We start from the raw sequence: 54,827 nt of genomic DNA, 5'->3' as shown, positions 1-54,827 counted from the left end.
GCGGCACCGTCCAGGTCGGCAGCGGCACCTTCTGGACCTGGCGCGAGGTGATGTACTCCGTCGCCGAGCACCTGACCCCGGACACCTACCACGCCCTGGCGCGCGCGGTGTACGCCGAGATGGCCCTGGCCGGCGTCACCTGTGTCGGCGAGTTCCACTACGTGCACCACGCGCCCGGCGGCACCCCCTACGCCGACCCCAACGCCATGGGCGAGGCGCTGATCGCGGCCGCCGCCGAAGCCGGCATCCGGATCACCCTCCTCGACACCTGCTATCTGTCCTCCGGCTTCGGTGAGGCCCCCAGCGCCCAGCAGCTGCGGTTCTCCGACGGCAGCGCGGAGGCCTGGGCCGCACGCTGTGCAGTTCTCAAGGAGCGGGATCACGCGCGGATCGGGGCGGCGATTCACTCCGTACGGGCCGTACCCGCCGACCAGTTGGCGACCGTCGCCGGGTGGGCCGAGGAACGGCGGGCCCCGCTGCACGTGCACCTGTCGGAGCAGACCGCCGAGAACGACGCCTGCCTCGCGGCGCACGGCTGCACGCCCACCCGGCTGCTCGCCGACCACGGTGCCCTCGGGCCGCGCACCACCGGGGTGCACAACACCCACCTCACCGACGAGGACATCGCCCTGCTCGGCGGCTCCGGCACCGGCACCTGCATGTGCCCGACGACGGAGCGCGACCTGGCCGACGGCATCGGTCCGGCCGTCGCCCTGCAGCGGGCCGGCTCCCCGCTCTCCCTCGGCTCCGACAGCCACGCCGTCATCGACCTGCTCGAAGAGGCGCGCGCGATGGAGCTGAACGAGCGGCTGCGCTCGCGCACCAGGGGCCACTGGACGGCCGCCGCCCTGCTGCGGGCCGCCACCGCCGACGGCCACGCCGCCCTCGGCTGGGACGAGGCCGGCACCCTGGAAGCCGGCGCCCTCGCCGACTTCACCACCATCGCCCTCGACTCGGTCAGGACAGCGGGGCCGCTGCCCAGGCTGGGCGCCGAGACGGCCGTATTCGCGGCGGGCGCGGCCGACGTACGGCACACGGTCGTGGGCGGCCGGCATGTCGTGCGCGACGGGTCGCACACCCTCGTGCCCGAGGTGCCGTCGGCGCTTGCGGACGCCATCGACGCCCTGCGCGGCTGAACCCCCACGTCACCCCTGAGGACACCATGAGCAGCAGCACCGTCATCACCAACATCGCCACGCTGGTCACCAACGACCCCTCCCTCAGTGACGGCTCCCCTCTCGGCCTGGTCCAGGACGCGGCCGTCGTCATCGAGGGCGACCGCGTCGTGTGGACCGGTGAATCCAGCAAAGCACCCGCCACTGACAACCGGGTCGACGCGGGCGGCCGGGCGGTGCTGCCGGGCTTCGTGGACTCCCACTCGCACCTGGTCTTCGCCGGCGACCGCACCCAGGAGTTCAACGCCCGCATGTCCGGCCGCCCCTACACGGCGGGCGGGATCCGCACCACGGTCGCGGCCACCCGGGCGGCGAGCGACGCGGAACTGGAGGCCGGCCTCACCCGTTACCTCGACGAAGCCCTCCGCCAGGGCACGACGACGTTCGAGACCAAGTCGGGCTACGGCCTGACCGTCGAGGACGAGTCCCGCGCGCTGCGCATCGCCGCGAAGCACACCGAGGAGGTGACGTACCTCGGCGCGCACATCGTCCCGCCCGACCACGCCGACGACCCGGCCGCCTATGTCGCCCTGGTCACCGGCGAGATGCTGGACGCCTGCGCGCCGCACGCCCGCTGGATCGACGTGTTCTGCGAGAAGGGCGCCTTCGACGGCGACCAGGCCCGCGCGATCCTCACCGCCGGCAAGGCGAAGGGCCTGCACCCCCGCATCCACGCCAACCAGCTCTCCTACGGCCCGGGCGTCCAGTTGGCCGTCGAGCTGGACGCGGCCAGCGCCGACCACTGCACCCATCTGACCGACGCGGACGTGGACGCCCTGGCCGGCGGCAACACGGTGGCCACCCTGCTGCCCGGCGCCGAGTTCTCCACCCGCGCCGAATGGCCGGACGCCCGCCGCCTGCTGGACGCGGGCGTCACGGTCGCCCTGTCCACGGACTGCAACCCGGGCTCGTCCTTCACCTCGTCGGTGCCGTTCTGCATCGCGCTCGCCGTCCGGGACATGGGGATGACCCCTGACGAGGCCGTCTGGTCCGCCACGGCGGGCGGCGCGGCGGCCCTGCGCCGCACCGACATCGGCCGCCTCGCCCCCGGCGCCCGCGCCGACCTCACCCTCCTGGACGCCCCCAGCCACGTCCACCTGGCCTATCGGCCGGGCGTGCCGCTGGTCAGCGGGGTGTGGCGCAGCGGCGTACGGGTCGTCTGAGCGGGAGTCAGACCGCAGCCCGGGTGCGCGGACCGGCCAGGGCCTCCTCCCGGGCCGCGGCCCGGATCGGGCACACCGCGGACAGCCGTGACACGCGCCGTCCCTCGCCGAGCACGCCGCCGCCCGGGCCGAGCAGGAGCACCGACCGGGACACGATCCGCGCGGCGAGCCGGTCGCCCCGCAGCGAGGGGTTCTCGGCCAGGGCGGCGGCCAGCGAGGCCACGGCCGCCCGGGTACGGCGGACCAGACACGGCTCCGGATGGACGGCCCACACGGGCAGCCGCACGGCCGCCGTCACGAGCGCGTCGAAGGACGGCAACCCGCAGTCCGCCACCACCAGCACGGCCTGCCACCGCCCCGCTTCCAGGGCGCGCAGGAGGGCGGGTAGCCGATGCTGCGGGGCGAGCAGGGCGAGGACGGCACCGGACGCACCTGACCGTGCGTCGCCCGACTGCACGTCACCTGTCCACTCGTCAGCTGTCTGCTCGTCAGCTGTCCGCTCTTCGCCCGTCCGCACCGTGAGCCCCGTCGCCCGTGCCCGTGTGGCGAGCAGCGCGGCCAGTGCGGCGCTGCGGTGGTCGTCGTCGTACGCCACCGTCAGTGCCGTCGCGCCGAGGGCGACGGCGCCGTCGGCCAGGATGCGGGCGAGGCGGGTCTCGTCGGGTGCCCAGCTCAGCGCGGGCGGGCGGCCGGGGAGCAGCGGCAGCAGGCAGGTGAGCCCGGCCTGCTGGTAGGCGTCCAGCGCGCCGTCGATGACGGACGGGTCGGCGTGGCCGACGACCGCCGTGTAGTCACCGGATGCCACGGCGTGCCCGACTCCCGGTGTCTCGTGGAAGACCTGCCAGTCGGCCGTTCCCGGTGCGCCGTCACGGATCCGGTCCACCTCGGTGAGCAGGACGATGCCCGCGGCCGTCCGCGGCCCGGTGAGCGGCGCGACGACGGCGACGGCTGGTACCGGCACGGCGGTCAGCCCCAGATGAGGGAGTCGGAGCCGGCGGCGACGGCCGTGGCACCGGCCGCCGGGATACCCACGACGGCCGCGCCGACCGCCAGCAGGGCGGCGAGGGCGACGGCGGAGGCGACACGCCGGACCCGGCGCCGGAAGGGCGCGACGGACACGGCGGACGTGGCGGCGAAGAAGGACTGAGCGGCCGTAGCGGGCACGGCGAACCTCCGGGATCGGGGTGGGATGGGTGTGCGGTGCGCGAGTGCGCGGTGTGATTCAGCATGTGCCGGGACGGTCACCCATGGCCATGTCCGAGGTGGTTCCGGGACCGGCCATGGCCAGGCCCGGACGGCTCGCCCGACGCCCGCCACGTCCGCATGCCGGACCTTGACTGGCCAGCTGAGCAGGGACGTTCCTAAGATCCGCTGGGCGCCCGGTCGGGGCGGTCGCGCTGGGGGGAACGACATGGTGGGGGCCCGATGGACGTGAAAGAGCGAGCCCAGGAGCTCTACCGCATCGCGCTCGAGGACGCGGCCTGGCACCCCGAGAGCGTGGTCGGCCAGCGCGGCTGGAGCGACGCGGAGTTCGCCGACGCCCTCCAACTCCTCACCCGGCTACGGCTGTTCGTGTCGGCTCCGGACAGCGGGAACGGGTGGACGGCGCTGTCGCCCGACACCGCGCTGCGCAATCTGCTCGTGGAGGAGGAGCAGCACACGTCCGCGCTGCTCAGTTCCGTGCAGCGCACGCGGTCCGCGCTGACGCGGATCCTCACGGACTTCCAGCCGGTGCACGCACGGGAGTTGCTCCCGGTGCGGATGGAGGTGGTCACCGGTGCCGCCAACGTCTCGGCGGCACTGGAGGACGTGTCCCGGCGCGTCGAGGAGGAGGTGCTGTCTCTGCACCCCGGACGCGCCCTGCCCGCCCGGATGGTCGAGGCGGGTCTGGAGCGGGACCTCGCGGTGATCGGGCGCGGGGTGCGCATGCGCACGATCCACCTCGGTTCCGCGGCGGCCGTACCGCACATGGCGTCCTACCTGCGCCGGCTGAGCGCGGCCGGGGCGCAGGTGCGCACCGCGCACACGCTGCCGCTGCGGCTGATCGTCGTGGACAGCTCGACCGCGCTGGTGCCGGGGCCGCCCTCGGTCGTCGGCGAGATCACGGCGGTGATCCTCCGGGGAGAGACGCTGGTCGGGGTGTTCCGGGAGATCTTCGAGCACTGCTGGGCGGCGGCGAACGTGCTGAGCGACGCGGCGGCCGGGCCGGACGGCGAATGGCGCCCCGAGGGGCGCCATCTGGAACTGCTGCGGATGCTCGCGGGCGGACTCACCGACGAGGCCATGGCCCGTAAGCTCGGTGTCTCCGAGCGCACGGTCCGCCGCCTCGTCTCCGAGCTCACCGAACGCCTGGGCGCCGCCAGCCGTTTCCAGGCCGGCGCCTGCGCCGTCCGGCTCGGCTGGCTGGACGCCTGATCTCACACCGCGGCCCCGGCCCCCGCCGCCTCGGTGCCCGTCTCCACGGCCGGCACCTCCGAGGGCTTCCCGGGTTCCCGCTCGCGGTCCGCCACCGACCGCCCCCATGCCGTGCCGGCGAGCACCAGGAGCGCGCCGAGGAGACCCAGCCAGCCGGGCCGGTCCCCGCCGACGGCGATGCCGACCGCCGCGGCCCACACCGGCTCGGTGCCGAGCAGCAGGCTCACCCGGGACGGAGAGGTACGGCGTACGGCCCACATCTGGACGAAGAAGGCGAACAGGGTGCAGAAGGCGGCGAGGTAGAGCAGGCCGAGCCAGTCACCGCCGGAGAAGGCGGCGGCCGCGGCCCACGGCGACGCGCCCGTCCCCGGCACCGCCGACAGCACGGCGAACACCGCGACCGCCCCGCCCAGTTGCACGGTGGTGAGGGACAGGGCGTCGGCGCCCCGTACCGACTCCATGCGCGACATGGCCAGCACGTGCACGGTACGGGCCACCGCGGCGCCCAGCATCAGCAGGTCGCCCCCGGTCGGCGCGCTGAACCCGGCGCCCTGGGTGAGGAGGGCCACGCCGAGCACGGACAGCCCGGCGGCGGCCATGAACGTGCCCGGCAGCGCGGTCCCGCGCACACGGCTCTCCGCAATCGGCGTGAACACCATGGTCAGGCTGATGATCAGCCCGGCGTTCGTGGCCGACGTGTGCACCACGCCGTACGTCTCCAGCAGGAAGATCCCGGAGAGGATCAGCCCGAGCAGCCCGGCCCCGCGCAGCTGCACGGCGCTCAGGGCGCGCAGCCTGTGCCGGCCGGCGACGACCAGCACGGGCAGGGCCACGGCGAACCGCAGCACCAGCACGGCGAGCACGGTCCGTTCCGTGGTGACACCCTTGGCGGCCAGATAGCTGGAGCCCCACACCACCGCGACCAGCAGTACGGGAAGATCGGTCCATCGGCCACGGCGGGCCGCGGTGACGCTCATGGGCACTCCTGAAGACAGAGGGGAAGCTGGGCGGCGGGCGGCGCTCAGCGCGCCGTGTACGCGATCACCAGGACGTCACGGTGGGCGGGCAGCGCGGGGTCCACCGGGTGCACCGGGGTCACCGAGTGCAGCGTGCGGCGGTCGTCGCCCAGCAGCAGGTCGCCGGGCTCGGACAGCGTAGTCGTCAGCAGGTGGGCGCCCGAGTCGGCGTACACCCCGCTCTCGCCGCCGCCGACGTTGGTGCGGCCGATCAGCAGCGAGGTGATGAAGGTGACCCCGTCGCGGTGCCGGCCCTCGGGGGCCGGCTGGCCCGCCTGTTCGGTGGAGGCGCTGATCCGGTACGGGTGCAGCTTGACGTTCCAGCGCCGGGTGCCGTCGACATCGCTGAAGATCCGGCCGAGCGCGACCAGCGCCGAGCGCAGCAGCGGGTCGTTCACGAAGGCCTCCGTCAGCGGGTCGAAGATCCGCTCGACGCCGCCGTTGAGCGGATTGACATCGGTCTCCTGCCGGTACGGCTCGTGCGGCAGCAGCGTCAGCTCCCCGGCGGCCGGGTCCAGGTCGAACTGGCCGTAGCGGCGGAAGCGGTACGTGCCCCCGTCGGCCATGTGGGTGTCCAGGGTCAGCTCGTCCCAGTGCGCGGCGAACCGCGCCCAGTCGGCGCCGTCGACGCCGAGCAGCGAGGACAGCGCGGCCGACGGCATCAGATGCCCGCCGGGTCCGGACAGGGCGGCGACGGCGTCCAGGGCGGCGGGGTGGGCGAGGGCGGTGGTCATGGGTGGGACTCCGTAAGTATCAGTAAATCTGGGGAAAGTGGGCTTGGTCACGCGGCGGCGGGCAGCAGCTCGGGGACGGCGGGAGAGTCGAACGGCGCCGACTCGGCGGCGATCGCCAGCTCTTCCCACTCCTCCCGGTCCCGCAGGTACAGCGGCCGGCCGGCGGTGATGGACCGGGTGTCGGCTCCGCCCGTGCGCAGCCGCCAGGTGACGCTGCCGCTGGTCCGGGACGCGCAGGCGTCCACGAACGACTGGGCGGCCAGGCGCAGTTCACCGAACCACCGGCCCTCCAGCGCCTCCCGCACCCACAGCTGCTCCAGGTGCCGCTTCTCGCGGACGAGTTCGGCGTCGAGGCAGGCGCTCTCGATGTGCCGGTAGGTGCTCAGCAGCAGCCAGGCGGCCGGCATCTCGCGGATCTCCAGGACCTTCTCGCCGTGGTCCAGGTGCTCCAGGCCCGAGTAGCGGCCCAGTCCGTAGGCGCCCACGCGCCGGTTGAGCACCTCGATCAGCTCGGTGAGCGGCAGCCGGACCCCGTCCAGGGCGACCGGGCGGCCGTTGTCGACGGTGACGCTGAGCAGTTCGGTGGCGCCCGGCGCGGCGGTGGGCCGGCTCCACGCGTACATCTCCTCCGGCACCTCGTGCCGTTCGGGGTCGTCGAGGATGCCCGACTCGAACTCCCGGCACCACAGGTTGGAGTCGCCGCTGACGATCCGTCCGGCCAGCAGGTCGACCCCGGCGGCGCGCAGGGCGGTCAGCTTGTCCTCACGGGTGACGGGGTCGAGGTCGTACGGGCTGCCGTACGCGCCCTCGCAGCCCAGCAGCGCCAGCGCTCCGTTGAGCCGGCGCAGGGTGTTCTGGGAGCGGTTGGCGGTGTGCAGGACGGCCTGCGCGCCCAGCGAGCGGGCCAGCTCCACGGCGGTCCGAGCGATGAGCGGGCGGCTGAGCGTGGAACTGACGGGGTGGATGCCGAGGTACACGGCCTGCGCGGCGATGGCCGGTGCGACGAAGCGGTCGGCAAACTCCGCGCGCCGGTCGAACAGGTGGAGCCGCGCGCCGAGCGCCTCGGCCACCTGGCGCTTGTAGGGGCCGGACTCGTCCTCGCCGATGTCCACGCTCACGGCGTGCACCTCGCGCAGCCCCATCCGGCGCAGGCGCAGCAGCAGGTAGGAGCTGTCCAGCCCGCCGCTGAACAAGGTCACGACCGGCCGGTCGGGGTCCAGGTCGGCGAGCTGGCCGAAGGAACGGACGAGCGGGGACGGTGCGGTTTTCGCAGCCTCTGTTGTGGTCACGCAGAGCAGACTTCTGCCCAGGCAGCGCTCGGGACAACGGTTTCCGACGGCCGCGCCCGGCCATGACCGGACCCGGACGTGGCCGGTCGGCGGGCGTGGCGGTCAGCGTGCCCCCGCCCGCCACCGCTGCGCCCGGCCGCCGTCCAGGGGCTCCAGGGACACGCCGTACCTGCCGTCCGGGGTGACCGCGGTCTCGATGGCGATGTCCGGGCGGATCGTGCCGTCGGGGTCGACGGTGAAGCGGAGGTTGTCGCCGTTGTCGCCGTAGACCGAGTCGCACGTCCAGATGCCCACACCGCGGTCGGTCGAGCCCCGGCTGTCCAGGCAGAAGTGGTCGTCGGCCGCCGAACGCAGCACGCCCAGGTAGGTGTCGAAGCGCCAGCGCTGGGTGTCGGCCGAGGAGCACGGGGCGGTGATGACGTCGTTGCCCCGCGACAGGTCGCCGTCGCGGATGTCCAGGCAGCGGCCCGTCGCCAGGTTCACCACCTGGGCGAAGGCGGTGCCGGGCGGTGTGAAGGAGGGAGTCGGGTCGGGGGTCGGCTTCGGGGAGGGGGACGGGCGCGTGGCCGGGCGGGTGGTACTCGGGGTGGCGGAGGGGCGCTTCGACGGGGACGCCGTGGGGGAGGGCGACGGGGAGGGGGTGACGGAGACCGTCGCCGTCACCGTCACGGGCGGAGGCGTGGGCGTCGCGGCCGTCGGCTGCTGGTCGTCGCTGTGCGCGGGGGTGAGCAGGAACACCAGGAGCGGGGTGAGGGCCACACCCAGGGCAGCCGAGACCAGCAGGACGCGGCGCCGGGGTGGCCTGTCCGCCCGCACGGCGGGGGCGGCGGTGACAGCGGTGACAGCGGTGACGGCCGGCCGGTCCTCGGCGCGTATGTACGCCGTACCGCTCCACGGCAGCAGGCCGTCCGCGAGCGTCTGCCGGGGCGCGTCCCGCAGGGCCCGCAGGTCCTCGAACCCGGCGGTGCAGTGCGGACAGCGGGCCATGTGGGCGTCCAGGTCGGGGCTGTGGCGCGGGCCGTCCGGCCGTACCGCCTCCTCGATCAGCCGGCGGAAGTCGGCGCAGCGCGGGTCGGCCGAGGCGGCGAGGCGCTCCCGCAGACAGGCCTGGGCCAGGGCCTTCAGGGCCGGCGGGGTGCCGTGGACCACGTCCGCGCGGCTCAGGCCCAGCAGTGCGGCCGTCCGCTCCGCCGGCTCCTGCTCCACCACGCCGTACCAGATCAGGCCCTGGGTGCGGGACGGCAGCGACCGGAACGCGGGCAGCAGGGGCGGAGTGGGCCCGTCGGGCTGGCCGGACGCGTTCAGCACGAGGAGCAGTCCGGGGTCGAGACCGGCCGAGCGCTCGTCGCGGGCCCAGGCGGCGGCCAGTCCGGCGGTCAGCAGCAGGAGACGGTGGCGCAGCGGCACGGCCGGGTCGACGCCGCGGGCCGTCTCGCGGGCCGCCGTGGTGAAGGCCTCGGCCGCCAGCCGGCGGGCGGCGGACTCGCCCGCGGCGCACAGCCGCGCGTAGGCCAGCACTGCCGGGTGGTGCCGCCGGCGCAGCTCCTGCAGGGCGGCGTACGCCGTCGCCGTGGGGGAGCGCAGCAGTTCGGTCAGCCGGGCGTCCGGCGCGTCCTCGGGCACCGCGCCCGCCTCGGTCCCGCCCGTCGCGGCCCCGTCCCCCTCGGACATGCGTCAGCCTCCTCGTGCCACCGGACAGACCGCGCCCTTGCGGTCCCGGTCCGGCCTACCAGCCGGTATGGGGGGCCATAGTGGTCCGAGCGGACGGCCGGGAAAAGAGGTTTCCGCGGGTAACCGCATAACGGTTGGGCTCACAGGGCCAGTTGGAACGGACGAAGTGGCAAGAGCCGGGAATGGCGCCGGGATGCGCGGATACCCGTCATTCGGGCAGGTGGGTCCGGCGGGAACGCCGCAGCGGCCCGGCACCGGTGGCCGGGCCGCTGCGATGGCGTCGAGCAGCGGGACCGCGGGGTCACTCCTCGAGGGTCAGTCCCTTGCGTAGCCGCACCAGCGTGCGCGAGAGCAGCCGGGAGACGTGCATCTGGGAGATGCCGAGTTCCTCGCCGATCTCCGACTGCGTCATGTTCGCCACGAACCGCAGGGAGAGGATCTTCCGGTCCCTGGACGGGAGTTCGGCGATCAGCGGCTTGAGCGACTCGATGTACTCGATGCCCTCCAGGCCGTGGTCCTCGTACCCGATGCGGTCCGCGAGCGCGCCCTCCGTCTCGTCCTCCTCGGGCTGGGCGTCCAGCGAGGAGGCGGTGTACGCGTTCGAGGCGGCCATGCCCTCGACGACCTCGTCGTTGGAGATGCCGAGCTTCTCGGCCAGCTCCGGGACGGTCGGTGCCCGGTCCAGCCGCTGGGCCAGCTCGTCCCCGGCCTTGGCCAGGTCCAGGCGCAGCTCCTGCAGCCGGCGCGGCACGCGCACGGACCACGAGGTGTCGCGGAAGAATCGCTTGATCTCGCCGATGATGGTCGGCATCGCGAAGGTGGGGAACTCGACGCCGCGGGCGAGTTCGAAGCGGTCGATCGCCTTGATCAGGCCGATGGTGCCGACCTGGATGATGTCCTCCATCGGCTCGCTGCGGGAGCGGAAGCGGGAGGCGGCGAACTTGACGAGCGCGAGGTTGAGCTCGACGAGGGTGTTGCGGACGTACGAGTACTCGTGCGTCCCTTCCTCCAGCGACTCGAGGCGCTCGAAGAGGGTCTTGGACAGGGCCCGCGCGTCGACCGGGCCGATCTCGTCGTACGGGGGGATCTCCGGGAGTCCCTCGACGGGGTCGAGGGCGTCGATGGGATGATCCAGTTGTTCCGGTGGGGGTGTCGACGTCGCGATCGGGGTAGGCGATGCGTCGAGCCGGGGTGACATGGGTGTCCTCCATCGTTCTCGGCATATGGCTGCCGAAGCCAGTGCTGCACTGCGGTGTGCGGCGCCTCCAAAGCCGGCGTGTAGGAATAGGTGTCTTTACTAGCCCTACCTGCTTCACCGAGCCGATCGCAAGTGCTTTCTGTTCGCGTATGTCCGGTTATGTGAGATTCTTCGGGTGCCGGAGTGTGCATGGAAGGCGTAATGTTCGAGAGCAGTCAGCGTCCACGACCTCGGGAGAGAGACGGCATGGACCACGGGACGGTCGGCAGCGCACAGTCGGGCCGGCTTCTGGTGGAGGTGCGGGAAGCGGGCTCCACCGCCGTTGTGACACCGGCGGGTGAGCTCGATCACCACACCGCCGATCTTTTGCGTGAGCCCCTCGACGACCTTCTGGACAAGGGCTTCTCACGCCTCGTCGTGGACTGCGCGCGCCTGGAGTTCTGCGACTCCACGGGCCTGAACGTGCTACTCGGCGCCCGGCTGAAGGCGGAGGCCGCCGGGGGCGGGGTCCATCTGGCCGGGATGCAGCCGGTGGTCGCCCGGGTGTTCGAGATCACGGGGGCCGAGGCGGTCTTCACCGTGCACGACTCCGTGGAGGCGGCCCTGGCCGACGGCGCCGACTGAGTCCGCCCTCGCCCTCCGTGTGTCGCCGGTCACCGGCGTCCGCACCGGCGACGCCGAAATCAGGGGTGTTGTGCCGGATCGGCCGGGCAGGAGAGGGCAGGAGAAGGCGGGACAGACCCCGACGAGGCCCGGCCCGGACCGCCCCGGGACGGCCGAGCGACTGGATGAGACGTACGTGCGACGGACGGGTGAGCGGGAATCCCGCGCGGACGGCGGGCGGACGACGTACGGACCGGCCGGCACGCACCCGTGCCGGCCCTTGAATCGTGAACCGGTGAATCGGTGAGGTGAAGCGCTGATGAGCACCACCCGGCCTTACTCGCCGGGCGACCGCGGCCCGGAGCCCAGCGGCGCTTCCGGGGCGTCCGAGGAGGGTGCGCCGGCCGCCGGCGAGCCCACGGGGGCAGCCGCGCCGTCCGCCGACGGCACTCGGGGCACAAACGGACCACAGGTCCGCAGGATCGGCCTGCAGGGGGAGAGCGGGGTCGTCCCGCTCGCCCGCGACTTCACCCGCCAGGCGCTGTACGCGTGGGGCTGGCTGCCCGCCGCCGGCGCCGACCAGCGGGCCGCCGCCGAGGACGTCCTGCTCGTCGTCTCCGAACTGGTGACCAACGCCTGCCTGCACGCCGAGGGACCCGACGAACTCCTCCTGGCCTGCGACAACAAGGTGATCCGGGTGGAGGTCTCGGACCGCGGCACCGGCCAGCCGGCCCCCCGCACCCCGCATCGCGCCGGCCGCCCCGGCGGCCACGGCATGTTCATCGTGCAGCGACTGTGCCTGGACTGGGGCGTGGTGCGCGCCGCGGGCCGGCCGGGCAAGACGGTGTGGGCGGAGCTGGGCGCACCGGCGTAGTCCATCGGCCTCCGTTCGCGGGGGACACGCGGAAATTCGGTTTCCGCTGGGCACGTCGGTTCCTACGCTGGGCGCAACGCGCTGACGGAGACGAGTAGCCCGGGCCGTTTCGCGAGCCGAGAGAGCCGCCGGCAGCTGGGAAGGCGGTCTCGCACCCCGGGCGAATCCCCTCCCGAGTGCGGGGAGGAACGGACCGCCGCGCCACGGCGGCCCCCATGCCCCGCCGGCCGGCCCCCGTCATCGGGCCCGACGAGGCCGTCGTACGACGGCGAAGGCGTGGTGGCACCGCGAGCACCCTCTCGCCCACGCCCCGAGGGAACCGACCCGGGGCGGACCGTGCCGCCCCGCCGACCAGTTGGGCAAGACCATGTTGGACATCACCCTCATCCGACAGCACCCCCGGCGCGTCCGCGAAGGCCTGGCCAAACGCGGTCTGGACGTGGACCTCGACACCTTCCTCGGCCTCGACGAACGGCTGCGTGAGGCCCGTACGACCCTGGAGCGGCTGCGCGCCGAACGGCGCCGCGTCTCGGCGGACGTCGCGGCCCGGCGCCGGGCCGGCGAACCGGCGGACGCACTGCTCGCCCGGGCCGCCGAACTGGCCGACCTGGTCGCCGAGGCGACCGCGGCACACGGCCGGCTGGACGCCGAACACCGCGCCTTCCTCGACGGCCTGCCCAACCTGCCCGACCCGGACGTCCCCGCGGGCGGCAAGGAGCACAACGAGGTGGTCCGCACCGCGGGCGCCCGCCCGGAGTTCGGCTTCCCGCCCCGGGACCACGTACGGCTCACCCAGGAGCTCGCCCTGGTCGACCACCGGCGCGGAGCCGCCCTCGCCGGCAGCGGACACTGGATCTACCGGGGCGAGGGCGCCGCGCTGGAATGGGCGCTGCTCAACCACTTCCTGGACAGCCACCGCCGGGCGGGCTACACCTTCGTGCTGCCGCCCCACCTGCTCACCTGGCAGGCGGGCTACACCGCGGGCCAGTTCCCGAAGTTCGCGGACGACGTCTTCGTCACGGACCGCGCGGCCGACGGCAGCCCCGAGCGGTTCCTGCTGCCCACCGCCGAGACCGCGCTCGCCGCCCTGCACCACGGCGAGACCCTCGACGAGCGCGAGCTGCCGCTCAAGTACGTGGCCTACACTCCGTGTTACCGCAAGGAGGCCGGTGGCTACCGCACCGCCGAGCGCGGCACCCTGCGCGGCCACCAGTTCAACAAGGTCGAACTGTTCCAGCTCACCCGGCCCGCCGACTCGGACGCGGCCCAGCTCGAACTGCTCGACCGGGCCGAGCGGTTGGTGGCCGGGCTCGGACTGCACCACCGGGTCACCCGGCTCGCCGCCGGGGACACCAGCGCCGCCCAGGCCGGCACGTACGACGTCGAGGTCTGGCTGCCCAGCCTCGGCACGTACGCCGAGGTCAGCTCGGTGTCCAACGCCCGTGACTACCAGGCCCGGCGTGGCGGCATCCGGTACCGCCCGGCCGGCGGCGGCAGGACGGCGTACGTGCACACCCTCAACGCCTCCGGCCTGGCCACCAGCCGTCTGGTGCCGGCCCTCCTGGAGCAGCACCAGCGGCCCGACGGCACGGTCACCGTGCCCGAGGTGCTGCGGCGCTGGGGGCTGCCGGAGGTGCTGGGCAGGCCGTGAGCCACCGGCCCACCCTCCACTCCGGCCACGCGTCACACACGCCGGATCACCACAACTCCGGCGTGTGATGCGTCTTCCTTCCTCGCGACGCCGGGCGTACCTTGACGGCCGAATCTGATGCCTCGTCAGGTGATGTCGCCGGAATGATTGGGGTGGACCGACCGTGTCGTACCCGAAACGAACCGCCGCGCTCGCGTCCGCCGCGGCCCTGGCCGGCTCGGTGGTGCTGCTGTCCGCGCCGGCCGCCCACGCCGACGTCGTCGACGTCAACTACCGCTGCCAGACGCCCATCGGAGTCAAGAGCGCCGTCTCGCCCATCGCCATGAAGGGTGTCAGGAGCGGCAGCGGCTACAAGATCACCATGTCCTGGCAGAAGGGCGTCTCCTCCAGCCCCGTCGAGCTGGGCAAGGGCGCGATGACCCCGAGCGCGAGCATCGGGCTCGGTGGCGCCGACAGCGGCACGCTGCCGGTCAGCGGGCCCGCGAACGCGGCCGCGATCCCCGCCAACACCCCCATCAAGATCAGTGACTTGAGCGGCACCTACACGCCGAAGAAGACCGGCAAGGTCACGTTCACGCCGGGCACACTCGTGATCAAGGCGCTCGGTACGACGACGACCTGCACGCCGACCAACAACCCCGGGCCGGGCCTGACGCTGGACGTGACCGCGGCGGCCGGCTCCTCGTCCTCTTCCTCGTCTTCCTCCTCCTCGTCCTCCGGTGGCCAACTCCCGCAGACCGGCCCGGAGGACTCCGCGGTCGCCCTCGGCACGCTCGGCGGCACGGTGCTCCTCACCGGCGCGGCGGGCACGCTCTGGCTGTCCCGGCGCGGCCGGCCGGTACGCCGCTGACCGGGACCGACGACCGCCGAACCGCAGGCCATCGGTCCTCGCCGACACCGAGGCCAACCGCTGGAGCCGCTCATGCCGTCCGCCGCCCGAGCCCATGCCCCGACGCCCCACCCCCGGCGCCCGCGCCGGGCCCTCGCCGCGCTGCCCGCCGTCCTGTGCCTGGGCGCCCTGCTGTGCGCCGCGCCGAGCGCCTCGGCCGCCGCCGGGGGCTGGACCGTCGCGCCCGTGGGCGGCGGCCGCCCGTCCTTCTACGCCGAGGGTGCGCCCGGGACGGTCCTGCAGGACACGGTGTCCGTCACCAACCCCGGGCGCGCGCCGGTCGTCGTGCGGCTGTCCGGCACCGGCCTGCGGACCGTCTTCGCGCGGCGGGCCGGGCAGGGGATCCGCGTCCCGGCCCGCACCCGCGCCGAGGTGCCCTTCACGGTGACCGTGCCGGGCGGGGCGGCGCCCGGCGACCGCTCCGGTGCCGTCGTCGCACGCGACACACGGGGGCGTACGGCGACCGTCCCGATCCGGCTGCGCGTCGGCGGCCCGGCGCTCTCCGCGCTGACGGTCGAGCATCTCGCGGTGCACGCCGACCACATCACGTACGAGCTGGTCAACCGCGGTACGACCGTCCTCGTGCCGCGGCTTTCGCTGCGCGCGGACGGTGTCCTCGGCCGGGTCCTGGACCGCGCGCCCCGCACCCTCCCCGTCCACCTGCGCCCCGGCACCCGCCTGAAGCTGACCGAGCGCTGGCCCGGCCACCCCGCGCTGGACGCCGTCGACGTACGGCTGACGGTCACGGCCTCCGGCGGAGCGCACGGCACGGCGACCACGTCCGCCCGGTTCGTGCCGTGGGGCCCGGCAGCGGGAACTGCCGGCGCCGCGCTCGCCACCACGACCGCGCTCCTGGCCGTCCGCCGCCGGACGGCGACCACCGCCAGACCGGCGCCCGAGGGTTCGCCGACCGGCGATCAGGCGGCCGGTGCCGCGGCGGCCAGTGGGCTGACGCCCGGTGTTCCGGGGCTGGGTGGCTCGGCGGCCGGCGCCGCGCAGGGCGGTGATCCGGTGAGCGGTGCCGCGGCGGGGGAGCGCGGCGGCCCGCCGCCGGGTGGCCCCGTGACGGACTGTGGCGGCCCGTCGACCTGTGACGCCGTGACCGGCTTCCCCGGCCCGGGCTCCGGCGGCGGTGGTCCGACAGCCTCCCGTCCGGTGGTCGGTGTGCCGGTGGAGCGGGGTGGGGGCGAAGTGGTGCGGGCCGGTGGCGAGTCGACGGGAGGCGGGGTGGAGTGAGCGGGAAGGTGTGGGTTGCCCGGTGGGCGGCGGTTGCCGCCGTGCTCGCGTTGCTCGTGTCGTCGGCGGTCGGCACGGCGGGCGCGGTGGGCGGGCCGGTCGTGACGTTGTCGACGGCGCAGGCCGGCGCCGGCGGCTCGGTCGTCGTCAACGGGAGCGGCTGGCGGGCGCGCACGTTGCTGATGCTGTTGGTATGTGGACGGGCCACACCGGCCCGGGGTGTCATCGGCGGCACCAACTCCTGCGCCAACGGCGACGGCCGTGCCGTGACCACCGACGCCCAGGGGGCCTTCAGCAAGAAGCTGCCGGTCGCCGAACCGCCCGTGCCCTGCCCCTGTGTGGTGCACGTGGCCACCGTCACCGGTGCCGGGGCGGAGGCGGACGCCGTGCTGCAGGTGGCCGGGCATCCCGTCGCCCCGTTGCCCGACGAACCGTCCGGCGGACGGCTGGCGATGCTGTCCGACACGCGGCTCGCCGGGTCGAGCGGAGTGCTGACCTGGTTCGGGGCGCCCCCGAGCCGCAGCCTGGTCTTCACCGTCGGCAACACCGGCACGGGCGCGATCAAGGACCCGGTCTTCCAGGTCGGCTCCGCGCACGGCGTCTTCGCCCCGCAGTGGGACGACAGGCAGTGGCACGGCACCCTCGCCCCCGGCAAGAAGGCCGAGGTCAGGCTGCCGGTCGAGCTGTCCGCCGGAGCGCACGGCGACTACACCGTCTCCCTGAAGTACGACGGCAAGGTCCTCGCCGAACAGCCGTGGGGCGTGGGCCGCCCCTGGGGCGTGACGCTGTTCTGGATCCTGCTGTGCCTGGTGGTCCCGGCCGCGCTGTTCCGCATCGGCATGGCCGTGGTGGACCGGGTGCGGCCGCGCCGCCCGGGTGCCGCCCGCCTCACCCGCACCCTGCGCCTGCCCCGGCTGCCCCGCCCCCGGAGCCGTACCACCGAACCGCCCCCCTCGACCCCGACCCTGCCGTGGTTCTCCCCGGACTCCGTCCCGGGCGACCCGGCCGGCCGGCTCTCCGCACCGCACAACGACAGCCCGACGAGTCCTACGACTCCCACCACGAAGGGACCCACGTGAGCATCCGAAGGAGAGGTACGGCCGCGGGCGCCGCGCTGGCGCTGAGCGGTGCGGGCGTCCTGCTGGGCCTCGCCGCGAGCCCCGCGCAGGCGGCCGAGGTGGCGTACGCCACCCACTGTGTGCCACCCGCGGGCATCAGCCCGATCGACGGCACCACGAAGGTCGAGATCACCGCGCCGGCCACGGCGAAGGTCGGCGACACGGTGGACGTCGTGTGGAAGTTCGTCCAGGCGGCGTCCAAGAACCCCGACATCATCGACCTGCCCGCCAACTCGGTCCAGCCGTCCGGGGTGCTGAAGGCGGCCGGCGCGCAGGTCGCCGACGTCGCGATGCAGGGGACGCGGACGAACCCCGCGATCCCCAAGGGCGGCGCCATGGTGCTGTCCGACATGAAGGGCAGCGTCAAGCTGACGACGGCGGGCGAGGTGACGCTGACACCGGACGCGTACACCGTCAACGCGATGTCGACCGACACCAAGTGCACGCCGAAGGAGACCGTGCAGAAGGCGGCGACGATCCAGGTGACGGGCGGTACCGGCGGCGGCACGTCGAGCGCGACGCCGACGCAGTCGACGACCCCGACCCAGTCGACGACACCGACCCAGTCGTCCACCCCGACCCGGTCGTCCAGCCCCACCGCCACGTCCGGCGGCGGCAGCGGGCAGACCGACTTCACGGGCAAGGAGGTGCAGATCCCCTACGCCTGCAAGACCCCGATCGGCGACAAGAACGCGACCTCGCCGGTGCAGATCAACGCCAGGAAGAACGGCGGGGACTTCGACCTCACCGTGCAGTTCAAGAAGTCGGTGATGGACAGCCCCGCCGACATCCCGGCGAACTCCGTGAAGCCGTCCATGGAGGTGGTGCTGGGCGGCGCCGACAAGGGCACGGTGCATGTGGAGGGGCCGACGAACGCGAAGGCCATCAAGTCCGGTGACCCGATCGAGATCCCCGACCTCACCGGCACCTACAAGCCCGGCGGGAGCGGCAGTTCGACGCTGTCCCCGGGCGTCCTGACGGTCAAGGCGCTCGGCACGACCACGACGTGCACGCCGACGAAGACGGCGGTCTCGCTCACCCTGGACACCAGCGGGCAGCCGGGCGGCGCCTCGGGCGGCACGTCCACCTCCGGCGGCTCGACCGGCGGCAGCGGTGGCACCAGCGGCAGCGGCAGCGGTTCCGGCGGCCTCGCCGAGACCGGCGCGAGTGACCACGGCGCCCTGAAGGCCCTCGGCCTGGTGGCGGGCACGGCGATCCTGCTCGGCGGCGCGGTGTTCACGTTCATGCCGGGGCGCAGGACGCGCTAGCCGGGTCCCGCACACACGGAGAGGGCCGCCGCACCCGGGTGGATGCGGCGGCCCTCTCCCGGCCGGTTCCGAGCGACTAGTGAACGTCGCCCATCAGCTTGTTGACCTTCTTGCGGTACATCCACACCGCCACGCCGGCGACGACGGCGAGCACGGCCTCCAGGGCGACGAAGCCCATCTTGTCGAGGTTGACACCGCCGACGGCCGGGTTGGACACCAGCGCGGTGACCGAGTCGCCCGCGGTGACCGCGAGGAACCAGACGCCCATCATCTGCGAGGCGTACTTCTTCGGCGCCATCTTCGTGGTGACGGACAGACCCACCGGCGACAGCGTCAGCTCACCGACGGTCTGCACGAAGTAGATCGCGACCAGCCACATCGCCGCGGCCTTGTGACCGCCCTCGGCGATCGACAGCGGGGCGAGGAAGAGGAAGAAGGACGCACCGATCAGCACCAGGCCGGAGGCGAACTTCACGATCGTGCTCGGCTCCTTGCCGCGGCGGTTCAGCCACAGCCACAGCCAGGCGAAGACCGGCGCCAGGGCCATGATCATGACCGGGTTGACCGACTGGTACCAGGAGACCGGGAACGTCCAGCCGGCGATCGAGTTCTTGGCCGAGCCGTCCGCGAACAGCGACAGGGTCGAACCGCCCTGGTCGTAGATCATCCAGAAGACGGCGGCGGCGACGAAGAACCAGATGTACGCCGACACCTTCGACTTCTCGTCCCGGTCCAGGTCCTTGTCCCGGCGGATGCGGGCGATGACCAGGATCGGGATGATGAGGCCGATCAGCGTGAGCGGGATCAGCGCCCAGTTCAGGGTGAAGTGGCCGGTGCCGCCGACGACGCCGTAGAAGACCGCGGCGACGGCGAGCCAGATCAGGCCCTTGCGCAGGGTGGCGGACTTCTCCGCGGGGGTCAGCGGGGTGGGGACCTCGCTGCTCTTCGGGTTCAGGTGGCGGCCGCCGAGCAGGTACTGGGCCAGACCCAGCGCCATGCCGAGCGCGGCGAGCGCGAAGCCCAGGTGCCAGTTGACGTTCTCACCGACGGTGCCGATGACCAGCGGCGCGGCGAACGCACCGAGGTTGATGCCGATGTAGAAGAGGGTGAAGCCACCGTCCCGGCGCGCGTCGTCCGGGCCCTTGTAGAGGTGGCCGACCATCGTGGAGATGTTGGCCTTGAGCAGGCCGGAACCGATGGCGACGAGACCCAGGCCGACGAAGAAGCTGGCGGCCACGGGGAGCGCCAGGCACAGGTGGCCCAGCATGATGATCACGCCCGAGACGGCGACCGTCTTGCGGGGGCCGAGCACACGGTCGGCGAACCAGCCGCCCGGGAGGGCGAGCAGGTACACGAGCGACACGTACACCGAGTAGATCGCGGTCGCCGTGCCCGCGCTCAGGTGCAGGCCACCCGGGGCCACCAGGTACAGCGGGAGCAGGGCCCTCATGCCGTAGTAGGAGAACCTCTCCCACATCTCGGTCATGAAGAGAGTGGCCAGGCCGCGGGGGTGGCCGAAGAAGGTCTTCTCGGAGCCGGGGGTGCCCGGGCGGACCGAGTCCTTCGTCAGGCTGGACGCCATGGTCGTTCCTTGCTGGTCGGGACGCGCGGCAGGAGCGTTGCGCGCCCGGTGGGGGTGCAGCCGGCACCGGCAGGGTCGGTCGTCCACCCCCACGCCCAGGGGGAGTCCGCTCCGGATCGCGAAGCGGCGGACGGCGACCACCGGGATCCACGCCCCGCGACGCATCGGTGCGTCCGGAGCCCGGCCAGAGGTCATTCCTTTCAAGGCTGGTGATCACCAGCCCGTACACAAAAGAGACCCTCAGCGTCAGATGACCGCCAAAGGTCCCCGGATGTACTACAGGCGTTCACATCACTGTACGGCAGGACACTGCCGGATATGGAAGGACTTGAGACGCGGATCACAGGTGTCGGGGGAACCGCACGACCGGATTCGAAGGTCCTTCCTACGATCGCATCCCCAGAGCGATGGTTCGTACCAATGCTGTGCGAAGGTAAGAGTTCCTCGAAGCGATCACACCCCAGCACGATGCGCGGGCGGTCTACCATCACCTCATGACCCGTGTACTGCTCGCCGAGGACGACGCGTCCATCTCGGAGCCGCTGGCCCGCGCCCTGCGCCGGGAAGGTTACGAGGTCGAGGTGCGCGAGGACGGACCCACCGCGCTGGACGCCGGAATGCAGGGCGGCGTCGATCTGGTCGTACTGGACCTGGGCCTGCCGGGCATGGACGGCCTGGAGGTCGCCCGCCGGCTGCGGGCCGACGGCCACACCGTGCCGATCCTCATCCTGACCGCACGGGCCGACGAGGTGGACACCGTCGTCGGCCTGGACGCGGGCGCCGACGACTACGTCACCAAGCCCTTCCGGCTGGCCGAACTGCTCGCCCGGGTGCGGGCGCTGCTCCGGCGCGGTGCCGCCGAGCCGCAGCAGCCCCCGGCCACGCACGGGGTGCGGATCGACGTCGAGTCGCACCGGGCATGGATGGGCGACGAGGAACTCCAGCTCACCGCCAAGGAGTTCGACCTGCTGCGGGTGCTGGTGCGGGACGCCGGCCGGGTCGTCACGCGCGACCAGCTGATGCGCGAGGTCTGGGACACCACGTGGTGGTCGTCCACGAAGACCCTCGACATGCACATCTCCTGGCTGCGCAAGAAGCTCGGCGACGACGCGGCGAACCCCCGGTACATCGCGACGGTCCGCGGCGTGGGCTTCCGCTTCGAGAAGAGCTGAGCCCTCCCCGGGGCCCAGCGAGCACCCCAGGTAACGGAACATGCGCCGACGTCTCATCCAGTCCACCCTCGCCGTCGTCCTCGTCGTGATCGCGGTCTTCGGCATCTCCCTGGTGATCGTCGAGACGCGGACGATCAGCAACAGCGCCCAGGAGCGGGTGGATTCCGAGGCGGTGCGGCTGGCCAGCATCGTGGACAGCCGGATCCTCGCCGCGGAGAACGTCAACGCGGACGTGCTGCGCAATCCGGTCAGCAAGGAGCAGTACGCGGTCATCCGCATGCCCGGCCACACGCCGATCGAGATCGGCTCCAAGCCGCAGGGCGACGTGATCCGTGCCACGCAGCAGGGCGAGGAGGGCGAGACCGTCACCGTGATGGAGCCGCGCTCCGCGGTGACCCGCGAGGTCGGCCGGACGCTGCTGATCATCGGTCTGGTGGCGCTGCTCGCGGTGGTCGCGGCCGTGCTGCTCGCCGTACGGCAGGCCAACCGGCTCGCCTCGCCGCTGACCGACCTCGCGGAGACCGCCGAGCGGCTCGGCTCCGGCGACCCGCGCCCGCGGCACAAGCGGTACGGCGTCCCCGAGCTCGACCGGGTCGCCGATGTGCTGGACTCCTCCGCCGAGCGGATCGGGCGCATGCTGACGGCCGAGCGGCGCCTGGCCGCCGACGCCTCCCACCAACTGCGCACCCCGCTGACCGCGCTGTCCATGCGCCTGGAGGAGATCACCCTCACCGACGACCCGGACATCGTGAAGGAAGAGGCCAACGTCGCGCTCACCCAGGTCGAGCGGCTCACGGACGTGGTCGAGCGGCTGCTGACGAACTCCCGCGACCCGCGCACCGGCTCCGCCGTCACCTTCGACCTGGACGAGGTCATCCAGCAGCAGCTCGCCGAGTGGCGGCCCGCCTACCGCAGCGCCGGCCGGGCCATCGTCAGCTCCGGCAAGCGGCATCTGCAGGCCGTCGGCACCCCGGGGGCGGTCGCCCAGGTGCTGGCGGCGCTGATCGAGAACTCCCTGATGCACGGTGGCGGCACGGTCGCGCTGCGCACCCGGGTCACCGGCAACCAGGCCGTGGTCGAGGTCACCGACGAGGGCCCCGGCGTCCCGGCCGACCTCGGCGCGCGCATTTTCGAGCGGACGATCAGCGGCCGCAACTCCACGGGCATCGGCCTCGCCGTCGCCCGCGACCTCGCGGAGGCCGACGGCGGCCGCCTCGAACTGCTGCAGGCTCAGCCGCCGGTGTTCGGTCTGTTCCTGTCGCGTACGCCGCCGGCCCGCAAGCCGGAGGGGGACCTGCCGACGGTCCGGTGAGAGCGGACGCGAGCCGGGTCAGGGAACCCGCTGCGACTTCGGCTCGGGCTCGGACTGCGGCCTCTTCGACTCGGCCACCAGGATCGACTCCGCCTCCTGTGTCGGCTGCACGCGGAACACCCAGGTGCGGTACGACCAGAAGCGGAACAGGGTCGCGACGCCGATGCCGACGAACTTGAAGACGTTGCTCTGCAGCGGGCTGTCCCAGCCGAAGCCGTAGGTCGCCGCGTACAGCACGCCGTTCTCGATGACCAGGCCGATCGCGCTGAAGAACAGGAAGAGCGTGAGTTCCTTGGTGCGGCCGCCCTTGTCGCGGTCCCGGTACGTCCAGTAACGGAACCCGACGTAGTTGAAGGCGATGGCGACCACGGTCGCGATGATGCTGGCGCGCACCACGGGCAGGTCGGACACGTGCCGCACCAGGTTGAACACGCCGAGATTGACGAAGATGCCCGCAACGCCGACGGTGCCGAACTTGGCCACCTCGCGTACGAGCCGTCGCAGCCCCGAGGAACGAGGTTCCATGGCCGTGCAGCTCCCGTCGGTAGGTTTCGTCAGCCCCGCCATGCTATCCAGGTGAAGCCGCCGACGCCTGTGCACAAGGCCAACGCTTGGAAACAGGTCGGAAAGAGGGCGGAAAGCGACGGGTAAGAGATCGTGAGAGGGACGCGATCCGGTCGCCGCGGCGTGGCCGATACGCTAGGGGTGTGACGTTCCCGGTAGTCGGCATGGTCGGCGGGGGGCAGCTCGCGCGTATGACGCACGAGGCGGGCATCCCGTTGGGCATCAGGTTCAAGCTTCTCAGTGACACCCCTCAGGATTCCGCGGCGCAGGTCGTGAGCGATGTCGTCATCGGCGACTATCGCGATCTGGACACGCTGCGTGAGTTCGCGCGCGGTTGCGACGTGATCACCTTCGATCACGAACATGTACCCACCGAGCACCTCAGGGCCCTGGAGGCGGACGGCATCCCCGTGCGCCCCGGGCCCGACGCGCTGGTGCACGCCCAGGACAAGGGCGTGATGCGCGCGAGGCTCGACGCGATCGGCGTCCCGTGCCCTCGGCACCGGATCGTCAGCGATCCGGAGGATGTCATCCGGTTCGCCGCGGAGGGGGACGGCTTCCCGGTCGTCCTCAAGACCGTGCGCGGCGGCTACGACGGCAAGGGCGTGTGGGTCGTGGACTGCGCCGAGGAGGCCGCCGACCCGTTCCGGGCCGGTGTCCCGGTCCTCGCCGAGGAGAAGGTCGACTACGTCCGCGAGCTCGCCGCCAACGTCGTACGCTCCCCGCACGGCCAGGCCGTCGCCTACCCGGTGGTGGAGTCCCGGCAGGTGGGCGGCGTGTGCGACACCGTCATAGCCCCGGCCCCGGACCTGGACGAGTCCCTCGCGCTGCAGGCCGAGCGGATGGCCCTGACCATCGCCAAGGAGCTGGGCGTCGTCGGGCATCTGGCCGTCGAGCTGTTCCAGACCCGCGACGGCCGCATCCTCGTCAACGAGCTGGCGATGCGCCCGCACAACTCCGGCCACTGGACCCAGGACGGCGCGATCACCTCCCAGTTCGCCAACCACGTCCGCGCGGTCCTCGACCTCCCGCTCGGCGACCCGCGCCCGCGCGCCAGGTGGACCGTGATGGTCAACGTCCTGGGTGGTGACTACCCGGACATGTACTCCGCGTACTTGCACTGCATGGCCCGCGACCCCAAGCTCAAGATCCACATGTACGGCAAGGACGTGAAGCCCGGCCGCAAGGTCGGACACGTCAACACCTACGGCGACGACCTGGACGACGTGCTGGAGCGCGCCCGTCACGCAGCCGGCTATCTGAGAGGCACGATCACCGAATGAGCCCTGTTGTTGGCATCGTCATGGGGTCGGACTCCGACTGGCCCGTCATGGAGGCCGCCGCCAAGGCCCTGGACGAGTTCGAGATCGCGTACGAGGTCGACGTCGTCTCCGCGCACCGCATGCCCCGCGAGATGATCACGTACGGTGAGCAGGCCGCCGACCGCGGTCTGAAGGTGATCATCGCCGGTGCGGGCGGCGCCGCCCACCTGCCCGGCATGCTCGCCTCGGTCACCCCGCTGCCGGTCATCGGCGTGCCGGTGCCGCTGAAGTACCTCGACGGCATGGACTCGCTGATGTCCATCGTGCAGATGCCGGCCGGTGTGCCCGTGGCCACCGTCTCCGTGGCCGGTGCCCGCAACGCCGGCCTCCTCGCGGCCCGCATCCTCGCCACGCACGACGAGGAACTGCTGCACAGGATGCGCGACTTCCAGCAGGACCTCAACGACCAGGCCACCGAGAAGGGCAAGCGGCTGCGTACCAAGGTCGAGGGCCAGGGCCACTTCGGCTTCGGGAAGTGACGCCGATGACCCCCCTCGAGGAAGCCCGCGCGCTGCTGCGCGAGTTCCCGGTCGTCGACGGCCACAACGACCTGCCGTGGGCGCTGCGCAAGGCGGCCGGCTACGACCTGGACAAGCTGGACATCGCCGGCCACCAGAACGAGCACCTGCACACCGACCTCCCGCGGCTGCGCGAGGGCGGGGTCGGCGCTCAGTACTGGTCGGTGTACGTGCCCGCCGAGCAGCCGGACCCGGTGGCGGCGACGCTGGAGCAGATCGACTGCGTGCGCCAGATGCTGGCCCGCTACCCGGCCGAGCTGGCGCCCGCGCTGACCGCCGGCGACATGGTGGCGGCCCGCCGGGACGGTCGTATCGCCTCCCTGATGGGCGCCGAGGGCGGTCACTCCATCGCCAACTCGCTGGGCACCCTGCGCGGTCTGTACGAGCTCGGTGTGCGCTACATGACGCTCACCCACAACTCCAACGTGGACTGGGCGGACTCCGCGACCGACGAGCCGAGGGCCGGTGGTCTGACCGCCTTCGGCCGCGAGGTCGTGCGCGAGATGAACCGGCTCGGCATGCTGGTCGACCTCTCGCACGTGGCGGCGACGACCATGCGGGACGCGCTGGACGCGGCCTCCGCCCCGGTGGTCTTCTCGCACTCCTCGGCCCGCGCGGTGTGCGACCACCCCCGCAACGTCCCCGATGACGTGCTCGAGCGGCTGCCCGCCAACGGTGGTGTGGCGATGGTGACGTTCGTGCCGAAGTTCGTGCTGCAGGCGGCCGTGGACTGGACGGCCGCGGCCGACGACAACCTGCGCGCCCACGGCCTGCACCACCTGGACACCAGCCCGGAGGCGATGAAGCTCCACCGTGCCTTCGAGGAGCGCAACCCGCGTCCCATCGCCACGGTGTCCACGGTCGCCGACCACCTGGACCACATGCGCGAGGTGGCCGGCATCGACCACCTGGGCATAGGCGGCGACTACGACGGCACCGCGTTCACCCCGGACGGACTGAACGACGTCTCCGGCTATCCGAACCTGCTCGCCGAGCTGCTGGAGCGCGGCTGGTCCAAGGCCGACCTGTCCAAGCTGACCTGGCAGAACGCGGTGCGGGTGCTGGGCGCGGCCGAGGACGTGGCCCGTGACCTTCAGACCACGCGCGCGGCGTCCAACGCCACGATCGAGTCGCTGGACGGCTGATCCGGCAGGGCGGGGTAGTCGTCGTAGCCCTCGGCCCCGCCCACGTACATGAAGACCTGAAGCGCTCCCGGGAGACCCTCGACGAGGTGATCCGCACGGCCCGGGACGCCTGACCAGGCGTACCCCCGAACGCCCCACTCACCAGGAAGCTCTCCTCCGCTCCGTGCGAACGTGGCGATACGCCCCACCACGACGTAGCTCACGACCGACGTAGGCAACGACGACGTACGGAGCCGCCATGGCCGACCTCCAGGACGACATCCCCACCCCGACCGAGGTCGGCGAGGACGACGGCCTGCCGGACGACCCTTTCCCCTCGGCGCCCGCGTCCCTGCGGCAGGCCCACGCGCTGCTCGCCGCCCATCCGGTCGCCGACGGCTACAGCGGGCTGCCGTGGGCCCTGCGCCACCTGTCGTGGTACGACCTGGAGCTGGGCGAGGCGGCCGTCGACACCGATGTGCCCCGGCTGCGCGAGGGGCACGTGGGCGCGCTGTTCTGGTCGCTGCACCTGCCCGAGGGCCCGGGCGGCGACCGGGCGACGGCCGCGACCCTGGAACAGCTGGACCAGGCCCGCTCGGTGATCGAGGCCCACCCGGAGGGGCTGCGTCTGGTGAGTACCGCCGGGCAGGTCATCGACGCCCGCAACTGCGGCCGGGTCGCCGTGGTGCTGGGCCCCGCCCACGCCACCGCGCTCGACGACTCCCTGGGCATCCTGCGCGTCCTGCACGCCCTCGGCCTGCGTGTGCTGACCCTCGCGGGCACGGCCTGGGCGGGCGAGCGGGGGCTGACCCGCTTCGGTGAGGAGGTGGTCCGCGAGCTGAACCGGCTCGGCGTGCTGGCCGACGTCTCCGGCGCCTCGGCGGCCGTCGCCGAGCGCGCCCTCGCGCTGTCCAGGACCCCGGTGCTGTGCACCCGCTCGGCCGCCCGGGCGCTGCGCCCGCACCCGGCCAACCTGCCCGACGGGCTGCTCGCCGCGCTGGGTGCGGCCCGGGGCCTGTGCATGGTGCCGCTGACCGCCGAGCAGACCGGCCCGACGGTCACCGACGTCGCCGACCACCTCGACCACGTCAGGGACGTGGCCGGCCCGGAGTGCGTCGGCCTGTCCGGCACCTACGACTCCGGCGCCGTCCACCCCCGCGACCTCGCCGACGCGTCCCGCTACCCCCATCTGATCGCCGAGCTGCTCCGGCGCGGCTGGTCCGAGACCCAGCTGTCCCTGCTGACCTGGGGGAACGTTCAACGGGTGCTGCGCACCGCGGACTTCGTGGCGAGGGCCGCGCAGCAGCGCCGAGAGGCGTCACAGGCGAAGATCGCGGAGCTGGACACCCTCTAGGTCAGGGGTGCTCGATCCGGCACAGACAGAAGGGATGCCCGGCCGGATCGGCGTACACCTGGAAGTCCTTCTTCTCGCGGTCCTCCAGGTCCAGCGGCCGGGCGCCCAGCGCGAGCACCCGCTCGTGCGCCGCGTCGACCTCCGCCCAGGTCCGGCCCGCGTCGAAGTCGAGGTGGAACTGCTGGCCGTTGCGGTCCGCGCGCGGCCACTCCGGCGGGGTGTGCCCCTCCGCCCGCTGGAAGGCCAGCCGCGGCCCGTCCGGCACCTTCAGCACGACCCAGTCGTCGTCCTCGGCCTGAGGGGTGCCCCCGGCCACCGCCGCGTAGAAGGCGGCCAGGGCGTGCGGGTCGGGACAGTCGAGCACGACGGAACGGAAACGGGCGACGGACGCCATGAGGTCCTCCTCGGGGACGGTTCAGCACGCACAGAGACAGAACGGGTGCCCGGCGGGATCGGCGTACACGCGCCAGGTGCGCGAGCGGTCCTCGGCGTCCAGCGGCTTCGCCCCGAGCTCCAGCACCCCCTTCTCCGCCGCGTCCAGGTCCTCCACGACCAGGTCCAGGTGGAACTGCTGCGAGGCGTCCGGTGCGGGCCACGTCGGCGCCACGTACCCCGGAGCCTGCTGGAAGGCCAGTGCCGACCCGCCGGGCAGCTTCAGGTCCACCCACCTGCCGTCCTCGGACTCCCCCTCCACCGTGCCGCCCAGCACACCGGCGTAGAAGCCGGCCAGTGCGCGAGGGTCGGGACAGTCCAGTACCACGACGCCGAGCTCGGCGAGAGCCATGACTACCTCCTTGAGTTACCTGTAGACGCCAGTAACCGGTAACGGTTACTGCATGCTCCCGCATTGGAGGTAACGTCGCAAGCATGAGTGAGAGATCGGCCGCCCCCGGTGCCCTGGCGCTGGTCGAGTCCCTGGTCAACACGCTGGACATCGAGACCGGCGCCGACACGCTGGACACGCGGGAGGGCCGGGAGCGGTTCGGGATCGCCGAGGACGGCCTGGAGGAGGCGCGGGAGCTGCGGGAGTCGCTGCGCACCGCGCTGCTCGCGCACGCCGGGCACCCGCCGCACCGCGCGGCGACCCCGCTCGGCGCGCTGCTCTCCCGCGCACCCCTGTACGTCGCCGTCGACGAGCGGGACGGCTCCGCGGCCCTCGCCCCCGCCACGGACGGCCCGCTGCTCTCCCGTGTCGCCGCCGCCGTCGCCGAGGCGCTGACCCGGGGCACCTGGATGCGGCTGAAGGCCTGCGAGGCCGACACCTGCCACTGGGCGTACTACGACCGCAGCCCGGGCGGCCGGGGCCGCTGGTGCTCGATGCAGGTGTGCGGGGCGCGCGCGAAGATGCGCCGGTACCGGGCCAAGGAGGGGTAAGACACAGGAAGTTCAGCGGCCACGTATGTGCCCGGTGGTGCAGAATGCGGAAAGACGCCGGTTCGGCCGACTGAGCCTCGGCCGAACCGGCGTCGCCACGCGCGACTCAGGCCGTCGGACGGCCCATCGCCCGGTACGTCCAGCCCGCCCGCCGCCACAGCTCGGGGTCGAGCGTGTTGCGCCCGTCCAGGATCACCCGGGCCGACGCGGCCCCGCCGAGCGCGGCCGGGTCCAGCTCACGGAACTCGCGCCACTCGGTCAGGTGCAGGACGACGTCGGCACCCCGGACCGCCTCCAGCGCCGAGTCGGCGTACCCGAGCGTCGGGAAGACGCGCCGGGCGTTCTCCATCCCCTTCGGGTCGTACACGGTGACCTGGCCGCCCTGGAGGTGGATCTGGCCCGCCACGTTCAGCGCCGGCGAGTCACGGACGTCGTCCGAGTCGGGCTTGAACGTGGCGCCGAGCACCGCGACCCGCTTGCCGAGGAAGGAGCCGCCGCCGAGCGCCTCCCGGGTCATCTCCACCATCTGCCCGCGCCGGCGCATGTTGATGGAGTCGATCTCGCGCAGGAAGGTCAGCGCCTGGTCCGCGCCCAGCTCGCCGGCCCGCGCCATGAACGCCCGGATGTCCTTCGGCAGACAGCCGCCGCCGAAACCGATCCCGGCCCGCAGGAACTTCGCGCCGATCCGGTCGTCGTGCCCGATGGCCTCGGCCAGCTTCGCCACGTCACCGCCCGCGGCCTCGCACACCTCCGCCATCGCGTTGATGAACGAGATCTTGGTCGCGAGGAAAGAGTTCGCGGCCGTCTTCACCAGCTCGGCCGTCGGGAAGTCGGTCACGACGAACGGGGCGCCCTCGCCGATCGGGGTCGCGTACACCTCCCGCAGCAGCTTCTCGGCCCGCTCGCCGCGCACGCCCACCACGATCCGGTCCGGGTGCAGCGTGTCCTGCACGGCGAAGCCCTCGCGCAGGAACTCCGGGTTCCAGGCCAGCTCGGCATCGCCGCCCGCCGGGGCGTGGTCGACCAGGTACGACGCCAGCCGGTCCGCCGAGCCCACCGGCACGGTCGACTTGCCGACGACCAGGGCCGGGCCGTGCAGATGCGGGGCGAGGGACGAGATCGCGGAGTCGACGTACGACATGTCGGCCGCGTACTCCCCGTGCCGCTGCGGGGTGTTCACGCACACGAAGTGGACGTCGCCGAAGGCGCCCACCTCGGCCCAGTCGGTGGTGAAGCGCAGCCGCCCGGTGGACCCCTCGAAGCCCACGACGTGCCTGCGCAGCAGGTCCTCCAGACCCGGCTCGTACATGGGGGTCTCGCCGCGCTCCAGCATGGCGATCTTCTCCGGTACGACGTCGAGCCCCAGCACCTCGAAGCCCAGCTCGGCCATGGCCGCGGCGTGCGTGGCGCCGAGGTAGCCGGTGCCGATCACGGTGATCTTCAGGCTCATGCGGGTGCGCTCCAGATCGGGGTACGTCGGTGATGCGGAGCCGAGCATAGTCGGGCCGCCCACCGGGCAATTTCCCCGCTGTCGCGTAGCTCACGTAGGCGTCCCCGGGGCGGCCCTCTAAAATTTGAGTTACTTAACGGTAATTAGCGTCAGTATCACTGCGTCTTTGGAGCGTGAGAGACCGTGGCCGGAACGGCTGACTTCGACCTGTACCGCCCGTCCGAGGAGCACGACATGCTCCGAGACGCCGTCCGCTCCCTGGTCGAGGCGAAGATCGCGCCGTACGCCGCGGCGGTGGACGAGGAGGCCCGCTTCCCGCAGGAGGCCCTCGACGCCCTCGTGGCCAACGACCTGCACGCGGTGCACGTCCCCGAGGAGTACGGCGGCGCCGGCGCCGACGCGCTCGCCACGGTCATCGTGATCGAGGAGGTGGCCCGCGCCTGCGTCTCCTCCTCCCTCATCCCGGCCGTGAACAAGCTCGGCTCGCTCCCGGTGATCCTCTCCGGCGGCGAGGAGATCAAGAAGAAGTACCTGACCCCGCTCGCCAAGGGCGACGCGATGTTCTCGTACTGCCTCTCCGAGCCGGAGGCGGGCTCGGACGCGGGCGGCATGAAGACCAAGGCCGTGCGCGACGGCGACCACTGGGTGCTCAACGGCGTCAAGCGCTGGATCACCAACGCGGGCGTCTCCGAGTACTACACGGTCATGGCGGTCACCGACCCCGCCAAGCGCACCAAGGGCATATCCGCCTTCGTCGTCGAGAAGTCGGACGAGGGCGTCTCCTTCGGCGCCCCGGAGAAGAAGCTCGGCATCAAGGGCTCCCCGACCCGCGAGGTCTACTTCGACAACGTCCGCATCCCCGCCGACCGCATGATCGGCGAGGAGGGCACCGGCTTCGCGACCGCGATGAAGACCCTGGACCACACCCGCATCACCATCGCCGCCCAGGCGCTCGGCTGCGCCCAGGGCGCCCTCGACTACGCCAAGGGCTACGTCCAGGAGCGCAAGCAGTTCGGCAAGCCGATCGCCGACTTCCAGGGCATCCAGTTCATGCTCGCCGACATGTCCATGAAGATCTCGGCGGCCCGTGCCCTCACCTACCAGGCCGCGGCCGCCTCCGAGCGCGGCGACGCCGACCTCACCTACCTGGGCGCCGCCGCCAAGTGCTTCGCCTCGGACGTGGCCATGGAGGTCACCACCGACGCCGTCCAGCTCCTCGGCGGCTACGGCTACACCCGTGACTACCCGGTGGAGCGCATGATGCGCGATGCCAAGATCACCCAGATTTATGAAGGTACGAACCAAGTTCAGCGGATCGTGATGGCAAGGAACCTTCCCTAGCAGGGTTTTTGCAGGTCAGAAGCTGTTTCGACGGTCCGGCGGGACGCACTCGGCTTTCTGCCCGTTGCGGCCCGATCAGGGCCGTTCCTGGGCGTCATGCTGGGGGAATCCTGGGCGGATGCCGGGCTGAAAACGGCCACTGACCTGCACAAACAACACAGCCCCCGGCGTGACGCCGGGGGCTGTTGTCGTACGCGTATCAGGCGACCTCTGATGCCTCCGTCGGGTCGTCGGCGCCGGGCGTCAACATCGTCGCGATGGCGGCTCGACCGCGCTGCTCGGCCCCTTCGAAGATGTAGTGGTAGTGCTCCCTCAGCACGTCCGTACTGCTGTGGCCCATCCAGTCGGCCACATCGTTCTCGGGGACTCCGGCATACAGCAGCCGCGACCCGTAGTAATGCCGGAGTGAGTGCGCCTTGCAGTACTGCACCTGTCCCTTGCCCAGAGCCTCCATCCAGATCTTCGGGTAGAAGTACGACGCGTAGAGGTAGCCGGTCCGCGTCACGTTGGGGAAGAGAAGCCGCTCCGGCCCCCATACGCCGTGGTTCTTGATGTGCCGCCGAAGCTCGAAGGCGACGTTCGGCGGGAGGGGGACGGAACGCCCTGGCTCGCCTTCGTCACGAGCCTTGATGTGCCGACGCTGGATCGCGCTGTTCTTCCCCGACTCGGTGTCTCCGTCCTCCGCAATCTGGAAGTCGACGCGAAGCGTCTCGGCCTTGAAGTCGATCTGATCGCGGGACACCGCCATGGCCTCACCCAGCCGTAGGCCGCACCCGGCCATGAGCCACAGCATCGCGCGGTATCGCGGAGGAGCGGCATCCAGCATCGCCAGAACTTCCCGCGTCGTGAGCCGCCTTGCGGTGCTCTTCTGCTCCCGGATCTCCTTGGCGCGGCTGCCCACGCCCTTGACCTTCTTGCACGGGTTCCGGCCGATGATCTCGTTGGCGACTGCCCAGTCCATCATCCCGGAGAAGAACGAGAACCGCTGACGGCGTGTGCGGGCGGAGAGCTTCCGGTCCTGCTCCATCCACAAGAGCCACTGCTCGACGTCTGCGACCTTCAGGGACACGATGGAACGGGCCTTGAAGAACGGCTCAATGGTCGTGTTGAGGATGGACCGGTACTGCTTCTTGGTGCTGTTCTCCAGCTTCCTCTGATTCGTCCACTGCTCCCAGACGGCTGTCACCGGCTGCTTGCCCAACCTGTCGTCCAGGTAGGTCCCGGCGTCAAGTTCCTGTTCCTTGCGCTTGCGCTGGTCGTCGGCTCGCTTTTTGGTCTCGAACGTCTTCTGCCGCTGCTTGCCGTCCGGGTCGTACCAGAACGTCGTCCACTTCTTCGGGTCGTCCTTTGACCGCGCGACCCATGCCCTTGCCACTGAAGCGGCCCCCTCCTGCTGCTGTCGACGTACGGGCCCACCCCGCCGTCGCGCCGGTCACTCCCCGGCGTTTCAAGTTTGCGCACTGACCACCCGGGGTTGTCAACACAGGGTGGAACCCCCTGGGTGTGCTAAGTTGAGTGATATGGAAGCGGATGACAGTGGGTTCGAGATCACTCAGCAGCAAGGCGCCTGGGTGGTCCGCATGTGGTGGCCCGTGGGGCCGATCAACGGGGGACCACAACGGATCACCATCGAGCCGGCCGAAGATGCCCCTGCTCGTGAGGTGGCACGGGGCATCTCGACCACTGTCCTGCGCAGGCTCGATGTAGCCGCAGCCCTGGAGTTGGCCAAGCAGGCTCCCGAAGCCCAGCGGACGTTGGAGGAGGTGGCAGGGAAGGTAAATGGGATGGGAGAGGCGGCGGGGCTCGCCCTGGAGGGCGAGGGCGTCTCAGAGCGGTACTTGGCCTTGCTTGTTGCCACGTACACCGCCATGGCGGATTTTGGGGCTCCTGCGCCCATTCCGTGGCTGGCACGGCTCATCGGCCGCCGGCCTGAGACGGTGAAGGATCATCTGAAGCGGGCCAGAAGGGACGGATTCCTGACCACAGTTGCCGGTAAGGCGGGTGGCGAGTTGACGGACAAGGCCAAAGCAGTACTTGAGGAAATGGCTGAAGCAGGTAGCCAAGGCGACTGAATTACCTAGCACTTCATACGCATGAGCCCCCGAGGGTCTTCGGGGGCTTTCTTGTTTCTTGGAGGACGGATGGCGCTAGCCAAGCTGATGACCGTTGACGAAGTAGCTGACTATCTGAACAAGCCCCGTTCCTGGGTGTACGGGAACTGGAAGGATGAACAGATCCCGTTCCGGAAGGTAGGGCAGTCGCTTCGATGCCGCCCTGCCGACCTGGATCGCTGGCTGGACGCCCAGGGGGCCGAGTGAGCTACCACTTTGCCAAGGTCTATCGGCCGGCACATTCGAACCCTGCGATTGGGAGCGCGGTTCTTCACCTCGAAACGCGTATGTGGTTCCTGGCTTTGGACCGCATGCAGCGGGGAGGGCATTCGCCCCTGGGTTCCGGTGAATTGCAGCTCATCTTGACCAATGAGAAAGGGGAGCCGTACAGCAAGGGTCGCTATTCACAGGCGCTGGGGTCCCTCAAGGCCGCTGGGGTCCTGGCCCCGTCCGCCAGTCCTCGATGCCTGCTGATCCCTTCCACCGTCGCGGCTATGGACGCCCAGTCGAAGAAGAAGCGAGAGGAGTGCGCTACGCACGGGCACAACATCGCATGGGACGGTGCTCACGGCGACTGGATGTTCAGCACGCCGGAAGCGGCACAGCGATGGGAGGCCGAGTGCGACAACCTCAACCGTAAGGGTTCCCCGTTCGCATCGAACGAGTGGGCGCGAGCAGTCCGTCTCAGATCTGAGGAGTTTAACGAAATGGGCCCCTCGGCCGCTTGATACCAAGGGCTAGTCCTACGCCCCTTCTTAAATAGATGACTCCAGCCGGGGCGGTGTGAGCCCTGGCTGCTCCACTCCATCAAGAGGCCGCCCCCTTCAGCGGGGGGCGGTTTTTTGGGGTCTTGCTTTTTTACTGACACACCGAACGGGCCTTCAGCGGCCCGGAGCAGTTTGCTTCTGCTGTGCCTCGCTGACGCTCGGGGAATCGGAATCTCGTCTCCGCTCGATGCTGTCGAGTTCCCCTCAGCCTTGCTCAGCCACTGTGGTTTTTCCTCCCCGGGGCAGGGTGCGGGAGGAAAACTCCTCGTGTCCGAGCGCGGCCGAGACTGGCGCGCGGGCACCCCAATGTTTCGCTTCTCTGCGAATGATCAACAGGAGTCCCCATATTTAATCGCCATTACTTCACTACCCGTCGTCTTGCTCTCGGCCTGTCTGTCGAGGAACTGGCGGGTGAAATCATGGTCGCCCCCTCCACCGTGTACCGGTGGGAGTCTGGGGAGACCTCCCCGAATCTGCGAACACTCATCCGCGTTAGCCGCAGCCTGCGTGTGCCCCTGCATGCCCTGGCGGAGCAGGCCGGTGGCGATGAGAGCACCACGCGAGCGATTCAGCCTGCCGAGATTCATCGCATAGCCAAGGAGAACAACGATGAACGATGACCCGATGCGCGCAATGATCCGAGCCGAAATCCTGAAGGCGATGCAGGAGGCCAGGCCCGCGCAGTACACGCGGGACGATCTCGCCCGCATGTCGCCGGAGCAGATTTCCCAGGCCCGACGCTCGGGCCATTTTGATGACCTGATGTTCGGCCGTAACTGAAATACGAGGAGACCCATGCCCATCATTCACCGAGGATTTGATCTGTCGGCATTTCAGCTCTCTGATGAGACCCTGGAACTGATTCGCAAGCGTGACGAGCTGGAGGAGCGCCACCGCAAGTACAGGATGGAGAACGCGGACTGTGCTCGCCAGTACATCGATGACAGCCACGGCCGCGCGTCGCGTGATTACTACGTTCCCACATTGCGCAAGGCAGATAAGGAACTCAGGGAGCAGGAGATGCAGGCCGTAGCCGACGGCCGACCGCTTCCTGATCGGGATGAGCATCTGGCCGAGGTCCGTTCGAGAGTCAAGGAGTATGAGCGGGTAGAGCCTGCCCTGGCCCGAGCTGCGGAGCAGGCCGAATCGGCAGTAACGGACGCCATTGTGAAGGAACTGCCGGAGCTGGCTCACCAGGGGTTCGAGCAGTCTGAGCGTGCGCTGAAGCAGTACCGGGCAGCGATCGCCAAGGCGGAAGCGGCACGCGAACAGTTGGCAGGCAGCGTCAGCCGCTTCCTGTGGGCTACAACCGGGGGAGAGCTGACCCGGCCCAAGTGGCGCGGATTTTCTGGCGCCCTGGGCGAAGAGGTGAACGCCTGGCGGACCACTTCGGATGGCCGACTCACTTTCGACAGCGCCAAGGATCTGGGCCTGATCGACCAGTACCGAGGCAACCGGGCTGAGTTCGGAGACCTCGTCGCACCACCCGAGGAAGACGCCGCCTGACAAGTGCTGCTGAATCGGCGATTTCCCGGTTCCTGATCCTGGATTTGATCGGGCCCTCGTCAGCGGGGGCCCGGTTTTCTTCACCGCTAGTCGATCTCACGGCTCAGCCGGCCGTGACTGTCCGTTTCTCCCGGAGGACCCATGCCGAAGATGCGTAACCCGAACTCACCGCACTCCCGATACAAGGGCCTGGACGTGCTGCCGAACGACCACGGACTTCCTGTTCCTGACCTGCCCTCGGCGCGGGAATGGTCTGAGGCCGAGCGCGAGCAATGGCACCAATGGTGGAGTTGTCCGCAGTCCGCGCGCTGGGATGAGTCCTACGTTCCGACAGTGGCCGTCATGCTCACCTACTACGGGAAAATCCTTGATGGCACTGCCACCCGCGACCACCTGACCGAATACCGGCAGTTGGCGACGTCCCTTGGTCTGACGGCTGACGGCATGAAGCGGCTGGGCTGGGCCTTTGAGGGGGATGAGTGAGCAGACGAGCGGCCAAGGCAGGGGCGGCAGGCGCCCACGACGGAATACACCGGCCCGGTTATGAGTGCCCATGGTCTGAGCCGCAGTGCTCGGTCTGTGTCGAGGAGTTCGCTATTCACATCGGCTGGCAGGCGACCGGAAAAGTGAAGCCATGGGATGACGGACTGGAGCACCAGCCGAAGAGCTGTCACGTGTGCCGACAGATGTGAACTGCTGGACCTTGGGGATTTGATTGGCAAACGCGATGGAAGGAATTTGCCCCCGGCGGGTCCGTTCTCTTTCGAATTAAGCATTACCCCCGGTTTCGTCATGCATTCAATTCAAATTCGACCCATTCTTTGTAATTAGTTCGAAATCTGCGCGTGACCGTCTCGGGATAGGTTTTCTTTGAATGGATGAGAAAATAGAGACGTAGGCAGGCGTCAAGTGGCGAGCCGATATCAGTCGACCCTCAAGGCAAAGGAAGCGGGCAAATGCGCAAGGTGGTTGTGGTTGAGGTTGAGAAGACGTACTGCGATGCCTGCTTGCGCAAGGGTGCGGAGGTGGAGGCGACCGAGGTCCTGTCTCTGGCCACCTCTGTTGAGGGCGCCTCTGACCGCGCATGGGACCTGTGTCTCTCCCACAGCATCACCTTCGGTCGGTACCTCGTAGACACCCTGGGCATGGGTGACGGCACTGTGCCCCAGGCTGCTGCCCGTGTGTCCATGCATGAGGTGGACGAGCACCAAGACGTGACTGAGACTGAGCCCGAGGCCGTTGCTGAGCAGGCTGCTGAGGCTGCTCCTGTGGCTGAGGTGGAGCGCAAGGGCAGTGTGGTTGTAGCTGGCCTGCCTGATGACTACGACGTGAGCGACTACCGGGCGGCCCTGGCGAACCTGGGCTACAAGACGGTGCACAAGGCGCAGGGCGACACCGTGGGCATCATCGTGGGCACCAACGGGGCCAACGCCGTGGGCAAGCTCCTGGACGCCAGTGATGCAACGCTCCCGTGCCTTAGCACGGTTGAGCAGCCGGGCGCATTCAAGGCTGCCGTCCAGTCTGGTCTGCTGACGTTCCCCCACGAGATTCCGGCGCCTGCCAAGGTCTACGCCGTTCGCAGCACTGAGCCCGAGGCCGGTAGCCCGGAAGCGATACGTGCGTGGGCCAAGGCCAATGGCGTGCCCTGTGCCTCGAAGGGCCGGATCAGTGCGAAGATCCGCGAGGCTTACAAGGCGGACATGGCGGGAAAAGCTGCGGCCTGAGGGAGCCTGAGAACGGGGCCGCGGTAGTGGCGGCCCCCGCTCCCAAGCGGGCCACTCGCAAACACCCAACGCCCAAGGACACGACCGTATGGCGGTCGGCCCGGCGCAGCCTCCCCACCAAGCCCAGCCGTAAGGCATTCGCCGCTGGTTCGTGGGTGAGGTGGACCGGCACAAATGGACGGGACTACGAGGGCATTGTGTCGACCGACCGGGAGACGCTTCACCGGGTGAGCCGTGAGGTTCCGTTCGGGCCCCGGTCGGCCCGGGTGAAGGCAGTCATCATTCCGGCCGATGGCTCGGTAACCATGCCGTTGGCTCTGCCGAACGCGAATCACTACAAGGCAGAGGTCAAGCAGGCCGGCCGATGGATTCAGGTACAGCGCATGGATATGGAGGACGCAGCGTGAGCACGCAGGTTGAGCTGTACGGCCCGATCGGGGAGGCCGTGAGGACAGTTGCTCCCAAGGTCGAGACTGATCCGGTCGGCATCTACATGGCGACGCTCAGCCTGTGGTCCGCTGCCATCAGTGGCACGGTCACGGTGGAGGGCCGTGCACCCCTCCTCTGGTCCGCGTTGGTCGCTAAGACTGGACGCGGTAAGGGCACTGCGCTCCGTGCGGCCAAGCACATAGCAGGGCCGGGCCTCGGTCGGTTCCTGGACACCCACACTGCCTCTGGCCTTACCTCGGGGGCCTCCCTGGTGAACGCCCTCTATGAGGCCCAGGAGGCGTCTGCCGAGACCGAGCATGGCACTGACGTGCGCCTCTTTGTGGAAGAGGAGGAATGGCAGGAGACGCTTCGACGCGTGAAGCGTGACCCCTCTTTCACGGGCAAGCTGCGGTTGGCATGGGATGGTGCGGCGCTGCGGAACATGACGAAAGAGGGCCCTCAAGAGGTCCGGGAGCCTCGCATGGTGTTCCACGCACACTGCACCCCGTCTGACTGGAACAAGTACGTCAGTGCCGATGAGGCTGCGGGCGGCTCGTACAACCGCATCCTGCCTGTGATCCTGGGTAGTGCTCACCTGATCCGGAAGCGGTCGCCCCTGCCTCATGTCGACCCGTTCTCTGAGGCGTACGCCTGGGCCACGGCCAAGCCTCGCGTCATGGTCATGGACGCGTGGGCGGAAGATCTCTTCTTTGTGATCCGTCGTTACGGCTCCATCCTGTCTGAGTCTCTGCCCGAGGTGGAAGCTGCGATGATCCAGCGCACAGCAGAGCAGACCCTCAGGGTCGCGGCCTGCCTCGCAGTAGCCGACATGACCGAAGTCATCACTGAGGACGTGCTGTTGGCTGCCTTTTCGTTGGTGCGCCGTTCCGTGCGTGACGTCCTGGTCCTCACCCTTGGGCAGGCGACTGCCGCCAAGGCCCCCGTGAGGACGCTTGAGGAGAAGGTTCGGGAGCGCATTGCCAGCCTGGGAGGTAAGGCGTCCTCCAGTGACCTGCTGCCGTTCCTGCGAGTGTCCAAGGCCGCCGTGGAAGCCATCCCGGGCATCGTGATGAGCCAGGCCCGCAACGGGAAGCAGGGCCGCCCGGTCACGTTCTACTCGTTCGGGGGAAAGCAGGAGCCGGCCAGCTCGGAGAGTGGCGCTCGGCCGGTCGTGGCTCGGGCGGTTGCTGCCACCAAGGCCACACCCAAGCGGATCACCGTTCGCATCCCTGCCCAGGCTGCGCCTGTGGAAGTGCAGGCTGATAACCCGTTTGCTGCCTTGATCTAGTGACGCTCGGATGTAAGGCCCCCGCTACGGCGGGGGCTTTCCGTCTTTTTAGAGTAAAACGTACCCATGACGACCTGGGGCAGTGCGGCGCTACTTGCTTCGCAGCGCGGCGTACTTATTCGTCTCAGCGTCGATGTTCTTAGCGATACGCTCCAGCTCCCAGCTGAATGGGCTTCTCCAATTATCAACGCCATGCTGAATTTTTACTCCGCAGCCGGAAAGCCGTTCCAGGCTGGCTCGAAGTTCACCGATAAGCTCCTGATGTCTAGCCGGTTCAATAGCCCAAGTCTTCACTGTCTCATTGGCGATCGGCAGCGCCTTTGTCAATTCTAGATGCGCTCGCCTAACCCGCTTACGCTCCTCTTCGACGGCCTTCAGTTCAGCGGCGCGATCCTCGTCCATCTTGACGTGCCGGAGCTGCTGCCTCTTCTCCCGGTCACCCTTCATGATCTCGACGCGGTGCCGGAGATCGTCAACCCAGATCATGGTTGCCTCAAGCGAGGCTTTCCGCCAAGCCGTGATCATTCCGGCAGCGAAGCCGAAGACCAGCGTGCTGATGAGTCCGGCCCAGTCGACCACGTGTCCCCCTATTGCGCAGTCAGAGTGTCCAGGAATCTTACTCCCGGGCACTGACAGTGCGCGTCTCTCTTGACGAGCAACATGGCCTACCCCTGCCAGCCACGGGGGACATCTTGCCGGGGCTCGGAGGCGTCAGCCGTGTAGCCGTCAAAGTGCACCTAGGCAGGCTTGGGCGTGTAGGTGGCTACTCGTTCCGCACCACCAGGGCGAAGGACGTGCAGAGGCGCCGGAAGCTGCCGTGTCCGGTCCGGCCGGTATGGCTCATGCACTCGACATCGACGGCGGCCCCGTCCGTCGACGGAGTGGCCTGCCAACCGCACTCGTATGTCAGGCACTCGGCCTCGAAGGTCACGTCAGCGTCCCGAACCTCAATGGTCTCAATGGCCTCAGCAGTCTCAACGGTCTCAGAACTCTTTGGCATGGGAGTCTCCTAGGCAAGAAAAATGCCCCGCAAGGGGGGCGTGGGTGAGGCGAGAGAGGGAGCCGGGGATATGAACCCTTCCCGGCAGAGGGCGAGAGATGTTGCAGCTACGTCAACGCAGGTGAAGACTGGAGAATGAGCGCCCGATGGTGTCGGACGTGCCGTCTCGAAGTGAGATTGAAAGGAGACGGTGATGTCGAACTACGACGATCTCAAGCATTTCGAGGAGTCGGCCGAATCGAATCGTGAATACGCTGAGCGCATGAGGCAGCGAAGGAGCGAAGCGCGGGCCAAGGGGGAATCGACCGGGTTTTATGACGACGAAATCCGTCGGGCCGAGGCGCGGGCCTCGAAAGACGCAGAAACCGCGATGAAGATTCGGGGCTGGATATATGCCGGTGCGCCGACTCCGAGCGACCCGAGTTCCGTCGCAAACAGGCTCCGCAGGGAGCTGGCTGAGATGGAGGATAGGATGAGGCGGCCGACGAGCGGCCCAGACTATTAGGGAGCATTAACCGGAGTGCTTGGCCGGGGAGGTACGAGCCCTCCCCGGCAGGGGCGGGTACGAATTCAGGATCACAGGGTGGGGCGGAGTGCCCGCCGTGATGAACGCGCCCTTCGAGGTCGCGCGGTCGCCAGTCCTCGGTCCCGCAGCCCTTCAACCGCTCTCCGGCCTGTGCCAATGACTACGCCGTACAGCTCGGCGAGTGCCCGTTCACTGGGCATGCGTGCTCCAGGTCGCGGCTTCCCTGTTGCCGCTTCGGGTGAGACGGGTCAGCTCCTCGCGTGCCATACGAACCCCCTGCGTGGTTGCCCAGGTTCGGCCGTCGCGTACGACGGCTGTCTTCACGAGCCCCCCTCTTCTCGTTCACTGATCAACCACTTATGATCACCGATCACAGGAATCATGCGGGGGGTACATCTACATGCCGACGGCACAGGGCAACCGCCCGCTGAGAACTATCGTTGACCGCTACGGCTGGCCGAAGGTGCTTCTCGTCGCCTGCATCATCGGCGCCTCGGGCGGTTGGATCAGCTCGCACGTCAACCACAACGACGGGCCGTCGGCCTGTGCGAAGCGGTGGGCTGGGGTGTCCGGCGTAAGCAACGCGGACGCGAACAAGATGGTCGAGTGTGACGACCAGATCGACAAGTGGTGTGCGAAGAACCACCCGGAAGATCCGGACGGCTGCTCAAACAACATCACCATCGACGGCGACGCTCGCAATGTCGGCAAGGACTGAAGCTGGTGTTTCTCAAGAGTCGGAGACGCCAACACCACCGGACTTGGACATGGTTGTGTGTGCTTGAGGCCAACGATGGCTGTTGCGTGTACTGCGGCGGGCCTTCACAGACCATGGATCACGTCATCCCGTTCTCGGACGGGGGAGCGGATGACATTTCGAACCTCGTACCGGTCTGCCACAGTTGCAACTTGAGCAAGGGCGACAAGACGCCGGCCGAGTTGATGATGGGATGGGATCTGCGCTCCCGGTGGAGCGGGAATGGCATAGCCCAGAAATCAGACCTCGGCGGTAAGAGCCTTCGGGAAATGTACCTGTCCGTACATGAAGAAGTGCTGAAGCTGTTCGATGATCTCGACACGGTTGCAGCCGAGATAGCAGACCCCAAACGCCAGTCGTGGTTCCTCTGGGCAACGCCGTGGAATTACCCCTACGACCTAGGCGTGAGTTGGTACCGCGCGTGCTATGCCGAGAAGATCGCAATGGCCAAAGCTGAGGGATGGCCGGACACGCGTCCCGAATGGCTCAAACGGACTAGCGCCTAAACAAAGAAAAGCCCCCGGCCCGAAGGCCGGAGCTGACTGACCGCCGCCGCCCGTCCGGGCGGGAGTCCAGGTCCCCCCAACCGCGGCAGGGGCTCTACTCGGCGCGAACGACCATGGCGAACGAGGTCCTGATACGTCGGAAACCGGCGTGACCGGAGCGGCCGGTGTGGCTCATGCACTCCACATCGACAGATGCCGACTCGGTGGAAGGTGTCGCCTTCCACTTGCAGTGCAGGCACTCAGCCTCAAAGGTCACGTCGGTATCCGGGTGCTCGGTGATCTTGTGCATCACGTACCGCATCGCCGTTCTGATGCTCACAGCCCACCCCTACGGCTCCGCGCGTTGGCCTCGGCAACTCTGCTGCTCAGTCCCTCTGTCGGCCCATTCGGCGGGGTCTTGTAGTCAGGACACTTCGGGCTCCCACACTCACACCGGGGCCAGCGCAAGGCCGAACTGGGCGCCATGTCGGCGCCTTCGGGGCCAGGATCGGCCTTATACACCATGAGCACGCCCCCTACGCCGAATGCATCGGAGAGACGGGAGAGGAACTGTCGGGCCTCACTGCTGCCCAGGTGATCAGCCGGTTCGGTGCCCCGCGCCCTGCTTTCGCCCATCACACCGCGCCCTCCCGATCGTTTCCGCGTCGATGTGCCGACCGTAGGAAGTGGCAACCGTCGGGCTCCACAAACTTGCACGAGCTTGCACGCCAATTCTCCTGGCTGGTAGCCGTATTGACGCTGTCTCTACAGGTCAACGAAGCTGATGCAAGCCCGAGCAAGCACCTAGACCAGGGAGCCAGCCATGGCCGTAGAGTTCATTGGAATCGACCCCGACACGGACCGGGACCACTGCCCCACCGTGTGGGCCGACGCCGAAGCTCAGGAGATCTTGTTGCAGGGGTGGAAGCCGAACACCGAGACTCAGGCGGACTGCGAGGCAAGCAGCCCCGCGAACGGTCCGGTGCCCGACAGCGAAGCCATCGTGAGGATTCCGGCCCGGATGATTCCGATGATCAGGGAGGCGTGTGATGCCGTCGAGCGTGCCCAGCTTCGCTGAGCTGCTTGGCCAGTGCGAGCGGTCCGCCGTCCACCTGGAGCTGCGTGACTCCTACGCGCCAACGGAGCGGTTCGAGGCATGGAAGCGGGGTGAGCGGATCAACTGGGAGGACCACGAATCCTGGTGGCACCCCTACGACCAGTTGATCGCGGACACCGTGGCCCGGGGTGTGGTGATCCGCCGGGCACGGGTGATCTCCGAGCCAGTATCGGACTACATCCGGTGGGAGCACTACGTCACCCGCGCCAACATCACGGCCGGTGAGGAAGTGCGATGGTTGCCCCGGCGACGGGCCACGAGCATCCCTCTGCCAGGGAATGACTTCTGGCTGTTCGATGGTGCGCTGCTCCGGGTGCACCACTTCTCAGGTGACGGCGCGGTGGTGGAGGACGAGATTACGGCAGACCCAGAAGCCGTGAAGCTGTGCTCCGCCGCCTTCGAAGCGGTTTGGGAGCAAGCGATCCCGCACCACCTATACAAGATCTGACGAAAGCCAGCTCCGTGCCCACACACCCGTCGTCACGCGTTCAGCAGGCCCGCGAAGAGCTGGCCGGCCGTCTGCGTGAGATCCGAAAAGATGCGGGGATCAGCGGGCGGGAGCTGGCCGTCAGGTGCGGTTGGTCAGAGTCGAAGTCATCCAGGATCGAGAACGCGAAGACGCCTCCCTCCGATAGGGACATCAGAGCGTGGTGCCGAGCCTGCGCCGCTGATGATCAGGTCCCCGACTTGATCGCGGCTAACAGACAGTCCGCCGATGCTCACGTACAGTGGAAACAACTCCAGCGGAGCGGCCTACGTCGCCTGCAAGAGTCCACAGGTGATCTCTACCAACAAACCAAGCTATTCCGGATCTACGTCTCCGACGTGATTCCCGGGTTCCTCCAGACGCCCGGATACGCCACTGCCCTGCTGTCATCCATCGCAGACTTCCGAGGAACCCCGGATGACGTGAGTGACGCTGTGGCGGCCCGCATGAGGCGTAACGGGGTGCTGAGCAATGGCACACGCCGGTTCTCGTTTGTACTGGAGGAGTCCGTGTTGCGGTACCGGCTGTGCAGCGCAGAGACGATGGCAGCGCAGCTTGGCCATCTGCTCGGGGTCATCGATCTCCAGAACGTTGCCGTGGGGATCGTCCCGTTCTCGGCGCAGCGGACTATGTGGCCGATGCCAACCTTCACGATCTTCGACGACACCAGGGTGCACGCGGACACGCTGGATGCTGCTGCCACCCTGACGCAGCCCAGCCAGGTCGAGTTGTACGCCCGAGCCTTTGACCGGCTCTCGCAGGTGGCCGCGAGGGGAGCAGCGGCACGTTCCCTGATAGCGGATGCGGTGGCCTCCCTCACGTGACAAGCGATGTCGGTGCACCCGTCGGTAGTGATCATGGGGAAATGCTGGGGGAGTACCTCCTGAAGGGTATGTTCGTGCAGGTCAACGCCATATGACCTGTAAAGCACCCAGATTTATGAAGGCACGAACCAAGTTCAGCGGATCGTCATGGCCCGCAACTTGCCGTAACGGCACGGGGTTTCGTCGCACCCTGCGAAAGGCGCCCTGCGGGGCGCCTTTCTGCTGCTCCGGCGCACCTTACGACCGGTCGGTCACATGCGGGCCGGGGCGGGCCGACGTAGGACGGAAGCACACGGGCCCGCCCGGGCCCCCGCCTCCACAGGAGGAGCCATGACCCAGTCCCAGATGATGCCGGCCCTCACCAAGCAGATGCAGGACTGCATCGAGGCCTGCATGAACTGCCACAGCATGTGCGAGGAGACCATGAGCTCCTGCATGCAGAAGGGCGGACAGCAGCAGATGCAGGTCATGCGGGCCCTGATGGACTGCTCCGAGACGACCCGCATGTGCGCCGACATGATGATGCGGCGCTCGCCCATGTCCGCCGAGATGAGCGTGCTGTGCGCCAAGGTGTGCGACATGTGCGCCGAGGCGTGTATGTCCATGCCGGACGACCAGCAGATGATGCGCTGCGCGGAGGCGTGTCGCCGCTGCGCGGAGATGTGCCGGGCCATGGCGGGCGCCGGTATGTGAGCTCCTGAAGCCAGCCGTCGAGGGCACCCGCGCGGGTGCCCTCGAGTGGTGCGCGGACGCCTCAGCCGTGTGCGCGGCCGGTCACCGCGCTCCCGTCACCAGGTGAAGCCTGGCTGGACGGGCATGCACGCGTCCTTCTTGTCGCCGTTGAGCACGGCCGCCGTGGAGGGGGCCTTCGTCGGCTGGGCGGGCGCCTTGTAGGCGGTACCGGTGCGCCAGTCGGCGCCCACGAGCAGCGTGACGCCGGAAACGTCGGTCGACTTGCGCACCTGCTTCAGCGGGATGCCGAGTGCCTTGGCCACCGCCTGGGCGTCGCCTTCCAGATCGGCGCTGGGGTACAGGACGGTGGTCTTGGCCTCCGTGGCCGGCGTGGTGTCCGCCGCGGCCTGGGTGAACCCCTTGCCCTGCAGGATCCCGGCGACCGCGCTCGCCCGCTGGGGAGCCGGGGCCTCGGTGTCGGATCCGGTGCCGTTGCGGACCTGCACCGAGATCTTGCCGTCCGGATCCGTCGCGGTCTTCGCCGCCGCCTCGGTGGCCTTGGGCTTGGCGCCGCGTCCGTCCAGCGCGGTGTCGTCGCGGACCATGGACATGAGCTGTTCGGCGTCCTCCGGCGCGGGCACGAGCCGGTCGTGGTCCTGCGACCACTGCACCGTCGGCAGCGTCGTCATCGTGATGCGCTTGGTGGGGACCTTCTTGAACTCCTCGGACAGGTCGTACAGCTTCGCGATCGTCCCCAGGCCCTCGTCGACCTTGAGGGCCTTCGTCGCGGTCTCCGCCAGGCTGCGCATCGCACCGGGATTGGTCAGCGTCGCGTTCTTGCGCATCTGGCGCACCATCGCGCTCATGTACATGTGCTGGGCGTGCGTGCGGCCGAGGTCGGTGCCGTCCTCGAAGCCGTAGCGGGTGCGCAGCCACTGCAGGGCCTGCTGGCCCTTGACGTACGTGGTCCCCGCCTTCAGCTTCAGGCCCGAGCCGTGCCCGTCGGAGGTGTGCGACCAGACGTTCTGTTTGACGCACACCGGGACGCCGCCGATGGCGTCCGCCATGTCGACCACGCCGGAGAAGTCGACCATCATGAAGTGGTCGATGTGGATGTCGGTCAGCTTCTGCCAGGTGGCGACGGTGCAGCCGGGGCCGCCGCGGCCCAGCGACTCGTTCGCCATGGCCAGGGAGAGCGCCGGGTACTTGTGGCCGGTGTGCGGGTCGGTGCACCGGGGGATCGGGATCATCGTGTCGCGGGGCAGGCTGACCACGGACATGTTGGTGCGGTCGGCCGACACGTGCACCAGCATCTGCACGTCCGCCAGCGGCGGACGGCCCACGTCCGCCTTGGACCCGCCGAGCTTGAGGTCCTGCGCGGTGTTCCGGCTGTCCGAGCCGATCAGCAGGACGTTCAGCGGCGTCTGGCCGGCGGCGTTCGGGGTCGCCTTGGGCACGTCGGAGTCGCCGAGGTTCAGCTTGTCCTTCTGGATGTTGGCGTTGAGGTGCTCGTAGTAGAGGTAACCCGCTCCGGCGGTGCCGAGTATGACGACCGCCAGGGTCAACGCCGACCAACGCAGTATCCGCCGCTTGGGGCGCGGTGGGCCGGGCTCCGCGCGGCGCTTGTGGCCGCGGTCGCGCCGGTGGTCGCTGCGCCCGCCCTCGGTCTCTCCCCCCATGCCGGGTCCGCCGGCGTGCCGGGCATGCGGCGCCGCCCCCTCCTGATCCACGCTGCTGCGTGTCATCTCCTACCCCTCCCGCCCTCGGCACCCCTACACCGCGGGTTCGTTGCGCGCCCACCGCCCTCCGCGGAGGCGTACGGCGCCCTTGTCGGTCTGTCTGTCGCTCGTGTGCCGCGGTGACCGGGCACAGGCCGGAGCGCGGGCCCGCCCCCGGTCGGTGCCGTGGCGCTGCCGCGTTTCCGCGCTCAGTTAGACGCAGAACTGAGCCCTGACGTCACGAGGTGCGGGTGACTTCGTCGGCGGGCGCCGAACGGCCCGCGGCGCCGACGAGTTCACGCACCCGGCGGGCCGGGCCGGGCGGATGCTTCGTCCGCCCCGTGCCGGTACCGCACGCCGGGGTGTTCCACCGGGCCCACCGGGCCGTGCCGTCCCCCCACCCACGGCCTTGTGCGTCCACGGTCGCTTCGTCCTCCGTCGGGGCCGTGCGACGAGTCGCCCCCCAGCCCCTCGATGCAGTCGGGCGAACGGTGCACGACGGCGCGGCCGTTCCGCGCCGGATCGCACACTATCCGCACAGTTCAGCGGCTGGACACGGCGATGACAAACCCCGGGCCCGGCCCGCCGGTCGATTGGCCCGATATCTCGGGAATGGACGGCGGGCCTTGATCGATGCTTTACCCCGCTGTGGACGAGCGGCTAGTTGCTGGAGACGGTGACCTTCTGGTCGTTGTTCAACTCGTCCACCAGCGTCTTGACCTTCGCCTTGTCCCAGACGAGGTTGCCGCCGACGGAGCCGGAGATCGGCATGTTCATGGACTTGCCGTCGCCGCTGCTGACGCCCTTCATCGCCCAGAACATCGACGCCAGGTCCCACAGGGACATGTCCTTGTCGACGATCAGGGAGTCCAGGCCGGCGCCCATGGTCGGGTACAGCTTGAACGGGTTGAGGATCGTGGACGGCGTGGCCACCTGGTGGGCCAGCGCCGACAGGAACTTCTGCTGGTTCTTGGTGCGCTGCAGGTCGGAGGCCGCGAACGCGTGCCGGGTGCGGACGAAGGCGAGGGCCTGGGCGCCGTTCAGGGTCTGCTTGCCGGCCTTGAAGTCCGCGCCCGAGTAGGAGTCCTTGAACCCCTTGTCGATCGTGATGTCCACACCGCCGACCGCGTCCACGATCTTGGCGAAGCCCTGGAAGCCGATCTCGACGTAGTGGTCGATGTGCAGACCGGTGTTGGACTCGATGGTGCGCACCAGCAGCGTCGGCCCGTCCTCGGCGTAGGCGGCGTTCAGCTTCTCCTGCCGGCCCGTGGCCGGGTAGACCTTCCCGGACGTCGAGCCCTTGTACGACGGGATCGTCACGTTCGAGTCGCGCGGCAGCGATATCAGCGTGTCGCCGTTGTCGCCGACGTGCAGGATCATCATCGAGTCCGTGCGCTTGCCCTGGGCGGAGCCGGTGTGCAGCTTCTTCTCGTCCGCCTTGGACATGCCCTCACGGCTGTCCGAGCCGACGATCAGGTAGTTCGTGCCGGAGCCCGACGCCGGCCGGTCGATGACCTTGGACAGGTCGACCTCGCGGCGCAGCTTGGAGTCGGCCCAGAAGTAGGTCGCGACGGATGTGACGACCAGCACGGTCGCCAGCGTGATCGCGGTCCACTTGATCCGGCGCCGCCAGTTCGGGCGCGGCCGGTACCGGCCGAGCTCCGGGTCCGGGTCGTTGTCGTTGGGTACGAAGCCGCCACCGCCGCGGCCGCCGCCGTACACCTGCCCGGTGTTGTAGCCGCTGTCGTACTCGCCGGGGCCCGCGCCCTCGTCGTATCCCCGGCCGTCGACGTACGACGGCTGCTGCGGGACGCCGGCCCCGTACGGCGGCGCCGACGGGCCGGGGTCGCCGTAGGAGCGCTGCCCGGGCGGTACCGCCGGGCCGCCGCGCCGCACCTGACGCATCACGCGGGCGTTCTCCGGCTGTGCGCCGGCACTGCCGCGTCCGTAGCGCGGGCCGCGGTTGTCGTCGGACCATCCCTCGGGCCAGTCATTCATGCGCCCCAGTGTGCAGGGCGTCGGTGTGAGGCTTACAAGGGCTGTCGGAAAATAAGGTCGGCGCTGTTGCGAAGCTGACACAAAATCCGCGAATGTCACTTCGGCATAAGGTGGAGGGCATGACAGACCAGGTCACGGACGCGAATCCGGACACCGAACCGGACATTCCCGGCAAGCCGACGTCCGCCTCGCGCACCACTCTCAGCCACATCATGACCCACAACGACACCAACCTCCTGGGCACGGTGCACGGCGGTGTGATCATGAAGCTGGTGGACGACGCGGCGGGTGCCGTGGCCGGCCGGCACTCCGGCGGCCCCGCCGTCACCGCGTCCATGGACGAGATGGCGTTCCTGGAGCCGGTCCGAGTCGGTGACCTGGTCCATGTGAAGGCGCAGGTGAACTGGACCGGGCGGACCTCCATGGAGGTCGGCGTCCGGGTCCTCGCCGAGCGCTGGAACGAGTCGGCCCCGCCCACCCAGGTCGGCTCGGCCTACCTGGTCTTCGCGGCCGTCGACGCCGACGGCAAGCCGCGCCGGGTGCCGCCGGTGATCCCGGAGACCGATCGCGACCGCCGCCGCTGCCAGGAGGCCCAGATCCGTCGCACCCATCGCCTGGCCCGCCGCCGCGCGATCCGCGAGCTGCGTGAGAAGCGAGCGGCGGAGGGGTTCGAGGACTAGCAACTCCCGCCCGGGCCGGGCGCGCCTGCTGGGTCACGAGCCGGAGCCGGAGCACACCACCTCGTTGCCGCGCACCGCGGTCCGCTGCGGCTGGGCCGGGTCGTCGAAGCGGACCTTGTGGACGTCCTTGAAGTCCGCCCCGGCGGTCACCCTCAGCATCGGCCCCTGGCCCGGCACGGCACGCAGCTCGGCACCCGGCAGGGCGGCGGCGAGGGAGCGGGCGGAGCGGTCCCAGCGGGGGTCGTAGGAGATGACCGTGTGCGGCACGTGCGCGGGGGCGGTCACCGGCTGCCGGGTGGTGGCGAAGCCGGTCGCCGCGAGCGCCGCGTCGACCCGCTTGGCGAGCCCGGCCGTGCCGGTGCCGTTCGCCACCAGGACCCGGATCTGCCGGGGGTCCACCTCCACCGGCGCCACGGGTGCCGGGGCGGGGCCGTGGTGCGGGGGGTCCACGATGAGCGGCTTGTCGTCGCGCAGGGCCGTGAAGAGCTGGTCCGACCTGGTCTGGTCCCACTTCAGGGTCGAACCGATGCCCTTGACGTCGTAGTTCATCTGCGCGATGGGCACGGTGGTGAACTCGGAGGAGGACGGGGAGAAGTTCCGCATGGCCCGGCCGAGGTCGAGCAGCTCGTCGGCGCCGAGGCTCTCGTCGGCGCGGACCGAGCCCAGCACCGCCCGGGTCACGTCCCGGAACCGCATCGGGTTCAGCAGCACCCCGGAGGAGGTGGCCCGCTCGATCAGCGCGGCCAGGAACCGCTGCTGTCGCTTCATCCGGCCCAGGTCGCTCGTCCCGTCGACGTGCCGGGCCCGCACGTACTGCAGCGCCTGCCCGCCGCCCAGGGTGTGCGTGCCGGGCGCGAGGTCGAGCCCGCTGTAGGAGTCCTTCAGCGGGGTCGTCGTACAGACGTCGACGCCGCCGAGGACGTCCACGGTCTTCATGAAGCTGGTGAAGTCGACCTCCAGATAGTGGTCGATCTTCAGATGGGTCATGTTCTCGATCGTGCGGACGGTCATCTGGGGGCCGCCCTCGGAGTAGGCGGCGTTCAGCTTGATCGGGTGTGCCGCGCGCTGCCGTCCGGTGGCCGGATCGGCGCCCGCGGGCACCTCGGCGTAGGAGTCGCGCGGCAGGCTCACCACGGTGGCCCGGTCCCGGTCGTCCGAGATGTGCACGATCATCATCGTGTCGGTGCAGTGGCAGGGCGCCCCGCCCAGCCGGTACTCCCGCCGCTGCCGCTCGGTGATCCGGTCGCGGCCGTCGGTGCCGACCAGCAGGATGTTCATGCCGTGGCCGGCGCGCGGCCGGTTCTTCATGTCCTTGAAGGCGTCGATCCGGGCGATCCCCGCGTCCAGGCTGCTGACGACCGCGTGCCCGATCCCGGCGGAGGCCAGCACGACGACCGACAGCGTGCTCACCGCCCGCATGGCCCAGCGGGGCCGCCGGGGCGGCCGTACGGACCGCGCGGGCCGCTCGGGCGGGCGCGGCACGCTGCGGGGCGGCTGCGGTCGGCGCTGCGGACGCGCAGGAGACCGGGGCGGGCTGGCCAAGGGGACACCTCCGGACGAGGCCGTACGTGGGATCCGTGAGCACCGTAGGCCGATACGATCTCCAGCCCGGACTTACGCCCCGGCGGCGCGCACCGGTGTCCCCCGTTCGCGGTAACGTGAGCCCCCTATGAACGCCAAGCCCGACGTGCGGCTCCCCGCTGTATCCGTGATCATGCCCGTCCTCAACGAGGAGCGGCATCTGCGCGGGGCCGTCCAAGCGATCCTCGCGCAGGAGTACGCCGGCGAGATGGAGGTCGTGATCGCCCTCGGTCCGTCCACGGACCGCACGGACGAGATCGCGGCCGAGCTCGTACGCGAAGACCCGCGCGTGCACACCGTCCCGAACCCGACCGGGCGCACTCCCGCGGCGCTGAACGCGGCGATCAAGGCCTCCCGGCACCCGATCGTGGTCCGCGTCGACGGTCACGGCATGCTCTCGCCCAACTACATCGCCACCGCCGTCCGCCTCCTTCAGGAGACCGGCGCGCAGAACGTCGGCGGCATCATGCGCGCCGAGGGCGAGAACGACTGGGAGCACGCCGTCGCCGCCGCGATGACCTCGAAGATCGGCGTCGGCAACGCCGCTTTCCACACCGGTGGCGAGGCCGGGCCCGCCGAGACGGTCTACCTCGGTGTCTTCCGCCGCGAGGCCCTGGAGCAGCAGGGCGGCTACAACGAGGAGTTCATCCGCGCCCAGGACTGGGAGCTGAACTTCCGGATCAGGGAGGCGGGCGGCCTGATCTGGTTCTCGCCCGAGCTGAAGGTCTCCTACCGTCCGCGGCCCTCCGTCCGGGCCCTCGCCAAGCAGTACAAGGACTACGGCCGCTGGCGGCACGTCGTCGCCCGCTACCACTCCGGCTCCATCAACCCGCGCTATCTCGCCCCGCCGACCGCGGTGTGCGCGATCGCGGCGGGTGCGGTCGTGGGCGCGCTGGTGACCCCGGCGGGCTTCGTGATCCCGGGCGTCTATCTCGCGGCGATAGCCCTCGGGTCCCTCCCCGCGGGCAAGGGCCTGCCGCTGAAGGCCCGGCTGCAGATCCCGGTGGCGCTCGCCACCATGCACATGTCGTGGGGCTGGGGCTTCCTGACCAGCCCGAAGGCGCTGGCCAGGAAGGTCATCGCGGCACGCCGGCCGGCGGTGCGGGCGGGCGTCTCCTGACGGGAGCCGCGCCGCCCGCCGGTCACGATCCGGCGCCGCCCACCGCGGCGGCGTTCCGGACCGCGATGTCGATGCTGTGCCTGATGCCCGTCATCTTCTCGGCCTCGGTCCGGATGTCCCGCTTCTCATAGGCCGATTCGACGGCGAACCACGTACCCACGACGTTGTTCTTCCGTTTGCACGTGACGTCCGCGGAAGCGGTGGCCAGTTCGCGCCTCGGCGGTTTCGGGGAGTTCCAGGCCGGGTCTTTGACGGCGGCTTCCGGCGTCGGATAGGAGAATCCCTTGGCCTTCATGCACGCCGACCACTTGGCAAAGGCGGCCCTGAGTCTGGCGTCGGCCATGGACCGCACGTAGTCCTTGAAATTGATGTCGACCGCCGTGGGGGAGTCCTGGATGATTCCGCCGCCTGCGGTCAGCTTCTTCTCCGCCTCTCCCATGCAGCCGCCCTCGGGGATCCGGATGCCGTGGTACTTGCCGTCGGCGGGGGGAGCGGCCGCTCCCGGCGGGGTCGGCGCGTTCAGGCCGTGGCCCAGTACGGCTTCCATGTCCGCGGACAACGGCTTCCGGGACGGCTGCGCCGCGTTCGGTGCCGCCCGCTGGGGGCCGTGATAGCCGCGGCGTGCGGCGAGGGCGGGGTCGGTCGGGTCGTACCGATGGGCGGTCTGGTTCGACTTCTGCCGGTAGTCCGTCGTCGCCGGCTTGAAGTCGAACCCGAACCGCTTCATGCACGACGTCATGAGTGCCGACCTGGCGTTTTCGATCCGGGCGTTCTCCTGCGGGCTGATCAGGTACTTCTCGATGGGAAGCCGCTGATCGTGAGTGCTGTCGAGCATCGGCACGGCACCGACCCCAGGAGCACCCGCTGTCTGTGCCGGAGGGTTCGGTGTCGCCGACGTGCAACCGGTCACCGCGCTGCTCAGCGCCGCGATCACGGCGAGGACCGCGAGTCCGGCCGGGCGTTCCGAGGCCATGTGGGGCGTCCTTCGTGGGTGTTTCTCTGACGACGTGCGGACAGCGGCGTCCCCGCCCGGGCCGGTGGGGACGCCGCTGCTTCTGACTGGTCCCGCAAGGAACCCTTACGGGCACACCGCGTAGAAGTCGAAGCACTGCGACGCGTTGTTGTTCTTCAGCGTGGAGTTCAGGTTGGCCCCGGTCCCGCGCTTGATGTACTGGCTCGGGCCGCTGTTGTTCGAGTTGTAGTAGATCGTCACGCTGTAGTTGGTGTCGAAGTTGTACACCGACGCCGCGTTGTTCTTGACGTACAGACCGGCGCCGTTGCCGCCCGAGAAGGTGTACCAGTTCGGCGCGCCGTAGTTCTCGGGCGCCCGGCTGTTGCCGCCGTCGTCCCAGAACGTGGCGCCCGAGAAGTTGGAGTTGTAATAGATGCAGGCCCCGATGGTGCTGTTACAGGTGGCGGCCTCGGCGGCGGGGGCCGCTATGAGACCGACTCCGAGCGCCGCCGTGGTCAGCGCACCGGCGACGACCTTGTTGCGGATACCCATGAATTTCTCCTCCATGAAGGACGGCCGAACCGTCCGCGTACTTCTCGTTGCAGAAGCTGTGGCCGGCGAGGTCGTGGACGTTGGCGTCGGTTCCCCGGCCGGCACCGCCGTCGAGGGGGCAGCGGGACGGCGTGAATCAGCCGGTACCGATCCCCACCTGGGTCGACGTGCCCTCGTCTGACGGCGTGTCGACTGCGACAGCGGGCGATCTGATCACATGTCCGAACGTTCGTCAACAGCGTTTGCGTAAGGGATCACTGAGGTTTTCAGGCCCCGCACGCCGCATTTCGGCCACCGGTCGGGTGTGTGGGTGTCTCACCGGAGACGCATGGCCGGAAGCAGCAAATCCCGATAGGGAATTGCAGCAATCCGCCCTGCTGTAAACGGAGTTGACGCAGTGGCAGGTGCATGATCGAATGCGCCGCGGTTTCTTTTACGTGCCTGCGGCGAGTGGTCGTGGGCGTTCCATTCAGATCAGGGGGAACTCAAGTGCGTTCCACAATGCGCCGCATGGCACGTGCCGGGGTCGTGGTCGGGGGCGTCGGCCTCGCGATGGTCGCGGCCACGGGCGTCTCGAACGCCTACACCTACGACGGCAGCGACCCGTCCTCGACGGGCTGCGCCAGCGGCGCCACGACGGTGGAGTCCGCGACCGTCAGGAACAGCCAGGGCTCGGTCGGCACCATCGAGCTGCGCTACAGCGTCGCCTGTCACACGGCCTGGGCCCGGATGACGCTCAACCAGACGGCGGGCGCCTGTGGCAACGCCTCCGCCGGCTACGACTGCGCGCACGGCTTCGTCACCCGCAACAACGACGGCCGCTCGTACAGCTGCACCATCTACCAGGGCCAGACGCAGTGCTACACGCCGATGGTCTACGACAAGGGCATGACGTCGTTCGCCGAGGGAGTGAAGGACACCGTCTGGGGCCTCGCCGACGCCCGGACCGCCGCCTACTGACGGGGTGGTGAGCGGGACGGCTCCCGCTCATACGCCGGGGGGGGGCCCCCCCCGCGGGGGGGGGCCCCCCCCCCCGGGGGGGGGGGCCGCCCGGGGGGGGGGGGCCCGGGGCACCAAAATTGGGGTTTTAAAACCGAGTCAAGCACCCCGGAGGCGCCCC

At 69.8% G+C, this 54,827-nt stretch carries 57 protein-coding genes and 2 pseudogenes (1 of these 59 running past the window's edge); 37 read left to right on the top strand and 22 right to left on the bottom strand.

Annotated features, from left to right (window positions below; translation table 11 throughout):
* Positions 1-1,136, top strand: the 3' portion of a protein-coding gene (locus tag AB0D93_RS06035; protein WP_362113706.1) for a formimidoylglutamate deiminase. It extends 202 nt beyond the left edge of the window; the window shows 1,136 of its 1,338 coding nt (coding positions 203-1,338); its start codon lies beyond the left edge, outside the window; its stop codon occupies positions 1,134-1,136.
* A gap of 26 nt (positions 1,137-1,162) precedes the next feature.
* Positions 1,163-2,338 carry an imidazolonepropionase gene (gene hutI / locus AB0D93_RS06030; RefSeq protein WP_362113703.1) on the top strand — a complete coding sequence of 392 codons (1,176 nt, stop codon included), beginning with the start codon at positions 1,163-1,165 and terminating at the stop codon, positions 2,336-2,338.
* Positions 2,339-2,345: 7 nt separating this feature from the next.
* On the opposite strand, the gene AB0D93_RS06025 is transcribed toward hutI, so the two are convergent.
* Both AB0D93_RS06025 and AB0D93_RS06020 read right to left on the bottom strand, forming a co-directional pair.
* A complete protein-coding gene (locus tag AB0D93_RS06025; RefSeq protein ID WP_362113700.1) occupies positions 2,346-3,299 on the bottom strand; it encodes a hypothetical protein in 954 nt (317 codons plus the stop codon).
* A gap of 5 nt (positions 3,300-3,304) precedes the next feature.
* Entirely contained in the window at positions 3,305-3,502 is a 198-nt protein-coding gene (locus AB0D93_RS06020; protein WP_362113697.1) for a hypothetical protein, read from the bottom strand.
* A gap of 261 nt (positions 3,503-3,763) precedes the next feature.
* On the opposite strand from AB0D93_RS06020, the gene AB0D93_RS06015 reads away from it, so the two are divergent.
* Positions 3,764-4,753, top strand: a complete 990-nt coding sequence (locus AB0D93_RS06015; RefSeq protein WP_362113694.1) for a LuxR C-terminal-related transcriptional regulator — start codon at positions 3,764-3,766, stop codon at positions 4,751-4,753.
* Between the two features lie 2 nt (positions 4,754-4,755).
* Here the strand turns inward: AB0D93_RS06015 and AB0D93_RS06010 are convergent, their stop codons facing one another.
* From AB0D93_RS06010 to AB0D93_RS05990, 5 genes are all read right to left on the bottom strand, one after another.
* Positions 4,756-5,730 carry a DMT family transporter gene (locus AB0D93_RS06010; RefSeq protein ID WP_362113691.1) on the bottom strand — a complete coding sequence of 325 codons (975 nt, stop codon included), beginning with the start codon at positions 5,728-5,730 and terminating at the stop codon, positions 4,756-4,758.
* A 44-nt stretch (positions 5,731-5,774) separates the two neighbouring features.
* On the bottom strand, positions 5,775-6,503 hold the full coding sequence (locus AB0D93_RS06005) for a 2OG-Fe dioxygenase family protein (RefSeq protein WP_362113688.1): 729 nt from the start codon (positions 6,501-6,503) through the stop codon (positions 5,775-5,777).
* A gap of 47 nt (positions 6,504-6,550) precedes the next feature.
* On the bottom strand, positions 6,551-7,792 hold the full coding sequence (locus AB0D93_RS06000; protein ID WP_362113685.1) for an argininosuccinate synthase-related protein: 1,242 nt from the start codon (positions 7,790-7,792) through the stop codon (positions 6,551-6,553).
* Positions 7,793-7,894: 102 nt separating this feature from the next.
* Positions 7,895-9,463, bottom strand: coding sequence for an RICIN domain-containing protein (locus AB0D93_RS05995; RefSeq protein ID WP_362113682.1), 1,569 nt, complete (start codon positions 9,461-9,463; stop codon positions 7,895-7,897).
* Positions 9,464-9,764: 301 nt separating this feature from the next.
* Positions 9,765-10,661 (bottom strand): RNA polymerase sigma factor SigF, encoded by an 897-nt coding sequence (locus AB0D93_RS05990; RefSeq protein WP_362113679.1) that lies wholly within the window; start codon positions 10,659-10,661, stop codon positions 9,765-9,767.
* A 246-nt stretch (positions 10,662-10,907) separates the two neighbouring features.
* Between AB0D93_RS05990 and AB0D93_RS05985 the strand changes: the two genes are divergently transcribed.
* The 7 genes and pseudogenes from AB0D93_RS05985 (at position 10,908) to AB0D93_RS05955 (ending at position 18,300) form a co-directional block, all read left to right on the top strand.
* Positions 10,908-11,285: an STAS domain-containing protein gene (locus tag AB0D93_RS05985; protein ID WP_362113676.1), complete on the top strand. Its 378-nt coding sequence runs from the start codon at positions 10,908-10,910 to the stop codon at positions 11,283-11,285.
* 298 nt (positions 11,286-11,583) lie between these two features.
* A complete protein-coding gene (locus AB0D93_RS05980) occupies positions 11,584-12,138 on the top strand; it encodes an ATP-binding protein (protein ID WP_362113673.1) in 555 nt (184 codons plus the stop codon).
* Positions 12,139-12,505: 367 nt separating this feature from the next.
* Positions 12,506-13,789 carry a serine--tRNA ligase gene (serS, locus tag AB0D93_RS05975; protein WP_362113670.1) on the top strand — a complete coding sequence of 428 codons (1,284 nt, stop codon included), beginning with the start codon at positions 12,506-12,508 and terminating at the stop codon, positions 13,787-13,789.
* A gap of 163 nt (positions 13,790-13,952) precedes the next feature.
* A complete protein-coding gene (locus AB0D93_RS05970) occupies positions 13,953-14,639 on the top strand; it encodes an LPXTG cell wall anchor domain-containing protein (RefSeq protein WP_362113667.1) in 687 nt (228 codons plus the stop codon).
* Positions 14,640-14,792: 153 nt separating this feature from the next.
* A pseudogene (locus AB0D93_RS05965) lies at positions 14,793-15,545 on the top strand (hypothetical protein); the annotation flags it as partial.
* Positions 15,546-15,910: 365 nt separating this feature from the next.
* The gene (locus tag AB0D93_RS05960) at positions 15,911-16,993 is read left to right on the top strand and encodes a hypothetical protein (RefSeq protein WP_362113664.1); all 1,083 of its coding nucleotides are present in this window, start codon (positions 15,911-15,913) and stop codon (positions 16,991-16,993) included.
* Positions 16,990-18,300 carry a hypothetical protein gene (locus AB0D93_RS05955; protein ID WP_362113661.1) on the top strand — a complete coding sequence of 437 codons (1,311 nt, stop codon included), beginning with the start codon at positions 16,990-16,992 and terminating at the stop codon, positions 18,298-18,300. Before AB0D93_RS05960 ends, AB0D93_RS05955 begins: the two co-directional genes overlap by 4 nt.
* A 76-nt stretch (positions 18,301-18,376) precedes the next feature.
* Here the strand turns inward: AB0D93_RS05955 and AB0D93_RS05950 are convergent, their stop codons facing one another.
* Positions 18,377-19,882 (bottom strand): oligopeptide:H+ symporter, encoded by a 1,506-nt coding sequence (locus AB0D93_RS05950; RefSeq protein WP_362113658.1) that lies wholly within the window; start codon positions 19,880-19,882, stop codon positions 18,377-18,379.
* Between the two features lie 494 nt (positions 19,883-20,376).
* Between AB0D93_RS05950 and AB0D93_RS05945 the strand changes: the two genes are divergently transcribed.
* Both AB0D93_RS05945 and AB0D93_RS05940 read left to right on the top strand, forming a co-directional pair.
* The gene (locus AB0D93_RS05945) at positions 20,377-21,054 is read left to right on the top strand and encodes a response regulator transcription factor (protein WP_020940464.1); all 678 of its coding nucleotides are present in this window, start codon (positions 20,377-20,379) and stop codon (positions 21,052-21,054) included.
* A gap of 40 nt (positions 21,055-21,094) precedes the next feature.
* Entirely contained in the window at positions 21,095-22,366 is a 1,272-nt protein-coding gene (locus AB0D93_RS05940; RefSeq protein ID WP_362113655.1) for an ATP-binding protein, read from the top strand.
* A gap of 18 nt (positions 22,367-22,384) precedes the next feature.
* Here AB0D93_RS05940 and AB0D93_RS05935 read toward each other — a convergent pair whose 3' ends face one another.
* Complete coding sequence (locus AB0D93_RS05935) at positions 22,385-22,891, bottom strand: GtrA family protein (protein WP_362113652.1); 507 nt, start codon at positions 22,889-22,891, stop codon at positions 22,385-22,387.
* Positions 22,892-23,073: 182 nt separating this feature from the next.
* Between AB0D93_RS05935 and AB0D93_RS05930 the strand changes: the two genes are divergently transcribed.
* From AB0D93_RS05930 to AB0D93_RS05915, 4 genes are all read left to right on the top strand, one after another.
* Positions 23,074-24,213, top strand: coding sequence for a 5-(carboxyamino)imidazole ribonucleotide synthase (locus AB0D93_RS05930; RefSeq protein WP_362113649.1), 1,140 nt, complete (start codon positions 23,074-23,076; stop codon positions 24,211-24,213).
* Entirely contained in the window at positions 24,210-24,731 is a 522-nt protein-coding gene (gene purE / locus AB0D93_RS05925; protein WP_362113646.1) for a 5-(carboxyamino)imidazole ribonucleotide mutase, read from the top strand. The genes AB0D93_RS05930 and purE overlap by 4 nt, the downstream gene beginning before the upstream one ends.
* 5 nt (positions 24,732-24,736) lie before the next feature.
* Positions 24,737-25,915: a dipeptidase gene (locus tag AB0D93_RS05920; protein WP_362113643.1), complete on the top strand. Its 1,179-nt coding sequence runs from the start codon at positions 24,737-24,739 to the stop codon at positions 25,913-25,915.
* Positions 25,916-26,153: 238 nt separating this feature from the next.
* Complete coding sequence (locus AB0D93_RS05915) at positions 26,154-27,248, top strand: dipeptidase (RefSeq protein WP_362113640.1); 1,095 nt, start codon at positions 26,154-26,156, stop codon at positions 27,246-27,248.
* A 1-nt stretch (position 27,249) separates the two neighbouring features.
* Here AB0D93_RS05915 and AB0D93_RS05910 read toward each other — a convergent pair whose 3' ends face one another.
* Both AB0D93_RS05910 and AB0D93_RS05905 read right to left on the bottom strand, forming a co-directional pair.
* A complete protein-coding gene (locus tag AB0D93_RS05910) occupies positions 27,250-27,642 on the bottom strand; it encodes a VOC family protein (protein WP_362113636.1) in 393 nt (130 codons plus the stop codon).
* 21 nt (positions 27,643-27,663) lie between these two features.
* Complete coding sequence (locus tag AB0D93_RS05905; RefSeq protein ID WP_362113633.1) at positions 27,664-28,032, bottom strand: VOC family protein; 369 nt, start codon at positions 28,030-28,032, stop codon at positions 27,664-27,666.
* 83 nt (positions 28,033-28,115) lie between these two features.
* Between AB0D93_RS05905 and AB0D93_RS05900 the strand changes: the two genes are divergently transcribed.
* Positions 28,116-28,622, top strand: coding sequence for a CGNR zinc finger domain-containing protein (locus AB0D93_RS05900; RefSeq protein WP_362113630.1), 507 nt, complete (start codon positions 28,116-28,118; stop codon positions 28,620-28,622).
* 106 nt (positions 28,623-28,728) lie between these two features.
* Here the strand turns inward: AB0D93_RS05900 and AB0D93_RS05895 are convergent, their stop codons facing one another.
* Positions 28,729-30,072 (bottom strand): UDP-glucose/GDP-mannose dehydrogenase family protein, encoded by a 1,344-nt coding sequence (locus AB0D93_RS05895; RefSeq protein ID WP_362113627.1) that lies wholly within the window; start codon positions 30,070-30,072, stop codon positions 28,729-28,731.
* A 183-nt stretch (positions 30,073-30,255) separates the two neighbouring features.
* Here AB0D93_RS05895 and AB0D93_RS05890 point away from each other — a divergent pair, with 183 nt between their 5' ends.
* A complete protein-coding gene (locus AB0D93_RS05890; RefSeq protein ID WP_362113624.1) occupies positions 30,256-31,413 on the top strand; it encodes an acyl-CoA dehydrogenase family protein in 1,158 nt (385 codons plus the stop codon).
* A 199-nt stretch (positions 31,414-31,612) separates the two neighbouring features.
* Here the strand turns inward: AB0D93_RS05890 and AB0D93_RS05885 are convergent, their stop codons facing one another.
* Positions 31,613-32,788 (bottom strand): site-specific integrase, encoded by a 1,176-nt coding sequence (locus tag AB0D93_RS05885; RefSeq protein ID WP_362113621.1) that lies wholly within the window; start codon positions 32,786-32,788, stop codon positions 31,613-31,615.
* A 145-nt stretch (positions 32,789-32,933) separates the two neighbouring features.
* On the opposite strand from AB0D93_RS05885, the gene AB0D93_RS05880 reads away from it, so the two are divergent.
* The 9 genes from AB0D93_RS05880 to AB0D93_RS05840 all read left to right on the top strand — a co-directional run bounded on the left by AB0D93_RS05880 (position 32,934) and on the right by AB0D93_RS05840 (position 39,238).
* Positions 32,934-33,485: a hypothetical protein gene (locus tag AB0D93_RS05880; protein WP_362113618.1), complete on the top strand. Its 552-nt coding sequence runs from the start codon at positions 32,934-32,936 to the stop codon at positions 33,483-33,485.
* Positions 33,486-33,506: 21 nt separating this feature from the next.
* Positions 33,507-33,731, top strand: a complete 225-nt coding sequence (locus AB0D93_RS05875; RefSeq protein WP_362113615.1) for a helix-turn-helix domain-containing protein — start codon at positions 33,507-33,509, stop codon at positions 33,729-33,731.
* Between the two features lie 904 nt (positions 33,732-34,635).
* Positions 34,636-34,911 (top strand): helix-turn-helix transcriptional regulator, encoded by a 276-nt coding sequence (locus AB0D93_RS05870; protein ID WP_362115044.1) that lies wholly within the window; start codon positions 34,636-34,638, stop codon positions 34,909-34,911.
* Positions 34,901-35,071: a hypothetical protein gene (locus tag AB0D93_RS05865; RefSeq protein WP_362113612.1), complete on the top strand. Its 171-nt coding sequence runs from the start codon at positions 34,901-34,903 to the stop codon at positions 35,069-35,071. The genes AB0D93_RS05870 and AB0D93_RS05865 overlap by 11 nt, the downstream gene beginning before the upstream one ends.
* A gap of 15 nt (positions 35,072-35,086) precedes the next feature.
* Positions 35,087-35,797 (top strand): hypothetical protein, encoded by a 711-nt coding sequence (locus AB0D93_RS05860; protein ID WP_362113609.1) that lies wholly within the window; start codon positions 35,087-35,089, stop codon positions 35,795-35,797.
* Positions 35,798-35,938: 141 nt separating this feature from the next.
* Positions 35,939-36,280, top strand: coding sequence for a hypothetical protein (locus AB0D93_RS05855; RefSeq protein WP_362113606.1), 342 nt, complete (start codon positions 35,939-35,941; stop codon positions 36,278-36,280).
* 473 nt (positions 36,281-36,753) lie between these two features.
* Positions 36,754-37,521 carry a histone-like nucleoid-structuring protein Lsr2 gene (locus AB0D93_RS05850; RefSeq protein WP_362113603.1) on the top strand — a complete coding sequence of 256 codons (768 nt, stop codon included), beginning with the start codon at positions 36,754-36,756 and terminating at the stop codon, positions 37,519-37,521.
* 227 nt (positions 37,522-37,748) lie between these two features.
* Positions 37,749-37,928: a hypothetical protein gene (locus AB0D93_RS05845; RefSeq protein WP_362113600.1), complete on the top strand. Its 180-nt coding sequence runs from the start codon at positions 37,749-37,751 to the stop codon at positions 37,926-37,928.
* The gene (locus AB0D93_RS05840) at positions 37,925-39,238 is read left to right on the top strand and encodes a hypothetical protein (protein ID WP_362113597.1); all 1,314 of its coding nucleotides are present in this window, start codon (positions 37,925-37,927) and stop codon (positions 39,236-39,238) included. The genes AB0D93_RS05845 and AB0D93_RS05840 overlap by 4 nt, the downstream gene beginning before the upstream one ends.
* Positions 39,239-39,328: 90 nt before the next feature.
* Here AB0D93_RS05840 and AB0D93_RS05835 read toward each other — a convergent pair whose 3' ends face one another.
* Positions 39,329-39,817 carry a hypothetical protein gene (locus AB0D93_RS05835; protein ID WP_362113594.1) on the bottom strand — a complete coding sequence of 163 codons (489 nt, stop codon included), beginning with the start codon at positions 39,815-39,817 and terminating at the stop codon, positions 39,329-39,331.
* Positions 39,818-40,001: 184 nt separating this feature from the next.
* The gene (locus tag AB0D93_RS05830; RefSeq protein WP_362113591.1) at positions 40,002-40,238 is read right to left on the bottom strand and encodes a hypothetical protein; all 237 of its coding nucleotides are present in this window, start codon (positions 40,236-40,238) and stop codon (positions 40,002-40,004) included.
* A gap of 193 nt (positions 40,239-40,431) precedes the next feature.
* Between AB0D93_RS05830 and AB0D93_RS05825 the strand changes: the two genes are divergently transcribed.
* Positions 40,432-40,743: a hypothetical protein gene (locus AB0D93_RS05825; RefSeq protein WP_362113588.1), complete on the top strand. Its 312-nt coding sequence runs from the start codon at positions 40,432-40,434 to the stop codon at positions 40,741-40,743.
* A 71-nt stretch (positions 40,744-40,814) separates the two neighbouring features.
* On the opposite strand, the pseudogene AB0D93_RS05820 reads toward AB0D93_RS05825, so the two are convergent.
* Positions 40,815-40,976, bottom strand: a pseudogene (locus AB0D93_RS05820) (GntR family transcriptional regulator); the annotation flags it as partial.
* A gap of 188 nt (positions 40,977-41,164) precedes the next feature.
* Between AB0D93_RS05820 and AB0D93_RS05815 the strand changes: the two are divergent.
* Together AB0D93_RS05815 and AB0D93_RS05810 are read left to right on the top strand one after the other, a co-directional pair.
* Positions 41,165-41,482, top strand: coding sequence for a hypothetical protein (locus AB0D93_RS05815; RefSeq protein ID WP_362113585.1), 318 nt, complete (start codon positions 41,165-41,167; stop codon positions 41,480-41,482).
* Complete coding sequence (locus AB0D93_RS05810; protein ID WP_362113582.1) at positions 41,392-42,027, top strand: HNH endonuclease signature motif containing protein; 636 nt, start codon at positions 41,392-41,394, stop codon at positions 42,025-42,027. Before AB0D93_RS05815 ends, AB0D93_RS05810 begins: the two co-directional genes overlap by 91 nt.
* A 94-nt stretch (positions 42,028-42,121) precedes the next feature.
* On the opposite strand, the gene AB0D93_RS05805 is transcribed toward AB0D93_RS05810, so the two are convergent.
* Entirely contained in the window at positions 42,122-42,346 is a 225-nt protein-coding gene (locus AB0D93_RS05805; RefSeq protein ID WP_362113579.1) for a hypothetical protein, read from the bottom strand.
* Positions 42,347-42,829: 483 nt separating this feature from the next.
* On the opposite strand from AB0D93_RS05805, the gene AB0D93_RS05800 reads away from it, so the two are divergent.
* From AB0D93_RS05800 to AB0D93_RS05785, 4 genes are all read left to right on the top strand, one after another.
* Complete coding sequence (locus AB0D93_RS05800; RefSeq protein ID WP_003990700.1) at positions 42,830-43,084, top strand: hypothetical protein; 255 nt, start codon at positions 42,830-42,832, stop codon at positions 43,082-43,084.
* Positions 43,056-43,571, top strand: coding sequence for a DUF6879 family protein (locus AB0D93_RS05795; RefSeq protein WP_362113575.1), 516 nt, complete (start codon positions 43,056-43,058; stop codon positions 43,569-43,571). Before AB0D93_RS05800 ends, AB0D93_RS05795 begins: the two co-directional genes overlap by 29 nt.
* A gap of 14 nt (positions 43,572-43,585) precedes the next feature.
* Positions 43,586-44,434, top strand: a complete 849-nt coding sequence (locus AB0D93_RS05790; protein ID WP_362113572.1) for a helix-turn-helix transcriptional regulator — start codon at positions 43,586-43,588, stop codon at positions 44,432-44,434.
* A 330-nt stretch (positions 44,435-44,764) separates the two neighbouring features.
* Positions 44,765-45,127: a four-helix bundle copper-binding protein gene (locus AB0D93_RS05785; protein WP_362113569.1), complete on the top strand. Its 363-nt coding sequence runs from the start codon at positions 44,765-44,767 to the stop codon at positions 45,125-45,127.
* A 95-nt stretch (positions 45,128-45,222) separates the two neighbouring features.
* On the opposite strand, the gene AB0D93_RS05780 is transcribed toward AB0D93_RS05785, so the two are convergent.
* Both AB0D93_RS05780 and AB0D93_RS05775 read right to left on the bottom strand, forming a co-directional pair.
* Positions 45,223-46,851, bottom strand: coding sequence for an LCP family protein (locus AB0D93_RS05780; RefSeq protein WP_362113566.1), 1,629 nt, complete (start codon positions 46,849-46,851; stop codon positions 45,223-45,225).
* A 633-nt stretch (positions 46,852-47,484) separates the two neighbouring features.
* Positions 47,485-48,822 (bottom strand): LCP family protein, encoded by a 1,338-nt coding sequence (locus AB0D93_RS05775; RefSeq protein ID WP_362113562.1) that lies wholly within the window; start codon positions 48,820-48,822, stop codon positions 47,485-47,487.
* 119 nt (positions 48,823-48,941) lie between these two features.
* Here AB0D93_RS05775 and AB0D93_RS05770 point away from each other — a divergent pair, with 119 nt between their 5' ends.
* A complete protein-coding gene (locus AB0D93_RS05770; protein WP_362113559.1) occupies positions 48,942-49,502 on the top strand; it encodes an acyl-CoA thioesterase in 561 nt (186 codons plus the stop codon).
* 33 nt (positions 49,503-49,535) lie between these two features.
* On the opposite strand, the gene AB0D93_RS05765 is transcribed toward AB0D93_RS05770, so the two are convergent.
* Positions 49,536-50,921 carry an LCP family protein gene (locus AB0D93_RS05765; RefSeq protein WP_362115041.1) on the bottom strand — a complete coding sequence of 462 codons (1,386 nt, stop codon included), beginning with the start codon at positions 50,919-50,921 and terminating at the stop codon, positions 49,536-49,538.
* Positions 50,922-51,171: 250 nt separating this feature from the next.
* Between AB0D93_RS05765 and AB0D93_RS05760 the strand changes: the two genes are divergently transcribed.
* On the top strand, positions 51,172-52,203 hold the full coding sequence (locus tag AB0D93_RS05760; RefSeq protein WP_362113556.1) for a glycosyltransferase family 2 protein: 1,032 nt from the start codon (positions 51,172-51,174) through the stop codon (positions 52,201-52,203).
* 22 nt (positions 52,204-52,225) lie between these two features.
* On the opposite strand, the gene AB0D93_RS05755 is transcribed toward AB0D93_RS05760, so the two are convergent.
* The gene (locus AB0D93_RS05755) at positions 52,226-53,176 is read right to left on the bottom strand and encodes a hypothetical protein (RefSeq protein WP_362113553.1); all 951 of its coding nucleotides are present in this window, start codon (positions 53,174-53,176) and stop codon (positions 52,226-52,228) included.
* 105 nt (positions 53,177-53,281) lie between these two features.
* Positions 53,282-53,707 (bottom strand): peptidase inhibitor family I36 protein, encoded by a 426-nt coding sequence (locus tag AB0D93_RS05750; protein ID WP_362113550.1) that lies wholly within the window; start codon positions 53,705-53,707, stop codon positions 53,282-53,284.
* A 510-nt stretch (positions 53,708-54,217) separates the two neighbouring features.
* Between AB0D93_RS05750 and AB0D93_RS05745 the strand changes: the two genes are divergently transcribed.
* Positions 54,218-54,667: a DUF2690 domain-containing protein gene (locus AB0D93_RS05745; RefSeq protein ID WP_362113547.1), complete on the top strand. Its 450-nt coding sequence runs from the start codon at positions 54,218-54,220 to the stop codon at positions 54,665-54,667.
* Positions 54,668-54,827: the final 160 nt, after the last annotated feature.

It is taken from the genome of Streptomyces sp. NPDC048191 (assembly GCF_040652655.1).
Classification (GTDB): Bacteria; Actinomycetota; Actinomycetes; order Streptomycetales; family Streptomycetaceae; genus Streptomyces.
The sequence above is the reverse complement of the archived record's forward strand: the minus strand, read 5'-3'. Positions and strand labels throughout refer to the sequence as shown.

What these genes read in the sequence shown, in the direction of transcription:
- AB0D93_RS05990 (WP_362113679.1), bottom strand. Translation starts at nt 10,661, where the DNA reads ATGTCACCCCGGCTCGACGCATCGCCTACCCCGATCGCGACGTCGACA.
- AB0D93_RS05905 (WP_362113633.1), bottom strand. Translation starts at nt 28,032, where the DNA reads ATGGCTCTCGCCGAGCTCGGCGTCGTGGTACTGGACTGTCCCGACCCT.
- AB0D93_RS06015 (WP_362113694.1), top strand. Translation starts at nt 3,764, where the DNA reads ATGGACGTGAAAGAGCGAGCCCAGGAGCTCTACCGCATCGCGCTCGAG.
- AB0D93_RS06005 (WP_362113688.1), bottom strand. Translation starts at nt 6,503, where the DNA reads ATGACCACCGCCCTCGCCCACCCCGCCGCCCTGGACGCCGTCGCCGCC.
- AB0D93_RS05980 (WP_362113673.1), top strand. Translation starts at nt 11,584, where the DNA reads ATGAGCACCACCCGGCCTTACTCGCCGGGCGACCGCGGCCCGGAGCCC.
- AB0D93_RS05850 (WP_362113603.1), top strand. Translation starts at nt 36,754, where the DNA reads ATGCGCAAGGTGGTTGTGGTTGAGGTTGAGAAGACGTACTGCGATGCC.
- purE (WP_362113646.1), top strand. Translation starts at nt 24,210, where the DNA reads ATGAGCCCTGTTGTTGGCATCGTCATGGGGTCGGACTCCGACTGGCCC.
- AB0D93_RS05770 (WP_362113559.1), top strand. Translation starts at nt 48,942, where the DNA reads ATGACAGACCAGGTCACGGACGCGAATCCGGACACCGAACCGGACATT.
- AB0D93_RS05830 (WP_362113591.1), bottom strand. Translation starts at nt 40,238, where the DNA reads ATGCCAAAGAGTTCTGAGACCGTTGAGACTGCTGAGGCCATTGAGACC.
- AB0D93_RS05760 (WP_362113556.1), top strand. Translation starts at nt 51,172, where the DNA reads ATGAACGCCAAGCCCGACGTGCGGCTCCCCGCTGTATCCGTGATCATG.
- AB0D93_RS05855 (WP_362113606.1), top strand. Translation starts at nt 35,939, where the DNA reads ATGCCGAAGATGCGTAACCCGAACTCACCGCACTCCCGATACAAGGGC.
- AB0D93_RS05940 (WP_362113655.1), top strand. Translation starts at nt 21,095, where the DNA reads ATGCGCCGACGTCTCATCCAGTCCACCCTCGCCGTCGTCCTCGTCGTG.
- AB0D93_RS05935 (WP_362113652.1), bottom strand. Translation starts at nt 22,891, where the DNA reads ATGGAACCTCGTTCCTCGGGGCTGCGACGGCTCGTACGCGAGGTGGCC.
- AB0D93_RS05745 (WP_362113547.1), top strand. Translation starts at nt 54,218, where the DNA reads ATGGCACGTGCCGGGGTCGTGGTCGGGGGCGTCGGCCTCGCGATGGTC.
- AB0D93_RS05910 (WP_362113636.1), bottom strand. Translation starts at nt 27,642, where the DNA reads ATGGCGTCCGTCGCCCGTTTCCGTTCCGTCGTGCTCGACTGTCCCGAC.
- AB0D93_RS05860 (WP_362113609.1), top strand. Translation starts at nt 35,087, where the DNA reads ATGCCCATCATTCACCGAGGATTTGATCTGTCGGCATTTCAGCTCTCT.
- AB0D93_RS05875 (WP_362113615.1), top strand. Translation starts at nt 33,507, where the DNA reads ATGAGCCCCCGAGGGTCTTCGGGGGCTTTCTTGTTTCTTGGAGGACGG.
- AB0D93_RS05920 (WP_362113643.1), top strand. Translation starts at nt 24,737, where the DNA reads ATGACCCCCCTCGAGGAAGCCCGCGCGCTGCTGCGCGAGTTCCCGGTC.
- AB0D93_RS05950 (WP_362113658.1), bottom strand. Translation starts at nt 19,882, where the DNA reads ATGGCGTCCAGCCTGACGAAGGACTCGGTCCGCCCGGGCACCCCCGGC.
- AB0D93_RS05915 (WP_362113640.1), top strand. Translation starts at nt 26,154, where the DNA reads ATGGCCGACCTCCAGGACGACATCCCCACCCCGACCGAGGTCGGCGAG.
- AB0D93_RS05795 (WP_362113575.1), top strand. Translation starts at nt 43,056, where the DNA reads ATGCCGTCGAGCGTGCCCAGCTTCGCTGAGCTGCTTGGCCAGTGCGAG.
- AB0D93_RS05825 (WP_362113588.1), top strand. Translation starts at nt 40,432, where the DNA reads ATGTCGAACTACGACGATCTCAAGCATTTCGAGGAGTCGGCCGAATCG.
- AB0D93_RS05880 (WP_362113618.1), top strand. Translation starts at nt 32,934, where the DNA reads ATGGAAGCGGATGACAGTGGGTTCGAGATCACTCAGCAGCAAGGCGCC.
- AB0D93_RS05750 (WP_362113550.1), bottom strand. Translation starts at nt 53,707, where the DNA reads ATGGGTATCCGCAACAAGGTCGTCGCCGGTGCGCTGACCACGGCGGCG.
- AB0D93_RS05755 (WP_362113553.1), bottom strand. Translation starts at nt 53,176, where the DNA reads ATGGCCTCGGAACGCCCGGCCGGACTCGCGGTCCTCGCCGTGATCGCG.
- AB0D93_RS05945 (WP_020940464.1), top strand. Translation starts at nt 20,377, where the DNA reads ATGACCCGTGTACTGCTCGCCGAGGACGACGCGTCCATCTCGGAGCCG.
- AB0D93_RS05815 (WP_362113585.1), top strand. Translation starts at nt 41,165, where the DNA reads ATGCCGACGGCACAGGGCAACCGCCCGCTGAGAACTATCGTTGACCGC.
- AB0D93_RS06010 (WP_362113691.1), bottom strand. Translation starts at nt 5,730, where the DNA reads ATGAGCGTCACCGCGGCCCGCCGTGGCCGATGGACCGATCTTCCCGTA.
- AB0D93_RS05895 (WP_362113627.1), bottom strand. Translation starts at nt 30,072, where the DNA reads ATGAGCCTGAAGATCACCGTGATCGGCACCGGCTACCTCGGCGCCACG.
- AB0D93_RS05780 (WP_362113566.1), bottom strand. Translation starts at nt 46,851, where the DNA reads ATGACACGCAGCAGCGTGGATCAGGAGGGGGCGGCGCCGCATGCCCGG.
- AB0D93_RS05765 (WP_362115041.1), bottom strand. Translation starts at nt 50,921, where the DNA reads ATGCGGGCGGTGAGCACGCTGTCGGTCGTCGTGCTGGCCTCCGCCGGG.
- AB0D93_RS05900 (WP_362113630.1), top strand. Translation starts at nt 28,116, where the DNA reads ATGAGTGAGAGATCGGCCGCCCCCGGTGCCCTGGCGCTGGTCGAGTCC.
- AB0D93_RS05800 (WP_003990700.1), top strand. Translation starts at nt 42,830, where the DNA reads ATGGCCGTAGAGTTCATTGGAATCGACCCCGACACGGACCGGGACCAC.
- AB0D93_RS05995 (WP_362113682.1), bottom strand. Translation starts at nt 9,463, where the DNA reads ATGTCCGAGGGGGACGGGGCCGCGACGGGCGGGACCGAGGCGGGCGCG.
- hutI (WP_362113703.1), top strand. Translation starts at nt 1,163, where the DNA reads ATGAGCAGCAGCACCGTCATCACCAACATCGCCACGCTGGTCACCAAC.
- AB0D93_RS05865 (WP_362113612.1), top strand. Translation starts at nt 34,901, where the DNA reads ATGAACGATGACCCGATGCGCGCAATGATCCGAGCCGAAATCCTGAAG.
- AB0D93_RS05775 (WP_362113562.1), bottom strand. Translation starts at nt 48,822, where the DNA reads ATGAATGACTGGCCCGAGGGATGGTCCGACGACAACCGCGGCCCGCGC.
- serS (WP_362113670.1), top strand. Translation starts at nt 12,506, where the DNA reads ATGTTGGACATCACCCTCATCCGACAGCACCCCCGGCGCGTCCGCGAA.
- AB0D93_RS05785 (WP_362113569.1), top strand. Translation starts at nt 44,765, where the DNA reads ATGACCCAGTCCCAGATGATGCCGGCCCTCACCAAGCAGATGCAGGAC.
- AB0D93_RS05985 (WP_362113676.1), top strand. Translation starts at nt 10,908, where the DNA reads ATGGACCACGGGACGGTCGGCAGCGCACAGTCGGGCCGGCTTCTGGTG.